At 70.6% G+C, this 57,671-nt stretch carries 41 protein-coding genes and 1 other RNA gene (1 of these 42 running past the window's edge); 22 read left to right on the top strand and 20 right to left on the bottom strand.

The window, feature by feature from the left end:
• A protein-coding gene (locus tag ACFYRY_RS41005; RefSeq protein WP_389158053.1) for a glycerophosphoryl diester phosphodiesterase membrane domain-containing protein crosses the window boundary here: on the bottom strand, positions 1-1,224 show its 5' portion. It extends 159 nt beyond the left edge of the window; only the first 1,224 of its 1,383 coding nucleotides appear in the window; its start codon is at positions 1,222-1,224; the stop codon falls past the left edge of the window.
• A 138-nt stretch (positions 1,225-1,362) separates the two neighbouring features.
• Here ACFYRY_RS41005 and mtnA point away from each other — a divergent pair, with 138 nt between their 5' ends.
• From mtnA to ACFYRY_RS40970, 7 genes are all read left to right on the top strand, one after another.
• On the top strand, positions 1,363-2,511 hold the full coding sequence (gene mtnA, locus ACFYRY_RS41000; RefSeq protein WP_389158050.1) for an S-methyl-5-thioribose-1-phosphate isomerase: 1,149 nt from the start codon (positions 1,363-1,365) through the stop codon (positions 2,509-2,511).
• Positions 2,512-2,526: 15 nt separating this feature from the next.
• Complete coding sequence (mtrA, locus tag ACFYRY_RS40995) at positions 2,527-3,204, top strand: two-component system response regulator MtrA (RefSeq protein WP_005486885.1); 678 nt, start codon at positions 2,527-2,529, stop codon at positions 3,202-3,204.
• 1 nt (position 3,205) lies between these two features.
• Complete coding sequence (mtrB, locus tag ACFYRY_RS40990) at positions 3,206-5,341, top strand: MtrAB system histidine kinase MtrB (RefSeq protein WP_389158045.1); 2,136 nt, start codon at positions 3,206-3,208, stop codon at positions 5,339-5,341.
• Positions 5,331-7,166, top strand: coding sequence for an LpqB family beta-propeller domain-containing protein (locus ACFYRY_RS40985; protein ID WP_389158042.1), 1,836 nt, complete (start codon positions 5,331-5,333; stop codon positions 7,164-7,166). The genes mtrB and ACFYRY_RS40985 overlap by 11 nt, the downstream gene beginning before the upstream one ends.
• A gap of 82 nt (positions 7,167-7,248) precedes the next feature.
• Positions 7,249-8,256, top strand: coding sequence for a ComF family protein (locus ACFYRY_RS40980; RefSeq protein ID WP_389158040.1), 1,008 nt, complete (start codon positions 7,249-7,251; stop codon positions 8,254-8,256).
• 313 nt (positions 8,257-8,569) lie between these two features.
• Positions 8,570-9,262 carry a ribosome hibernation-promoting factor, HPF/YfiA family gene (gene hpf, locus ACFYRY_RS40975; protein ID WP_389158037.1) on the top strand — a complete coding sequence of 231 codons (693 nt, stop codon included), beginning with the start codon at positions 8,570-8,572 and terminating at the stop codon, positions 9,260-9,262.
• 204 nt (positions 9,263-9,466) lie between these two features.
• Positions 9,467-10,213, top strand: a complete 747-nt coding sequence (locus ACFYRY_RS40970) for a response regulator (protein WP_389158034.1) — start codon at positions 9,467-9,469, stop codon at positions 10,211-10,213.
• A 55-nt stretch (positions 10,214-10,268) separates the two neighbouring features.
• Here ACFYRY_RS40970 and ACFYRY_RS40965 read toward each other — a convergent pair whose 3' ends face one another.
• Together ACFYRY_RS40965 and ACFYRY_RS40960 are read right to left on the bottom strand one after the other, a co-directional pair.
• Complete coding sequence (locus tag ACFYRY_RS40965; protein ID WP_389158031.1) at positions 10,269-11,441, bottom strand: winged helix-turn-helix domain-containing protein; 1,173 nt, start codon at positions 11,439-11,441, stop codon at positions 10,269-10,271.
• A gap of 86 nt (positions 11,442-11,527) precedes the next feature.
• Positions 11,528-12,115, bottom strand: coding sequence for a GNAT family N-acetyltransferase (locus tag ACFYRY_RS40960; RefSeq protein ID WP_389158028.1), 588 nt, complete (start codon positions 12,113-12,115; stop codon positions 11,528-11,530).
• A 281-nt stretch (positions 12,116-12,396) separates the two neighbouring features.
• On the opposite strand from ACFYRY_RS40960, the gene secA reads away from it, so the two are divergent.
• Positions 12,397-15,234, top strand: coding sequence for a preprotein translocase subunit SecA (gene secA, locus ACFYRY_RS40955; RefSeq protein WP_389158026.1), 2,838 nt, complete (start codon positions 12,397-12,399; stop codon positions 15,232-15,234).
• A gap of 155 nt (positions 15,235-15,389) precedes the next feature.
• Here secA and ACFYRY_RS40950 read toward each other — a convergent pair whose 3' ends face one another.
• Positions 15,390-16,046, bottom strand: a complete 657-nt coding sequence (locus ACFYRY_RS40950; protein ID WP_389158024.1) for an Rv3235 family protein — start codon at positions 16,044-16,046, stop codon at positions 15,390-15,392.
• A gap of 343 nt (positions 16,047-16,389) precedes the next feature.
• Here ACFYRY_RS40950 and ACFYRY_RS40945 point away from each other — a divergent pair, with 343 nt between their 5' ends.
• The 3 genes from ACFYRY_RS40945 (at position 16,390) to ACFYRY_RS40935 (ending at position 23,088) form a co-directional block, all read left to right on the top strand.
• A complete protein-coding gene (locus tag ACFYRY_RS40945; RefSeq protein ID WP_389158021.1) occupies positions 16,390-16,905 on the top strand; it encodes a DUF6912 family protein in 516 nt (171 codons plus the stop codon).
• A gap of 104 nt (positions 16,906-17,009) precedes the next feature.
• Positions 17,010-17,675 (top strand): HAD family hydrolase, encoded by a 666-nt coding sequence (locus tag ACFYRY_RS40940; RefSeq protein ID WP_389158018.1) that lies wholly within the window; start codon positions 17,010-17,012, stop codon positions 17,673-17,675.
• 481 nt (positions 17,676-18,156) lie between these two features.
• Complete coding sequence (locus ACFYRY_RS40935) at positions 18,157-23,088, top strand: NAD-glutamate dehydrogenase (RefSeq protein ID WP_389158016.1); 4,932 nt, start codon at positions 18,157-18,159, stop codon at positions 23,086-23,088.
• A 106-nt stretch (positions 23,089-23,194) separates the two neighbouring features.
• On the opposite strand, the gene ACFYRY_RS40930 is transcribed toward ACFYRY_RS40935, so the two are convergent.
• The gene (locus tag ACFYRY_RS40930) at positions 23,195-24,043 is read right to left on the bottom strand and encodes an ABC transporter ATP-binding protein (protein ID WP_389158013.1); all 849 of its coding nucleotides are present in this window, start codon (positions 24,041-24,043) and stop codon (positions 23,195-23,197) included.
• Positions 24,036-24,953 (bottom strand): ABC transporter permease, encoded by a 918-nt coding sequence (locus ACFYRY_RS40925; RefSeq protein WP_389158010.1) that lies wholly within the window; start codon positions 24,951-24,953, stop codon positions 24,036-24,038. Before ACFYRY_RS40925 ends, ACFYRY_RS40930 begins: the two co-directional genes overlap by 8 nt.
• A 201-nt stretch (positions 24,954-25,154) precedes the next feature.
• Here ACFYRY_RS40925 and ACFYRY_RS40920 point away from each other — a divergent pair, with 201 nt between their 5' ends.
• A complete protein-coding gene (locus ACFYRY_RS40920; RefSeq protein ID WP_389158007.1) occupies positions 25,155-25,781 on the top strand; it encodes a TetR/AcrR family transcriptional regulator in 627 nt (208 codons plus the stop codon).
• A gap of 72 nt (positions 25,782-25,853) precedes the next feature.
• Here the strand turns inward: ACFYRY_RS40920 and galE are convergent, their stop codons facing one another.
• Positions 25,854-26,846, bottom strand: coding sequence for a UDP-glucose 4-epimerase GalE (galE, locus tag ACFYRY_RS40915; RefSeq protein ID WP_389158004.1), 993 nt, complete (start codon positions 26,844-26,846; stop codon positions 25,854-25,856).
• A gap of 118 nt (positions 26,847-26,964) precedes the next feature.
• A complete protein-coding gene (locus ACFYRY_RS40910) occupies positions 26,965-27,477 on the bottom strand; it encodes a MarR family winged helix-turn-helix transcriptional regulator (protein ID WP_389158071.1) in 513 nt (170 codons plus the stop codon).
• A gap of 130 nt (positions 27,478-27,607) precedes the next feature.
• Here ACFYRY_RS40910 and ACFYRY_RS40905 point away from each other — a divergent pair, with 130 nt between their 5' ends.
• Complete coding sequence (locus ACFYRY_RS40905; protein ID WP_389158001.1) at positions 27,608-28,021, top strand: organic hydroperoxide resistance protein; 414 nt, start codon at positions 27,608-27,610, stop codon at positions 28,019-28,021.
• Between the two features lie 21 nt (positions 28,022-28,042).
• Here ACFYRY_RS40905 and ACFYRY_RS40900 read toward each other — a convergent pair whose 3' ends face one another.
• The 6 genes from ACFYRY_RS40900 to ACFYRY_RS40875 form a co-directional block, all read right to left on the bottom strand.
• A complete protein-coding gene (locus tag ACFYRY_RS40900; RefSeq protein WP_389157999.1) occupies positions 28,043-29,638 on the bottom strand; it encodes a hypothetical protein in 1,596 nt (531 codons plus the stop codon).
• 272 nt (positions 29,639-29,910) lie between these two features.
• Entirely contained in the window at positions 29,911-32,181 is a 2,271-nt protein-coding gene (locus tag ACFYRY_RS40895; RefSeq protein WP_389157997.1) for a CDP-glycerol glycerophosphotransferase family protein, read from the bottom strand.
• A 159-nt stretch (positions 32,182-32,340) separates the two neighbouring features.
• Positions 32,341-33,144: a carbohydrate ABC transporter permease gene (locus ACFYRY_RS40890; RefSeq protein ID WP_389158068.1), complete on the bottom strand. Its 804-nt coding sequence runs from the start codon at positions 33,142-33,144 to the stop codon at positions 32,341-32,343.
• A gap of 71 nt (positions 33,145-33,215) precedes the next feature.
• Positions 33,216-34,571 (bottom strand): carbohydrate ABC transporter permease, encoded by a 1,356-nt coding sequence (locus ACFYRY_RS40885; RefSeq protein WP_389157994.1) that lies wholly within the window; start codon positions 34,569-34,571, stop codon positions 33,216-33,218.
• A gap of 8 nt (positions 34,572-34,579) precedes the next feature.
• Positions 34,580-35,962, bottom strand: coding sequence for an ABC transporter substrate-binding protein (locus ACFYRY_RS40880; RefSeq protein ID WP_389157991.1), 1,383 nt, complete (start codon positions 35,960-35,962; stop codon positions 34,580-34,582).
• A gap of 579 nt (positions 35,963-36,541) precedes the next feature.
• A complete protein-coding gene (locus ACFYRY_RS40875) occupies positions 36,542-40,333 on the bottom strand; it encodes an FHA domain-containing protein (RefSeq protein WP_389157989.1) in 3,792 nt (1,263 codons plus the stop codon).
• Positions 40,334-40,746: 413 nt separating this feature from the next.
• On the opposite strand from ACFYRY_RS40875, the gene ACFYRY_RS40870 reads away from it, so the two are divergent.
• The 4 genes from ACFYRY_RS40870 (at position 40,747) to ACFYRY_RS40855 (ending at position 46,195) form a co-directional block, all read left to right on the top strand.
• Positions 40,747-42,450 (top strand): serine/threonine-protein kinase, encoded by a 1,704-nt coding sequence (locus ACFYRY_RS40870; RefSeq protein ID WP_389157986.1) that lies wholly within the window; start codon positions 40,747-40,749, stop codon positions 42,448-42,450.
• Positions 42,451-42,769: 319 nt separating this feature from the next.
• Positions 42,770-44,005, top strand: coding sequence for a serine/threonine-protein kinase (locus ACFYRY_RS40865; RefSeq protein ID WP_389157984.1), 1,236 nt, complete (start codon positions 42,770-42,772; stop codon positions 44,003-44,005).
• Positions 44,006-44,101: 96 nt separating this feature from the next.
• Complete coding sequence (gene prfB, locus ACFYRY_RS40860; protein WP_389157981.1) at positions 44,102-45,208, top strand: peptide chain release factor 2; 1,107 nt, start codon at positions 44,102-44,104, stop codon at positions 45,206-45,208.
• Between the two features lie 321 nt (positions 45,209-45,529).
• Positions 45,530-46,195 (top strand): hypothetical protein, encoded by a 666-nt coding sequence (locus ACFYRY_RS40855; RefSeq protein ID WP_389157978.1) that lies wholly within the window; start codon positions 45,530-45,532, stop codon positions 46,193-46,195.
• A gap of 157 nt (positions 46,196-46,352) precedes the next feature.
• Here ACFYRY_RS40855 and ACFYRY_RS40850 read toward each other — a convergent pair whose 3' ends face one another.
• Positions 46,353-46,544 carry a hypothetical protein gene (locus ACFYRY_RS40850; RefSeq protein WP_062050810.1) on the bottom strand — a complete coding sequence of 64 codons (192 nt, stop codon included), beginning with the start codon at positions 46,542-46,544 and terminating at the stop codon, positions 46,353-46,355.
• A 223-nt stretch (positions 46,545-46,767) separates the two neighbouring features.
• On the opposite strand from ACFYRY_RS40850, the gene ftsE reads away from it, so the two are divergent.
• The 5 genes from ftsE (at position 46,768) to ssrA (ending at position 50,812) form a co-directional block, all read left to right on the top strand.
• Positions 46,768-47,457, top strand: a complete 690-nt coding sequence (gene ftsE, locus ACFYRY_RS40845; RefSeq protein ID WP_389157974.1) for a cell division ATP-binding protein FtsE — start codon at positions 46,768-46,770, stop codon at positions 47,455-47,457.
• A gap of 45 nt (positions 47,458-47,502) precedes the next feature.
• Positions 47,503-48,420, top strand: coding sequence for a permease-like cell division protein FtsX (gene ftsX / locus ACFYRY_RS40840; protein WP_389157972.1), 918 nt, complete (start codon positions 47,503-47,505; stop codon positions 48,418-48,420).
• A 67-nt stretch (positions 48,421-48,487) separates the two neighbouring features.
• Positions 48,488-49,660 carry a S41 family peptidase gene (locus ACFYRY_RS40835; RefSeq protein WP_389157969.1) on the top strand — a complete coding sequence of 391 codons (1,173 nt, stop codon included), beginning with the start codon at positions 48,488-48,490 and terminating at the stop codon, positions 49,658-49,660.
• Positions 49,661-49,750: 90 nt separating this feature from the next.
• The gene (smpB, locus tag ACFYRY_RS40830) at positions 49,751-50,293 is read left to right on the top strand and encodes an SsrA-binding protein SmpB (protein WP_389158065.1); all 543 of its coding nucleotides are present in this window, start codon (positions 49,751-49,753) and stop codon (positions 50,291-50,293) included.
• 118 nt (positions 50,294-50,411) lie between these two features.
• Positions 50,412-50,812: a transfer-messenger RNA gene (gene ssrA / locus ACFYRY_RS40825) on the top strand.
• Positions 50,813-50,975: 163 nt separating this feature from the next.
• Here the strand turns inward: ssrA and ACFYRY_RS40820 are convergent.
• Genes ACFYRY_RS40820 through ACFYRY_RS40800 form a run of 5 tightly spaced genes read right to left on the bottom strand, consistent with a single transcriptional unit; the run spans position 50,976 to position 57,370 of the window.
• Entirely contained in the window at positions 50,976-51,989 is a 1,014-nt protein-coding gene (locus tag ACFYRY_RS40820; protein WP_389157967.1) for a LacI family DNA-binding transcriptional regulator, read from the bottom strand.
• Positions 51,989-54,271: an alpha-xylosidase gene (gene yicI, locus ACFYRY_RS40815; RefSeq protein ID WP_389157964.1), complete on the bottom strand. Its 2,283-nt coding sequence runs from the start codon at positions 54,269-54,271 to the stop codon at positions 51,989-51,991. Before yicI ends, ACFYRY_RS40820 begins: the two co-directional genes overlap by 1 nt.
• Before the next feature lie 11 nt (positions 54,272-54,282).
• On the bottom strand, positions 54,283-55,107 hold the full coding sequence (locus tag ACFYRY_RS40810; protein WP_389157961.1) for a carbohydrate ABC transporter permease: 825 nt from the start codon (positions 55,105-55,107) through the stop codon (positions 54,283-54,285).
• Positions 55,104-56,078: a carbohydrate ABC transporter permease gene (locus tag ACFYRY_RS40805; protein ID WP_389157958.1), complete on the bottom strand. Its 975-nt coding sequence runs from the start codon at positions 56,076-56,078 to the stop codon at positions 55,104-55,106. Before ACFYRY_RS40805 ends, ACFYRY_RS40810 begins: the two co-directional genes overlap by 4 nt.
• On the bottom strand, positions 56,075-57,370 hold the full coding sequence (locus tag ACFYRY_RS40800) for an ABC transporter substrate-binding protein (protein WP_389157955.1): 1,296 nt from the start codon (positions 57,368-57,370) through the stop codon (positions 56,075-56,077). Before ACFYRY_RS40800 ends, ACFYRY_RS40805 begins: the two co-directional genes overlap by 4 nt.
• Positions 57,371-57,671: the final 301 nt, after the last annotated feature.

The following is a 57,671-nucleotide window of genomic DNA, read 5'->3' as shown; positions in this document are numbered from 1 at the left end:
GCTGATGATGAGGAAGGTCCAGCCGAGGCCGCCGGAGCCGTTGAGGAGGCTGCCGATGCCGTCTCCGCTGAATGCGGCGGCGAGGAAGGTGAAGGGGAGTACCACGATCGCCGAGACGATACTCGCGATGACCGTCGCGAGCAGCTGGATGCCGAAGATCCGCCACCAGGAGCCGCGGACCAGCTTCGCCGACCGGCTCATCGACTTGGTGATGCTCTGCTTCTCCAGCATCAGCGCGGGGGAGGCCAGGGAGAAGCGGATCCCCAGCCAGAGGGCGACGACAGAGGTGCCCAGGGCGCCGAGGACGGCGAGTGCGACGCCGGCGGTGGTCTGGCCCGAGACGGCCAGGAGGATGCCGGGGACCGCGCCGGCGACGACGACACCGACGACGATGAGCAGCAGCAGGAAGATCAGGCCGAGAAGCTTCAGCACCTGCGGGCGGGCGTCACGCCAGGCCTCGCCGGTGGTGACCGACTTGCCGAGCACCGCACGGCTGGTGACGGTCGTGAGCAGGGCTGTCGCGGCGACCGTGCCGACCAGCGAGATCACGAAGACGACGGAGGAGCTGAGCATGGCGTCGCCCATGGCGCGGGTCAGTTCGTCGAGCGTGGCGCTCGGGTCGTTGAGGGCCTCGCTGCCGGCGGTGTCGTTCAGGACCAGGCCCTGAAGCAGGATGACGATGATCTCCGTGACCACGGCGACGGTCAGGGAGATGCCGAGGACGGTGCGCCAGTGGGCGCGCATCGTGGACACGGCGCCGTCGAGGATCTCGCCGACGCCGAGCGGGCGCAGGGGGATGACGCCGGGCTTGGCCGCGGGTGGGGGGCCGCCCCAGCCGCCGTACCCGGGATAACCGCCGGGAGGGCCGTAGCCGCCACCCCAGCCGCCGTGTCCGGGTGGGCCGTAGCCGCCGGGGCCGCCGTAACCTCCGGGGCCGGCCGGCGGCGGGGTGCCCCAGCCGCCCGGGCCGGGTGGTGGGGGTGGCGGGGCCTGGCCGGGGGCGGTGGGACCGGTGGGCGCGGACCACTGGCCGGCCGGCGGCTGCTCCTTGGACCACTGCGAGCCGGGGCCTTGCCGGTCCGGTCCCGGGTGCTCCGGTCCAGGTTCTTCTGCGGGGTTCGTGGTGCCGGGGCGGTCGGCGGGCTCGGCGGGACCGGACGCACCGGGCTGCTGCCCGTCGGACGGGGCGGATCCGGGCGAGGCCCAGCCCGGAGTGTCGTTCATCGTCGCTCCTTCACGGTGCCCGTCCGCGGGCGCGGCGGCAGTGCCAGCCATCGTGCCATGGGGTGGTCACCCAGTGACCAGCCGCGGTATGGGCTGCACACCTTCAATTCTCCGCCGGATAACGGGCAGACTGATCACATGGCTGATCAGTACGCGCAAACCAGCGAGGACAGCAGGCCGACCGACGTACCGGCGATCCGCTGGGAAGAGCCACCCGAAGGCCCCGTACTGGTGCTTCTGGACCAGACGAGGCTGCCGGCCGAGGAGGTCGAACTCGTTTGTACGGACGCGCCCGCGCTGGTGGAGGCGATCCGTTCGCTCGCCGTGCGGGGGGCACCGCTGCTCGGCATCGCGGGGGCGTACGGCGTCGCTCTCGCCGCCGTGCGTGGGTTCGACGTGGACGACGCCGCGCAGGCGCTGGCGGGTGCGCGTCCCACCGCGGTGAACCTGGCCCGCGGAGTGCGCAGGGCGCATTCCGCGTACCGGGCCGAGCTCGGCAAGGGGGGTGACGCCGGGCAGGCCGCGGGGGCCGCGCTGGCCGCCGCGCGCAGACTGCACCAGGAAGACGCCCAGGCCAGCGCCCGGATGGCCGAGCATGGTCTGGCGCTGCTGGATGAGCTGCTGCCTGGCGGAGGGCACCGGATCCTGACCCACTGCAACACCGGGGCACTGGTGTCGGGCGGTGAGGGGACGGCGTTCGCGGTGGCGCTGGCGGCCCATCGGGCTGGGAGCCTCAGGCGCCTGTGGGTGGACGAAACGCGTCCGTTGCTGCAAGGTGCTCGCCTGACGGCGTACGAGGCGGCTCGCAGCGGTATGGCGTACACACTGCTGACCGACAATGCGGCGGGCTCGCTTTTCGCGGCCGGAGAGGTGGACGCGGTGCTCATCGGAGCGGACCGCATCGCGGCCGACGGCTCGGTGGCGAACAAGGTGGGGAGCTATCCGCTCGCGGTGCTCGCGCGGTACCACCATGTGCCGTTCATCGTGGTGGCGCCGTTGACGACGGTGGATCCGGACACGCCGGACGGGGCGTCCATCGAGATCGAACAACGCCCCGGTCATGAGGTGACCGAGCTCACAGCACCCCAGGTGCCGGTGGCGGGAGCGGAAGCGGGAGGCGGGATTCCGGTGGCACCCCTGGGCACCCAGGCGTACAACCCGGCGTTCGATGTGACGCCGCCCGAACTGGTGACGGCGATCGTCACCGAAGAGGGCGCCGTTTCGCCCGTCACAGCTGAGGCACTTGCCCAGCTGTGTGCCAGGTCACGCCAGGTAACGATTAGCTAATGGGATGATGTCGTTATGAAGGGACGAGTCCTTGTCGTCGACGACGACACCGCACTGGCCGAGATGCTCGGCATTGTGCTGCGTGGTGAAGGTTTTGAGCCGTCTTTCGTAGCTGACGGCGACAAGGCGCTGGCCGCTTTCCGTGAGGCCAAACCCGACCTCGTGCTGCTCGATCTGATGCTGCCGGGCCGGGACGGTATCGAGGTGTGCCGCCTGATCAGGGCGGAGTCCGGGGTGCCGATCGTGATGCTCACGGCCAAGAGCGACACCGTCGACGTCGTCGTGGGCCTGGAGTCGGGGGCCGACGACTACATCGTGAAGCCCTTCAAGCCGAAGGAGCTGGTGGCCCGGATCAGGGCGCGGCTGCGGAGGTCCGAGGAGCCGGCTCCCGAGCAGCTCGCCATCGGCGATCTGGTCATCGATGTGGCAGGTCACTCCGTGAAGCGGGAGGGGCAGTCGATCGCGCTGACGCCGCTGGAGTTCGATCTGCTGGTCGCGCTGGCCCGCAAGCCCTGGCAGGTCTTCACGCGTGAGGTGCTGCTGGAGCAGGTCTGGGGCTACCGGCATGCTGCGGACACCAGGTTGGTGAACGTGCATGTGCAGCGGCTGCGCTCGAAGGTCGAGAAGGACCCGGAGCGGCCGGAGATCGTGGTGACCGTCCGGGGTGTGGGATACAAGGCAGGACCGAGCTGACATGTCCGGAGACAGTGCCGCGTCGTCGCCCGGACGGACCGGGGCTCGCGCGGGGCGGCCTGTCGGCCGGAGGACGGGGGGCTCCCGTTGGGGACGCCTTCTGGAGAGCGGGCTGCTGCAGGGCGGCGTCCAGGGCAGCCCGGTCCTGCGGCTGTTCATGCGCTGGATACGCCGGCCGTTGCTGCCCGTCTTGCGGCTGTGGCGGCGCAACATCCAGCTCAAGGTCGTGGCCACCACCCTGCTGATGTCGCTGGGTGTGGTGTTGCTGCTGGGCTTCGTCGTCATCGGACAGGTGCGCAACGGACTGCTCGACGCCAAGGTGAAGGCCTCGCAGAGCCAGGCCACCGGCGGGTTCGCGGTGGCCAAGCAGAAGGCCGACGAGGCGGCGGCCGGGACCGGCGGCGACGGCACCCCGGTGGACGACCGGGCCCAGCAGAACGTCAGCCCGTGGATGGGTGACCTGGTGGAATCGCTCTCCAGCGGTGGCCAGGGTGCCTTCGACGTGGTGACGCTCCCCGCGGGCGACGACAGCGGCGGCGGGCGCGGTCCGCGTGCCTCCGGTTACGTCGTTCCGTCCGCCAGTGTGCCCGAGGGCCTGCGTGAGCGGGTCGACGACAACACGGTGGCGGCCCAGAGCTACACACGCATCGTCTACAGCTCCACCAAGGACTCCCAGCCGGCCCTGGTGATCGGCAAACAGGTCAACGATCCGAACGGCGATCCGTACCAGCTGTACTACCTCTTCCCGCTCACCCAGGAGGAGAAGTCGCTGAGCCTGGTCAAGGGGACCCTCGCGACGGCCGGTCTCTTCGTCGTCGTCCTGCTGGGGGCCATCGCGTGGCTGGTGGTGCGGCAGGTCGTCACACCGGTGCGGATGGCGGCCGGGATCGCGGAGCGGTTGTCCGCCGGACGGCTGCAGGAGCGGATGAAGGTCACCGGCGAGGACGACATCGCGCGGCTCGGCGAGGCCTTCAACAAGATGGCGCAGAACCTTCAGCTGAAGATCCAGCAGCTGGAGGACCTGTCGCGGATGCAGCGGCGCTTCGTGTCGGACGTGTCGCACGAGCTGCGCACTCCGCTGACGACCGTCCGGATGGCGGCCGACGTCATCCATGAGGCGCGTGAGGACTTCGACCCCGTGACCGCGAGGTCGGCGGAACTGCTCGCCGACCAGCTGGACCGGTTCGAGTCGCTGCTCGCGGACCTGTTGGAGATCAGTCGCTTCGACGCGGGAGCGGCGGCGCTGGAGGCCGAGCCGATCGATCTGAGGGAGGTCGTGCGGCGGGTCGTCAGCGGGGCCGAGCCGCTCGCCGAGCGCAAGGAGACGACGATCAGGGTGGTCGGCGACCAGCAGCCCGTGGTCGCGGAGGTCGACACCCGGCGGGTCGAGCGAGTGCTGCGCAACCTCGTCGTCAACGCCGTGGAACACGGCGAGGGCAAGGACGTCGTGGTCAAGCTCGCCGCGGCGGGCGGAGCGGTCGCGGTCGCGGTGCGCGACTACGGCGTGGGACTCAAGCCCGGTGAGGCGACCCGTGTCTTCAGTCGCTTCTGGCGGGCCGACCCGGCACGCGCCCGTACCACGGGCGGTACCGGCCTGGGGCTGTCCATCGCCCTGGAGGACGCCCGGCTGCATGGCGGCTGGCTGCAGGCCTGGGGCGAGCCGGGCGGCGGCTCGCAGTTCCGGCTGACGCTGCCCCGCACCGCGGACGAGCCGCTGCGGGGCTCCCCGATACCGCTGGAGCCCAAGGACTCGCGCCGCAATCGTGGTCTCGACGACGCCGGGCTGCCGCGCGGGGGCGGCGAGAAGACGGCGACCGTGCCCGCCCAGCCGACGGACGGCCGGGGGCCGTCACGGAACCCGATCGCGCCGCGCCAGACGTCCCTGGCGCCCACGGCGGACCCGACGGCGTTGCCCGGCAACGGGGCGCGCGTGGTGCCCCGGCCGGCATCGAGCGGGCGACGGCAGGACGAGCCGTCCACCGGGAACGGGGACGGGCCGCAGGGCACTGCCGTGAACGGGCCGGAGGACGACTCGCCGGGTTCTGCCGGGGATGCGTCGGCGGGATCGGCAGCGGCTTCGTCGGGCAGGGCGTCCACGGATCCGTACGAGCAAGGGGAGGCGTTTCGTGGGCGTTGAGCGCGAGGGGGGCGCCCGGCGCCGAGGGGGGCGCGTGGTGGCGTACTCCGCCTGCGGTGTCGTTCTGTTGGCCGGGTGTGCCTCGATGCCCGACAGCGGGGATCTGCGGGGTGTCGAGTCGACGCCTCGCCAGGACACACAGGTGCGGGTGTTCGCCATGCCGCCCCAGGAGGATGCGAAGCCCCCGACGATCGTGCAGGGCTTCCTGGAGGCGCTGACCAGCGACGATCCGCACTATGAGACGGCTCGCAAGTATCTGACCGCCGAGGCCGCGAAGACCTGGCAGCCGGAGCGGGCCACCACGGTGCTCGCCGAAGGGCCGGGCCTCGTCGTCGAGCCCTCGGGCGGACGGCAGGAATCCGACGACCTCCTGTTCACACTGACCGGCAGCAAGGTCGCCGCGGTGGACTCCCAGGGGGCGTACGCGCCCGCCGGCGGGAGCTATCACCAGTCGGTGCACCTCGTCCGGGACAAGAAGACGGATCAGTGGCGCATCGACGGGCTTCCGCAGGGCGTCGTCATGGGCAAGTCGGACTTCCAGCGCAATTACATGTCGGTCGACAAGTACTACTTCGCCTCGAACACCACCTCCACGACGGGCGCGCAGACAGTGGCGGTCGCCGACCCGGTGTATGTGCGTGAGCGCGTGGATGCCATGACGCAGATGGTGCGGTCCCTGCTCAAGGGGCCCACGACCTGGCTGGGGCCGGTCGTCAGGTCCAGCTTCCCGACCGGGACGGAGCTGCGGAAGGGCGTCACCGCGCTGACCCCGGACGACCAGAACAAGCTGACCGTGCCGCTGAACGACAAGGCCGCCCGGGTCGGTTCGACCGTGTGCGACTCCATGGCGGCGCAGATCCTGTTCACCCTGCAGAAGCTCACGCCGGCGGTGGACGAGGTCGCCTTGGAGGCGCGCGGCAAGCAGCTCTGCTCACTCGGCGAGGACCAGGCCGACCGCGTCGCCGTGCGTGGTTCGGTGCAGGATCCCGCGTACCTGTACTTCGTCGACGGCAAGCACCGGCTGGTGCGGACCGCGGCCGACGGCAGCGGCGGGAAGCCCGATCCCGTCCCGGGGGCGCTGGGGGAGGGCGACAAGGAGGACCTCCAGTCGGTGGCGGTGTCGCGTGACGAACGCGAGGCGGCGGGTGTCGGCAACGGCGGCAGGTCGCTGTACGTCGAGTCGCTGGCGCCGGGCGGATCGCTCGGGAACCCCCTGCTGACCAGCGGCGGCGCGACTGCCCGCGACCGTCTGACCGCGCCCAGCTGGGACACGGAGGGCGACCTGTGGGTGGCCGACCGCAATCCCCGTGACTCCCGGCTGCTGTTGCTGGAGAAGGGCGCGGGCGAGCCGCTCACGGTGGAGACTCCGGGGCTGGACGGACGCATCAAGGACGTTCGCGTGGCCGCCGACGGGGTGCGGATCGCGCTCGTGGTGGAGAAGGACGGCCGTCAGTCCCTGCTCATCGGCCGGATCGAGCGCGGCGAGAAGTCCGGCGGGCGGTCGCCCGTCTCGGTCCAGGAACTGCGCTCCGCGGCCTCGGAGCTGGAGGAGGTCACGACCATCTCCTGGGCCGGTGACAGTCGGCTCGTGGTGGTCGGACGCGAGCAGGAGGGCGTGCAGCAGATGCGGTACGTCCAGGTCGACGGCTCCATCCCGGAGGGGCCGCCGCCTGCGGCGCTGACCGGCGTGAAGGAGATCGCCGCGTCCGAGGACGACCAGTTGCCGCTGGTGGCGTACTCGGAGGACGGGATCGTGCGGCTGCCGTCGGGCGCGCAGTGGCAGAAGGTGGACGCGGACGGGACGGCGCCGGTCTATCCGGGGTGAGCCGTGCAGCGGTGGTGAGTTATCCACAGGCGGTTGTCCACAGGGGTGGTCGGAGCGCGCCGGTGTTGGCACAGTGGTCGGCATGCGGGGGTGGTGGCAGGACCTCACCGACCTGGTGCTGCCGGCCGAGTGCGGGGGATGCGGAAGGCCTCGCACGGTGCTCTGTCAGCAGTGCCGTGCGGCCCTGAGCGGGGCCGTAACGCGCCGGGTGCGACCGGCGCCGGAACCGGCGGGCCTGCCGGTCGTGCACGCGGCGGCACGGTACGGGGACGAGGTGCGCGCGGTGCTGCTGGCCCACAAGGAGCGGGGCGCGCTGGCACTTGCCGCGCCGCTCGGGGTGGCGTTGGCGGGAGCGGTGCGGGCGGGAGCGGCGTGGGCGGACGAGCCGGTGGTGCTTGTCCCGGTGCCGTCCGCGCGGAGGGCGGTTCGGGCGCGAGGGCATGATCCGGCGCGGCGGATCGCACTCGCGGCGACCCGTGAGTTGCGGAGAGGCGGGGCATCCGCACGGGTGGCGGCCGTGCTGCGGCAACGCCGGGATGTGGCCGACCAGGCGGCACTCAACTCCCGGCAGCGGCTGGAGAACCTCGCGGGCGCGTTGACCGTGCTTCCGGGCGGTGGGCGGCTGCTGGCCGGTGGTTCGGTGGTGCTCGTCGACGACCTGATGACGACCGGGGCGTCCTTGGCGGAGGCGGCGCGCGCGGTGCGGGCGGAACTGGCGGAGAGGACGGCGGGGGCGGTGTCGGAGGCGATGTCGGAGGCGGAGGCGGGGATGACGGTGGGCGAGGCGCGGCCGCGGGGCCCGGGTCCCGGTGGGCAGGCGGGCCGGGGGATCGGTCACGCGGTGGATGTGGGGGATCCGGGCGCGTGCCGGGCGAATGATGGGGCGGGGGAGTACCAGGGGCCGATCGCGTCGGTGTACCGGGCGGGAACTCGGGAAAGCAGAGAGGAACGGATGCCCCGGGTGACGCGGGAGGAGGCGGAGCGGGTGCCTGGCCGACGGAGAACAGCGGGTGGCGGTGCTGCCCGTGACGTGCTCCGTGCGGCTGTGGTCGCGGCCGCGCCGGATGCCTTCGAAATCAACCGGAACTGACTGTGAACTTGCATCGTTGCAGGTAATGAGAGCGCCAATTCACCTGAACGGAGGTACGCCGCAGTAGAGGGTGACGCCATCCGTCCGGGCGAGATATGTTCGGTTGTGAGAGAGAAAGGCGCAGGCCACACCTCTCATCTCTGAATGCCGTGCTATGGGATTTTCACCATCACCCGCGCCGGTGGAATGGAGACCTTGCCCGCGGGGGAGGAGGTGGACGTCACCGAGTCCGAGGTTCCGGGACTCACCGGAGCCTGGTGCAAAAGGGAGACGCTCCGCAGTGAGGCGGGGCGTTCCGGGAACGGAGTTCTGCGTGGACATCGTCGTCAAGGGCCGCAAGACCGAGGTGCCCGAGCGGTTCCGCAAGCACGTGGCCGAGAAGCTGAAGCTGGAGAAGATCCAGAAGCTCGACGGCAAGGTGATCAGCCTCGACGTCGAGGTGTCCAAGGAGCCGAACCCCCGACAGGCCGACCGCTGTGACCGAGTGGAGATCACGCTCCGCTCCCGCGGACCGGTGATCAGGGCGGAAGCGGCAGCCAGCGACCCGTACGCGGCACTCGATCTGGCAGCGGAGAAGCTGGATGCGCGGCTGCGCAAGCAGCACGACAAGCGCCACACACGCCGAGGATCACGACGGCTCACGGCGGCCGAGGTCGCCGATCATGTTCCGGACGCGGCGACGCTCAACGGAAACGGCCACCTCGTCCAGGAGGAAGAGCCGGACGGAGTGCCCACGAAGAAGATCGGCTCTCTGGAGATCAAGGGTGACGGCCCCCTCGTCGTCCGCGAAAAGACGCACGTCGCTTCCCCGATGACCCTCGACCAGGCCCTTTACGAGATGGAGCTGGTCGGGCACGACTTCTATCTGTTCATCGACTCCGAGACCAAGGAACCGAGTGTCGTCTACCGGCGGCACGCCTATGACTATGGCGTCATCCACCTCAGCACGGACCCGATGGTCACGCAGGCGCAGCCGACCGCCGCGGGTGGCACGTTGGGTGGCTGATCATCCGGTCGACAGTTGAGCAGGTGCCCCTGGTGCGCGTGTGCGCCCCCAGGGGCACCGGCGTGCGACCACTACGCGCCCCGCTCTGTCACCGCAGTGTCGTCCGGGCATGGAATCATGGTCGCACCGGCCCAACCGGCGGGTCGTTGCCTTGCGTTGGCGATGGCACAGAACCACAGGCCACAGCCTTCAGGGGGAGGAACGATGGCGGACAGCTTCGGACCGATGCAGGACGCGAACGCCGGCCACGGCGCCGTCGGCATGAGCCCGGACCAGGGCTCGCCACGCAAGGAGCCGATCCGCGTCCTGGTCGTGGACGACCACGCCCTCTTCCGCCGTGGACTGGAGATCGTGCTCGCCGCCGAGGAGGACATCCAGGTCGTCGGCGAGGCCGGCGATGGCGCGGAAGCCGTCGACAAGGCCGCCGACCTGCTGCCGGACATCGTGCTGATGGACGTACGGATGCCCAAGCGGGGCGGTATCGAGGCGTGCACCTCCATCAAGGAGGTGGCTCCCAGCGCGAAGATCATCATGTTGACGATCAGCGACGAGGAGGCCGACCTCTACGAGGCGATCAAGGCGGGCGCGACCGGATATCTGCTCAAGGAGATCTCCACGGACGAGGTGTCCACCGCGATTCGCGCGGTGGCCGACGGGCAGTCGCAGATCAGCCCGTCCATGGCGTCGAAGCTGCTCACCGAGTTCAAGTCGATGATCCAGCGGACCGACGAGCGTCGGCTCGTACCGGCGCCCAGGCTCACCGACCGTGAACTGGAAGTGCTCAAGCTCGTCGCGACCGGGATGAACAACCGGGACATCGCCAAGCAGCTGTTCATCTCCGAGAACACCGTGAAGAACCACGTGCGCAACATCCTGGAGAAGCTGCAGTTGCACTCCAGGATGGAGGCCGTCGTCTACGCGATGCGGGAGAAGATCCTCGAGATCCAGTAGCCCCTGATCCAGTAGCTCCTGATCCAGTAGCTCCTGTGCCGGCGGGGCCGGATGATCAGGCGAGGGCGCGGGTGAGTTCTCTGGCGAGGGGCTCGCGGAGGTCCGGGGCGTCCACCCGTTCCACGCGTACGTCCGTGCAGTCCACCCAGCTCGCCGCCTCGACCAGGGCCTGTGCGACCGCCGGGACCGCCTTCGGGCCGTCCAGGGTGACCTGCCGGGCGACCAGGGTGCGGCCCTCGCGGGCGGGATCCACGCGGCCGACCAGGTGGCCGCCGGCAAGCACCGGCATCGCGAAGTAGCCGTACACCCGCTTCGGCTTGGGGACGTACGCCTCCAGGCGGTGGGTGAAGCCGAAGATGCGTTCGGTGCGGGCCCTCTCCCAGATGAGGGAGTCGAAGGGGGACAGCAGCGTGGTGCGGTGGCGGCCGCGCGGGGGTGTCTCCAGGGCCGCGGGGTCCGCCCAGGCCGGTTTGCCCCAGCCCTCGACCGTGACCGGGACCAGACCCGAGTCCCCGATCACCGCGTCGACCTGCTCGCCCTTGAGACGGTGGTAGTCGGCGATGTCGGCGCGGGTGCCCACGCCCAGGGACTGGCCGGCCAGACGGACCAGACGGCGCAGGCACTCCGTGTCGTCCAGGTCGTCGTGCAACAGGGTTTCCGGCACGGCGCGTTCGGCGAGGTCGTAGACGCGCTTCCAGCCGCGGCGTTCCACGCAGACCACCTCGCCGTACATGAGGGCGCGCTCGACGGCCACCTTCGCTCCGGACCAGTCCCACCACTCGCTGGTCCTCTTGGCGCCGCCCAACTCCGTGGCCGTGAGGGGGCCTTCGGCGCGGAGCTGCTTGATGACCTGCTCGTAGGTGCCGTCCGGGAGGTCGTGGTTCCAGTGCGGGCGGTTGCGGTAGGCGCGGCGTCGGAAGGCGAAGTGGGGCCACTCCTCGATGGGGAGGATGCAGGCGGCGTGGGACCAGTACTCGAAGGCGTGGGTGTCTTTCCAGTAGGCGTTCTCGATGGTCTTGCGGCCTGTGGTTCCCAGGCGGGCGTACGGGATGAGTTCGTGGGAGCGGGCCAGGACCGAGATGGTGTCGAGTTGGACCGCGCCGAGGTGCCGGAGCACACCTCGCACACCGGATTTGCGGTCCGGGGCGCCGAGGAAGCCTTGGGCTCTCAGGGCGAGGCGGCGGGCCTCGTCTGCGGAGAGGGGGGTGGAGGGGCGCGGGGTCGTCATGGGTTCGCACCCTAGGGGGTGGGACTGACAGTGGGGGCTGAGCTGGGGGTTTGTGAGGTTTGGGGCTCTGCGGACCGTTGACCCCGTCACTGGGGTCCGGCGGGGGCCGGCCTCGGGACGTAGGGAGTTGTGGAGGGCAGGGACAGGTCCGAGGGGAGCAGGGAGGCGAGCCAGCAGTCTCGGCGTACGCCCTTGTTGGTGATGGCGGAGCGGAGGGTGCCCTCGACGGTGAAGCCTGCTCGTTCCGCCACCGCGCGGGAGGGATGGTTGCCCACTTCGGCGCGCCACTCCACGCGGTCGACGTGGGCTCGGGTGAAGGCCCAGTGGCAGGCGCCGCGGGTGGCCTCCGTCAGGTATCCGTGGCCGCGGTGCTCCTTCGTGCCCCAGAAGCCGATCTCGGCCGTGCCGGGGGAGCGCATGGTGATGCTGAGCATGCCCACGAGGTCCTCCCCCGCGGGGAGGAAGACACCCCACGTGTACATCGTGTCGCAGGCCCAGCCCTCGGGGGCCACCTGCTGAGTGAAGCTCCGGGCGTGCTCGCGGAGGTAGGGCACCGGGATCGTGGTCCAGCGCTGGATGTCGGGGTCCTGGGCGGCCGCGTACACGGAGTCGGTGTGCCGCGCGGTGACCGTGCGCAGGACGAGGCGGTCCGTGGTGAGCGTGACGGGGTCCATCGGGCGATTCTGCTCAGGAGGCGGGCCGGGACGCCATCCTTCATCCCTACGTGAGCGGGTGATCACAATTCGTGCAATTCGTCGGAGGGAGGCGGCACCATCCGCGGGGCCCGGCCGTTGTCCCCTTTGAAGAAGATTTGAATCAGGTGCGCGAAGCAGCGGACGGTCGTCGTCGCGGCAGGCCTCCCGGCGCGGTGGTGTCCTCGCATACGATGGCCGTTGCTCAGTAGTCCAATAAAAACCGACCGTCCCAGGCCCGACCGGCAAGGAGACCAACCCCCGTGTCCGTCCTCTCAAAGATCATGCGTGCAGGCGAAGGAAAAATCCTGCGCAAGCTGCACCGCATCGCGGACCAGGTCAGCTCCATCGAAGAGGACTTCGTCGACCTCTCCGACGCCGAGCTGCGGGCCCTCACCGATGAGTACAAGCAGCGGTACGCCGACGGCGAGAGCTTGGACGATCTGCTTCCCGAGGCCTTCGCGACCGTGCGTGAGGCTGCCAAGCGGGTGCTCGGCCAGCGTCACTACGACGTCCAGATGATGGGTGGTGCGGCCCTCCACCTCGGCTATGTGGCCGAGATGAAGACCGGTGAGGGCAAGACCCTCGTCGGCACCCTGCCCGCGTATCTGAACGCCATCGCGGGCAAGGGCGTCCACCTGATCACGGTCAACGACTACCTGGCCGAGCGCGACTCCGAAATGATGGGCCGCGTCCACAAGTTCCTGGGCCTGTCCGTCGGCTGCATCCTGGCCAACATGACCCCGGCCCAGCGCCGTGAGCAGTACGCGTGCGACATCACCTACGGCACGAACAACGAGTTCGGCTTCGACTACCTCCGCGACAACATGGCGTGGTCCCAGGACGAACTCGTCCAGCGCGGCCACAACTTCGCCATCGTCGACGAGGTCGACTCGATCCTCGTCGACGAGGCCCGTACGCCGCTGATCATCTCCGGCCCGGCCGACCAGGCCACCAAGTGGTACGGCGACTTCGCCAAGCTGGTCACCCGCCTGAAGAAGGGCGAGGCCGGCAACCCCCTCAAGGGCATCGAGGAGACCGGCGACTACGAGGTCGACGAGAAGAAGCGCACGGTCGCCATCCACGAGCCCGGTGTCTCCAAGGTCGAGGACTGGCTGGGCATCGACAACCTCTACGAGTCGGTGAACACCCCTCTGGTGGGCTACCTGAACAACGCCATCAAGGCCAAGGAGCTCTTCAAGAAGGACAAGGACTACGTCGTCATCGACGGCGAAGTCATGATCGTCGACGAGCACACCGGCCGTATCCTCGCCGGCCGCCGCTACAACGAGGGCATGCACCAGGCGATCGAGGCGAAGGAAGGGGTGGACATCAAGGACGAGAACCAGACGCTCGCCACCATCACCCTGCAGAACTTCTTCCGCCTCTACAAGCGCCACGACCAGAACGGCAAGGAACTGCCCGGTCTCTCCGGCATGACCGGTACGGCGATGACCGAGGCCGCCGAGTTCCACCAGATCTACAAGCTCGGCGTCGTCCCGATCCCGACCAACCGCCCGATGGTCCGCAAGGACCAGTCCGACCTGATCTACCGCACCGAGGTCGCGAAGTTCGAGGCGGTCGTCGACGACATCGTCGAGAAGCACGAGAAGGGCCAGCCGATCCTCGTCGGTACGACGTCGGTCGAGAAGTCCGAGTACCTCTCGCAGCAGCTCTCCAAGCGCGGCATCCAGCACGAGGTGCTGAACGCGAAGCAGCACGACCGTGAGGCGCCGATCATCGCCCAGGCCGGCCGCAAGGGCGCCGTGACGGTCGCCACCAACATGGCCGGCCGTGGTACGGACATCAAGCTCGGTGGCAACCCCGACGACCTCGCCGAGGCGGAGCTGCGCCAGCGCGGCCTCGACCCCGAGCAGCACATCGAGGAGTGGGCCGCGGCCCTGCCCGCCGCCCTGGAGAAGGCCGAGCAGGCCGTCAAGGCGGAGTTCGAGGAGGTCAAGGACCTCGGCGGGCTCTACGTCCTCGGCACCGAACGGCACGAGTCACGGCGCATCGACAACCAGCTGCGCGGTCGTTCCGGCCGTCAGGGCGACCCCGGTGAGTCGCGCTTCTACCTGTCCCTCGGTGACGACCTGATGCGCCTGTTCAAGGCCCAGATGGTCGAGCGCGTGATGTCCATGGCGAACGTCCCGGACGACGTGCCGATCGAGAACAAGATGGTCACGCGCGCGATCGCGTCCGCCCAGTCGCAGGTCGAGCAGCAGAACTTCGAGACCCGTAAGAACGTCCTGAAGTACGACGAGGTCCTCAACCGGCAGCGCGAGGTCATCTACGGCGAGCGGCGCCGCGTCCTGGAGGGCGAGGACCTGCACGAGCAGGTGCAGCACTTCATGAACGACACCATCGACGCGTACGTCTCCGCGGAGACCGCCGAGGGCTTCCCCGAGGACTGGGACCTCGACCGGCTGTGGGGCGCGTTCAAGCAGCTCTACCCGGTGAAGGTCACCGTCGATGAGCTGGAGGAGGCAGCCGGCGACCGGGCCGGACTGACCGCCGAGTACATCTCCGAGTCCATCAAGGACGACATCCACGAGCAGTACGAGGGGCGCGAGAAGCAGCTCGGCTCCGAGATCATGCGTGAGCTGGAGCGCCGGGTCGTGCTGTCGGTCCTGGACCGCAAGTGGCGCGAGCACCTCTACGAGATGGACTACCTCCAGGAGGGCATCGGCCTGCGGGCGATGGCTCAGAAGGACCCGCTGGTCGAGTACCAGCGCGAGGGCTTCGACATGTTCACCGCCATGATGGAGGGCATCAAGGAGGAGTCCGTCGGCTACCTGTTCAACCTGGAGGTCCAGGTCGAGCAACAGGTCGAGGAGGTCCCCGTCGAGGACGAGAAGCCGTCGCTCGAGAAGGACGCGGTGCCGGCGCAGGCGGGCGCGCGCCCCGAGATCCGCGCCAAGGGACTCGACGTCCCGCAACGCCGGGAACTGCACTTCTCCGCGCCCACCGTGGACGGGGAGGGCGGCGTCGTCGAGGGCGACTTCAACGACGACGAGGAGCCGGTGCGTTCCGAGGCCGACGGTCTCACGCGCGCGGAGCGGCGCAAGCAGTCCCGTGGCGGGCGCCGCCGCAAGAAGTGACATCCGCGAGAGGCGACGCCGCGAGAGCGACGGCGCGGTCGAACTGACGGTGCCGTCGTCAGCGGCGCGGTAGCGATCGGCGAAGGGCCGGGTCACCTTTGGTGCCCGGCCCTTCGGCATGCGGTGAGCGGGGCGGGACGGCGGGGCGGTGAGCGTCAGTCGTCGTCCGTGGTCGGCCTGCGTGGGCCGCCCAGTTCCACCGCCGTGCAGCGCCAGCGCAGGTCCCGGCCCTGTTCCAGCCGGAAGGCCATGGCGCGCAGCTGGTCGCCGGCTCCGATGCGGGCGAACACCTCGATGGCGCCGGGGCGGGGGACGAAGTAGCCGATGTCCCGGACGACCGGCGCGGTGCCCCCGGTGGTGCGCAGGGGGCCGCGATCGGCGAGCCAGGCCAGTTCGTCGTAGGCGCGGCCCGCGGTGTGCCGGAGCATCCAGTGAACGGGCCGTCGGCCGCTCAGGACCGCGAGCAGACGGTCGGCGAACACGTCGGTGGGGCGGGGCTGCGGAAGCGGCCTGGGCGGGCTCTGTGCGGGGGCGTGAGGAGCGACGGACGTGGGTGCGGCCGCGGCCGCCGGCATGGGCGTGGGGGAGGCGAGGGCGGCGGAGGAGGTGGGTGGGCGGTTGTCGAGGGGCCTGGTACGCAGCGCCGGGCCCCGGCCGCCCGGGGAGCCCGGAGGTCGGCCGTCCGGGGTCGTGGTGCGGCTGGTGCCTCCGCCCGGTGCACGAGGCGGCGTGCCGCCGGAACGGCGCTGGTCGCGACGGCTCGGCGGGCGGGCGCCGGGGTGGTGGCTCGCCCTGGTCATGACCTTGTTCATGTACGTCCCCGTTCGCGATCGGCTCGGCTGTACCGGGCAGTAACTTCGTTGTTGGGGATCTTGTACGGGGCGGTGGGGCGCGGAAGCAAGGCGACGGGGGCTCGGATTGAGGCTCCGGGGAGGTTCACTTATCCGAGTGGTCGAGGGCGGAAAAGGCAGTGGTGGCGAGGGTGCGAGGGGTGATTTTCCAAGTCATGGGTTGACGCCTGCGGGAGGGTGGGCAGGGACTCGAAAGGGGACGCCCCGCACGTATCCTGAGGGCCGTCCGGGAGACGCGGATTCGCGCTTCCGGAACCTGTGCGGAAGCCTCCGACCACGGAACCGACCACGAAAGCGGCCAGCCATGCGCGTCTACGTCCCCCTGACCCTTCCCGGTCTCGCCGAGGCGTACAAGACGGGAGAGCTGGGGAGCGGGCCGTTCGTCGCGTACGCGGTGACGCCGGCGTTGCGCGAGTGGTACCTCTCCGACGACATCGAGGAGTTGGAGTACGCGGCGCTGAACCGTGCCGCGCAGGCCGCGCTGCGGCTGCTGGCGGCGGACCCGGACGCGGCGCGACGCCGGGTCGTGGTCGCCGTGGACGTACCCGACGGGACGGCGAGCGCCGATCCCGACCGGGCGCTGGATCCGGCGGTGCTGGGCGAGGTACGGGTCACCGGGACCGTACGGCTGGCCAAGGCGGCGGCCGTGCACGTCGACTCGGACGACGCGGAGGCCGATGTGGCCGCCGCGGCCGAGGCGATCACGGCGGCGGACGGCGGGGACGACGACGCGCAGTTCGTCGTGGACGGGGCCGAGGACCACGAGTTGCTCTGGTTCGCGACGCAGGAGATCCCGAACCTGGTGGGGTCGGTGGCCTGAGCGGGCGGCTCGACACGCCTCTCGGATGCCGCGCCTGACAGCACCTCGGCGGCGTTCTGGCCTGTGCTCACTTGATTGTCAGTGGCGGCGGGTACTTTTCTGACATGGGGAAGCAGACAGGCGCACACATTGTCTGGGACTGGAACGGCACGCTGTTCCACGACAACGAGGCGATCATCGGGGCGACGAACGCGGCGTTCGCCGAGCTGGGGCTGGCGCCGCTCACGCTGGAGCAGTACCGGGCCTCGTACTGCGTGCCGGTGCCGAAGTTCTACGAGCGGCTGATGGGACGGCTGCCCACCGACGCCGAGTGGGAGGTCATGGACGAGACCTTCCACCGGTACTACGCCGAGCACCGGGTGGGGTGCGGACTCACCCCCGGGGTGACGGAGCTGCTCTCGGGGTGGCGGTCGGCGGGGCGCAGCCAGTCGATCCTGAGCATGTACGTCCATGACGAACTCGTGCCGCTGGTGCGGGGGTTCGGGATCGAGGCGCACTTCGTGCGGGTGGACGGGCGGACCGGACCGTCGGGCGGGAGCAAGGCGGAGCACATGGTGCGGCATCTGGCGGCGCTCGCCGGGGTGGACCCGGCCCGGACCGTGGTGATCGGGGACGCGGCGGACGACGCGGTGGCGGCGCTGCATGTGGGGGCGCGAGCGGTGCTGTACACCGGGGGATCCCACGGGCGGGCCAGCCTGGAGGGGATAGGGGTGCCTGTGGTGGACACGCTGGCGGAGGCCGTCGTGGAGGCGGAGCGGCTCGCGGCATGAGGGGCGGGGCGGGTCCGCATCCTGCCCCAGCAGCCCCGCCCCCAGCAGTCACTCCTGTGCGAAACGTCAAACTTCCACCCCCAGTTTTGTACACATACGGCTCATGACGGGGGACCTGTGAGGAGCGATAGCCTTGGTGGCGTGATCAGCGCGATAGTTCGCGGGGGCGTACTCGCCTCTGCCCTGCGCCCGGGAAGCACGGCTTACCTCCGTGACCGGGCGGCGGTCGCTGGTCTTCAGGGGCGGGACGGGGGCGCAGGAGCCCCCAGGACTCCGTACACACCTCGGAAGCACATGCCACAGAGAGCAGTGTCACACCCCGATGGCGTGTCGAGAATGGCTGATATCCCCCCGCACATCTCACCTTGCGGCATAGCGTCGAAGCAGACCGGACACCCCGCGTCGCGGCGTCACGTCACCAGGGAAGAGACCGTACTTCCTTCTACGTCACGCAACGGCGCGCGACAGGAGCCAGAGGACAATGCAGACCAAGCTGGACGAAGCCAAGGCCGAGTTGCTCGAGAGGGCCGCCCGGGTTGCTGAGAACAGCCCGGTCGGGGGGCACCTACCGACCGGGACGACGGACGAGAGCACACCCGACCGGGACACCCTGCTCACGTTCCTCCAGCGCTACTACCTGCACACCGCACCGGAGGACCTCACCGACCGCGACCCGGTCGACATCTACGGTGCCGCGCTCTCGCACTACCGGTTGGCCGAGAACCGCCCACAGGGCACGGCCAACGTGCGGGTCCACACGCCCACCGTGGAGGAGAACGGGTGGACGTGCAGTCATTCGGTGGTCGAGGTGGTCACCGACGACATGCCCTTCCTCGTCGACTCCGTCACCAACGAACTGACCCGGCAGGGACGTGGGATCCACGTCGTCATCCATCCGCAGGTCACCGTGCGGCGCGATGTCGCCGGCAGGCTCAGTGAAGTGCTCACCCCGCCCCTGAGCGGCGAGCTTCCGCACGACGGGCACACCGAGTCCTGGATCCACGTGGAGATCGACCGCGAGACCGACCGCGGCGACCTCAAGCAGATCACCGCCGACCTGCTGCGTGTCCTGTCCGACGCCCGTGAGGCCGTCGAGGACTGGGAGAAGATGCGGGACGCGGCCCTGCGCATGGCCGACGAGTTGCCCAAGGAGCCGATCGCCTCCGACCTGCGGGAGCAGGACGTCGAGGAGGCCCGCGAGCTGCTGCGCTGGCTGGCCGACGACCACTTCACGTTCCTCGGGTTCCGGGAGTACCAGCTGCGGGAGGACGACTCGCTGGCGGCCGTGCCCGGGACCGGGCTCGGCATCCTGCGGTCCGACCCGCATCACACCGAAGGCGACAGCCACCCCGTCAGCCCCTCCTTCGAACGGCTGCCGGCCGACGCCCGGGTCAAGGCGCGTGAGCACAAGCTGCTGGTGCTGACCAAGGCGAACAGCCGGTCGACCGTGCACCGGCCGTCCTACCTCGACTACGTCGGCGTCAAGAAGTTCGACGCGGCCGGGAACGTGGTGGGTGAGCGGCGGTTCCTCGGACTGTTCTCGTCCGCCGCCTACACCGAGTCGGTGCGGCGGGTGCCCGTCATCCGGCGCAAGGTCGAAGAGGTGCTGGAGCGGGCCGGGTTCTCGCCCAACAGCCACGACGGGCGTGATCTGCTCCAGATCCTGGAGACGTACCCGCGCGACGAGCTCTTCCAGACCCCGCCCGACGAACTGCAGTCCATCGTCACGTCCGTCCTCTACCTTCAGGAGCGGCGGCGGCTGCGGCTCTACCTGCGGCAGGACGAGTACGGTCGCTACTACTCCGCCCTCGTCTACCTTCCGCGCGACCGGTACACCACGGGTGTCCGACTGCGGATCATCGACATCCTCAAGGAGGAACTCGGCGGCACCAGCGTCGACTTCACCGCCTGGAACACCGAGTCGATCCTCTCCCGGCTGCACTTCGTCGTCCGTGTCGCGCAGGGCACCGAGCTGCCGCAGCTCAGCGACAACGACAAGGACCGCATCGAGGCGCGCCTGGTGGCCGCCGCGAGGTCATGGGCCGACGGGTTCGCGGAGGCACTGAACGCCGAGTTCGGCGAGGAACGCGCCGCCGAGCTGCTGCGCCGCTACGCGGGCGCCATCCCCGAGGGCTACAAGGCCGACCACAGCCCCCGCTCCGCGGTCGCCGACCTCGCCCAGATCGAGAAGCTCACCGAGGAGACGGGCTTCGCGCTCAGCCTCTACGAGCCCGTCGGCGCCGCCCCCGAGGAGCGCCGGTTCAAGATCTACCGCAAGGGCGAGTCCATCACCCTGTCGGCCGTGCTGCCGGTCCTCAACCGGCTCGGTGTCGAGGTCATGGACGAGCGGCCGTACGAACTGCGCTGCGCGGACCGGAGCGTGGCGTGGATCTACGACTTCGGGCTGCGCATGCCCCGGCCGAAGAGCGGCAGCGGCGACTACCTCGGCGACGACGGCCGCGAGCGGTTCCAGGAGGCCTTCGCCGCCACCTGGACCGGCAGGGCGGAGAACGACGGCTTCAACTCCCTCGTGCTGAGCGCCGGGCTGAACTGGCGTCAGGCGATGGTGCTGCGGGCGTACGCGAAGTACCTGCGGCAGGCGGGCTCGACGTTCAGCCAGGACTACATGGAGGACACCCTCCGCAACAACGTCCACACCACCCGGCTGCTCGTCTCGCTGTTCGAGGCGCGCATGTCGCCCGAGCGGCAGCGGGCGGGGCTCGAGATCGTCGAGGCGCTCCTTGAGGAGGTCGACGCGGCCCTCGACCAGGTGGCGTCGCTCGACGAGGACCGGATCCTGCGGTCCTTCCTCACGGTCATCAAGGCGACCCTGCGCACGAACTTCTTCCAGGAGGCGGCGGGCGGTCAGCCGCACACGTACGTCTCCATGAAGTTCGACCCGCGGGCCATCCCCGATCTGCCGGCCCCGCGTCCGGCGTACGAGATCTGGGTGTACTCGCCGCGGGTGGAGGGCGTGCACCTCAGGTTCGGGAAGGTCGCGCGCGGCGGGCTGCGCTGGTCCGACCGGCGTGAGGACTTCCGGACCGAGATCCTCGGCCTGGTCAAGGCGCAGATGGTGAAGAACACCGTCATCGTGCCGGTCGGTGCCAAGGGCGGCTTCGTCGCCAAGCAGCTGCCGGACCCGAGCGTGGACCGGGACGCGTGGCTGGCGGAGGGCATCGCCAGCTACAAGACCTTCATCTCGGCGCTGCTCGACATCACCGACAACATGGTCGCCGGTGAAGTGGTCCCGCCCGCCGACGTGGTGCGGCACGACGAGGACGACACCTATCTCGTCGTCGCGGCCGACAAGGGCACCGCGACCTTCTCGGACATCGCCAACGGGGTCGCCGAGCAGTACAACTTCTGGCTCGGGGACGCCTTCGCCTCCGGCGGCTCGGCCGGTTACGACCACAAGGGCATGGGCATCACCGCCCGCGGCGCCTGGGAGTCCGTGAAGCGGCACTTCCGCGAGCTGGACGTGGACACGCAGGCCGAGGACTTCACGGTCGTCGGCATCGGTGACATGTCCGGTGACGTGTTCGGCAACGGCATGCTGCTGAGCGAGCACATCCAGCTGGTCGCCGCCTTCGACCACCGGCACATCTTCATCGACCCGAAGCCGGACGCGGCCACCTCCTACGCCGAGCGCCGCCGCGTCTTCGAACTGCCGCGCTCCAGCTGGGCCGACTACAACACCGAGCTCATCTCCGGCGGCGGCGGCGTGTTCCCCCGTACCGCCAAGGCGATCCCGGTCAACGCGCACATCCGGGAGGCCCTCGGCATCGAGGAGAAGGTCTCCAAGATGACGCCGGCCGACCTGATGAAGGCGATCCTCAAGGCGCCGGTGGACCTGCTGTGGAACGGCGGCATCGGGACGTACGTGAAGGCGAGCACCGAGACGCACGCGGACGTCGGCGACAAGGCCAACGACCCGATCCGCGTCGACGGCAGCGACCTGCGGGTCAAGGTGGTCGGCGAGGGCGGCAACCTGGGCCTGACCCAGCTCGGCAGGATCGAGTTCGCGCGGCTCGGCGGCAAGATCAACACGGATGCCATCGACAACAGCGCGGGCGTGGACACCTCCGACCATGAGGTGAACATCAAGATCCTGCTCAACGGCCTGGTCGCGGACGGCGACATGACCGTCAAGCAGCGCAACAAGCAGCTCGCCGAGATGACCGACGAGGTCGGCCGGCTCGTCCTGCGCAACAACTACGCGCAGAACACGGCCATCGCCAACGCGCTCGCCCAGTCCAAGGACATGCTCCACGCCCAGCAGCGGTACCTGCGCCACCTGGTGCGCGAAGGCCTGCTGGACCGGGCCCTGGAGTTCCTGCCCACCGACCGTCAGATTCGCGAGCGCCTCAGCACCGGGCAGGGCCTGACCAGCCCGGAGACGGCCGTGCTGCTGGCGTACACGAAGATCACCGTCGCCGAGGAGCTGCTGCACACCTCGCTGCCGGACGACCCGTACCTGCGCGCCCTGCTGCACGCGTACTTCCCGAGCGCACTGCGCGAGAAGTTCCCCGAGCGCATCGACAACCACCCGCTGCATCGCGAGATCACCACGACCGTGCTGGTCAACGACACGGTGAACACGGGCGGTACGACGTATCTGCACCGGCTGCGCGAGGAGACCGGTGCCTCGCTGGAGGAGATCGTCCGGGCCCAGACCGTGGCCCGCGCGATCTTCCGCTCCGGGGCCGTGTGGGACGCGGTGGAGGCCCTCGACAACAAGGTCGAGGCCGATGTGCAGACCCGCATCCGGCTGCACTCGCGCCGCCTCGTCGAGCGCGGCACACGCTGGCTGCTCAACAACCGGCCGCAGCCGCTCCAGCTCGCCGAGACCGTCGAGTTCTTCGCCGACCGTGTCGAACAGGTGTGGTCGCAGCTGCCGAAGCTGCTGCGGGGCGCGGACCTGGAGTGGTACCAGAAGATCTACGACGAGCTGACGGGCGTCGGCGTCCCGGGCGAGATCGCGACCCGGGTGGCCGGGTTCTCCTCGGCCTTCCCGACCCTCGACATCGTCTCGGTGGCCGACCGGATGGACCGGGACCCGATGGATGTCGCGGACGTCTTCTACGACCTCGCCGACCGTCTGCGGATCACCCAGCTGATGGACCGCATCATCGAGCTGCCGCGCGCCGACCGCTGGCAGTCCATGGCCCGCGCGTCCATCCGCGAGGACCTGTACGCGGCCCACGCGGCGCTGACCGCGGACGTCCTCGCGGTCGGCAACGGCACCTCCACCCCCGAGCAGCGCTTCAAGGCGTGGGAGGAGAAGAACTCGCCGATCCTGGGCCGGGCGCGGACGACTCTGGAGGAGATCCAGAGCTCGGACTCGTTCGATCTGGCGAACCTGTCGGTGGCGATGCGGACGATGCGGACGCTGCTGCGGGCGCATTCGTGATCGGTACGGGTTCGTAGTCGTACGGATCCGTAGCTGTGCGACCACCACCAGGGCGCCCCGGGCCATCGCGGCTCGGGGCGCCCTGTCAGTCTCCGGAAGCGCGGGTCTAGGGAAGCGGCACCTTGGCAGGCTTGGGCTGCGGCTGGGCCTTCGCCTTGTCCGGGCCGCCGGTGAACGCCTCGTACGCCTCCAGCACCTCTTCGGTCGGACCGTCCATGCGCAGTTCGCCGCGCTCCAGCCACAGCACCCGGTCGCAGGTGTCGCGGATCGACTTGTTGCTGTGGCTGACCAGGAACACCGTGCCCGCGTGCTTGCGCAGCTCGCGGATGCGGGCCTCGGAACGCTTCTGGAACGAACGGTCGCCCGTCGCCAGCGCCTCGTCGATGAGCAGGACGTCGTGGTCCTTGGCGGCGGCGATGGAGAAGCGCAGGCGGGCGGCCATGCCGGAGGAGTACGTCCGCATCGGGAGGGTGATGAAGTCGCCCTTCTCGTTGATGCCGGAGAAGTCGACGATCGACTCGTAGCGCTCCTTGACTTGCTCGCGGGACATCCCCATGGCGAGGCCGCCGAGGTAGACGTTGCGCTCGCCGGTCAGGTCGTTCATCAGGGCCGCGTTCACCCCCAGGAGGGAGGGCTGGCCGTCGGTGTAGATATGGCCGTTCTCCACCGGCAGCAGGCCCGCGACCGCTTTGAGCAGGGTCGACTTGCCGGAACCGTTGGTGCCGATCAGGCCGATCGCCTCGCCCCGGTAGGCGACGAAGGAGACGTTCTTGACGGCGTGCACCTTGCGCACCCCGGCCGCCTGCTCGGTCTGCCTGCGACGCAGCATGCGGTTGAGGGCGGCGGTCGCGGAACCCCGGCCCGCGCCGGTGCCGTTGACCCGGTAGACGATGTCCACGCCGTCGACGACGACGGTGGGGATCTGCTCCTGCGCGAGTTGCGTGTTGTCAGCCACGGCCGTACGTCTCCTCAGCCTTCCAGAAGTAGATGAAGCCGCCGACGCCGACGACGAGCGCCCAGGCGGTCGCGACCGGCCACACGTGGGGCGGCAGCTGGCTCGAGTGGAAGCTGTCGATCAGGGCGAAGCGCATCAGGTCGATGTAGACGGCCGCCGGGTTGGCCCGGAGCGCGGGCGCCACCCAGGACGGCAGGTCGCTGTGGTTGCTGAGCAGGCGGTCGAGGCTCCACATCACGCCGGAGACGTACATCCAGGTGCGCAGCACGAACGGCATCAGCTGCGCGATGTCCGGTGTCTTCGCCCCCAGCCGCGCCATGATCATCGCGATGCCCGCGTTGAAGGTGAACTGCAGCACCAGCGCCGGGATGGCCAGCAGCCAGGACGCGGACAACGGCACGCCGAAGCAGAGCAGGATCACGACCAGGGCGGCCATCGAGAACAGCAGCTGCTGGAGCTGTTGCAGCGCGAACGAGATCGGCAGCGCCGCCCGTGGGAAGTGCAGGGCGCGCACGAGGCCCAGGTTCCCGGAGATCGCGCGGGTGCCCGCCATGATCGAGCTCTGCGTGAACGTCCAGATGAACACGCCCGTCACCAGGAACGGGACGTAGTCCGGTACGCCCCTCTTGGTGCCCATCAGCACACCGAAGATGAAGTAGTAGACCGCCGCGTTCAGCAGCGGCGTCATCACCTGCCAGAGCTGGCCCAGCTTCGCCTGGCTGTACTGCGCGGTGAGCTTGGCGGTCGAGAAGGCGGAGATGAAGTGGCGCCGGGCCCACAGCTGGCTGATGTACTCGCGCAGGGTGGGGCGGGCGCCGCTGACCGTGAGGCCGTGGCGGGCGGCGAGGGCCGCGAGGTCGTCGGCCGGGGGTGCCGTCGTCGGGGGCGGTGTGTGGAGGACCTGGCTCACATCCGCTGCTTTCGTTCGGGGGGTGGGGTGGTGCGTGAGGCTGTCGTGCGGGTGCGGCGGCGGGTCCGTCGTCCGACGTTTCCTTACGGTTCTCTTCATGTTTTCTTACGTCGGGACGGGACCGTATCGTCGCAACGTGAGCGTAAGCCGATCTGACGTCGGAACGCAACCGTTTCGTCGTTACGCCCTATGCTGGTCCGTATGACGACCAACGCCGAGGAGCCGAAGACACGTCCGCGCCGCCGTGCCCCCGCCGGGGCCGCCGTGCTTCGCGAGGACGTGACGGAGGCCATCCGGGCGGCCGTCTTCGAGGAACTCGCGGCCGTCGGCTACGCGCGGATGTCCATCGAGGGGATCGCGCGCCGCGCGGGGGTCGGCAAGACTGCCGTGTACCGCCGCTGGCGCTCCAAGCTGCACCTCGTCCTCGACCTGGTCTCCGCGGTCGCCGTGCAGGGGCTGCCGGTGCCGGACACCGGGTCGCTGGAGGGTGACCTGCGGCTGCTGTACGAGGTGACCTCCCGGGCCCTGCGGCACCCCGTGGCCTCGCAGATCATCCCCGACCTCCAGGCCGAGGCGGCCCGCAACCCCGAGATCGCCGAGGCCCTGCAGAAGGCCCTGCGGGAGGGGCAGGAGGGTGTCGCCAGCAAGATCGTGGCGGCGGCGGAGCGGCGCGGCGAGATACGGCACGGCTTCGACGCGGACCTGGCGCTCGACCTGATCTCAGGGCCGCTGTACTGGCGCTCGGTGGTGATCCGCAGCCCCAAGCTCCCGAAGGGGTATCTGGGGTCCCTGGCGCGGGCCACCGCTCAGGGGCTCAAGGCGTTGTGAGCCGCTGTGACCCGCGTGATCGGCGTGAGCCGCACGGCGCGGGTGACGCGTGTGATGCTGGCCGCGAGAGGCCTAGGACGGCACTGAGGCGCGGGCCGCTTCCGGGTGGAGGCGCAGCCAGCCGCCCCAGGCGGACGTGATCATGTCCTGGATGTCGTGCTTGGCCGACCAGCCGAGTTCGGTGGCGGCCCGGTCGGCGGAGGCGACGACGCGGGCCGGGTCGCCCGGACGGCGCGGGGCGACGGTCGGGGGGCGGTCGTACCCGGTGAGCGTGTTGACCCGGTCGATCATCTCGCGGACCGAGACGCCCTCACCGCGGCCGATGTTGAGGGTGAGGTCGCGGCCGGGCGACGATCTCAGGGCGCGGGCGGCGGCGACATGGGCCTCGGCCAGGTCGACGACGTGGATGTAGTCGCGGACGCAGGTTCCGTCCGGGGTGTCGTAGTCGTCGCCGAAGATCCGCGGGGACGCGTTCTCGGTCAGCTTCTCGAAGACCATCGGGATGAGGTTGAAGACGCCCACGTCCGCGAGCTCGGGGCTCGCCGCCCCCGCCACGTTGAAGTAGCGCAGTGACGCCGTGGACAGTCCCGTGGCCCGTCCGGTCGCCCTGACCAGCCACTCGCCGGCCAGCTTCGTCTCACCGTAGGGAGACATCGGGACGCAGGGTGTCTCCTCCGTCACCAGGGCCGCGTCCGGCATGCCGTACACGGCCGCGGAGGACGAGAACACGAAGGACGGCACGTTCGCCGCGGTCACCGCTTCCAGCAGGACCCGCAGGCCCTCGACGTTCTCCCGGTAGTAGTGCAGCGGCCGGTCCACCGACTCGCCCACCTGCTTCTTCGCCGCCAGGTGGACGACGCCGGTGACCTCGTGGTCGGCGAGGGTGCGCGCCACGTGCTCGGCGTCCAGGGTCGATCCGGTCACCAGCGGTACGTCCTCGGGGACGCGGCCGGCGATGCCGGTGGACAGGTCGTCGTACACCACCGTCTGTTCGCCCGCGTCGGTCATCGCGCGTACGACATGCGCCCCGATGTAGCCGGCGCCGCCGGTGATCAGCCAGGTCATCTGCGGCCGTCCCTCGTCCGTTGGCTTCTGATGGAGCCGATGGGTTCCTGTTGCCGTTCCTCAGTGAAGCAGGCCGTGGCGCCTGCCGCGGCAGGCGCCACCGCTTTGCGGACACCCTCTAGGGAGTGTCGCCCGGCGTTTCCTCGAACGCCGCCGCGTCCAGCGTCGAGGTGAGCCGGTCGAGGCGTTCGCGCAGTTCGCGGATCTCGTCGAGGTCGAAGCCGGTCGCGGCGGCGATCCGGGGCGGAACGCGGACCGCCCGTTCGCGCAGCGCCAGGCCCTCCTCGGTCAGCCGTACCTCCACCGACCGTTCGTCGCGGGCGCTGCGCTCCCGCCGTACGAGTCCGGCCGTCTCCAGCCGCTTGAGCAGGGGGGACAGTGTGCCGGAGTCGAGGCGCAGGTGCTCGCCGAGCTTCTTGACCGGCAGCTCGCCCTGCTCCCACAGCACCAGCATCACCAGGTACTGCGGGTAGGTGAGCCCGAGGTCCTTGAGGATCACGCGGTAGACGCCGTTGAAGGCGCGCGAGGCGGCGTGCAGGGAGAAGCAGATCTGGGCGTCCAGGCGCAGCCAGTTCTCCGCGGCGGCGGCGTCGGACGCCGCGGCAGCGGGCGGGGTCGGGGTCGGGGTCATGCCTGTCATGTCTCCAGGATAGCTCTTGCGGGCCACTTAGTTGTGCACAACTTAATTGTGTGCTCTACTTTACGTCGTGAGGCGGCCTGAACGGGCCGCCCGCGACATGACTTGAGAGGGATGGTTATCCATGGACGCGCTCTACACCGCGGTCGCCACCGCCACGCACGGCCGTGAGGGCCGCGCCGTCTCCTCCGACGGCAAGATCGACCTCGCGCTGGGGATACCGGTGGAGATGGGCGGCAACGGGCAGGGCACCAACCCGGAGCAGCTGTTCGCCGCCGGGTACGCCGCCTGCTTCGGCAGCGCGCTCGGTCTGATCGGCCGACAGGCCAAGGTCGATGTGAGCGACGCCGCCGTGACCGCCGAGGTGGGCATCGGCAAGCAGGGCGAGGGCTTCGGCCTCAAGGTCACCCTCCGCGTCGAGCTGCCCGACACCGTGGACGAGGAGACCGGCCGCAAGCTGGTCGAGCAGGCCCACCAGGTCTGCCCCTACTCCAACGCCACCCGGGGCAACATCGACGTCGACCTCGTCGTCGAGTAACTCGGCAACCCCGTACGACCCTCACCCGACCCGCGCCAGCACCTCCCCCGTCCGTCCGCTCCACGCCACCACCACCGCCTCCTCCGGTACCCGGTGCCAGCGCGTCAGCAGCAGCCAGCGCACGTGATAGCGGTGGACGACGGCGGAGCGTTCGGCGCGGGTCGAGGCCGTGGCGAGGTAGGCGCGGACGTCGGCGAGGCGCCGCAGCCGCTCCCGTTCGTCCAGCGCCGCGTCCGGCCGGACGGGCGCGGCGAGGTTCGGGCCGTAGCCCGCGATCGTGTGGACGGCGTGGTAGCCGTCGGTGATCACCACCTCGCCGCGCCCGATGTGCCGCGCCGCCCACTCGTACGTCGGCCAGCGCGGCGGCTGCGCGAAACCGACCGGATCCAGCGCCCGCGGCACCACCGCCCCCGCCTGTACGGCGAGGAAACCCACGCACGCCCCCGCCGCCGCGGCGCCGCCCAGCACCCGCCGCCACCCTTCCCACGGCCGGGGCGCCGCCAGCTCCACCGCGAGCGCGAACTGCGGCGGCACCAGCGTCAGTCCCAGGATCTGGCCGTAGGTGTAGTGCCCGCTGACCCAGCCGTACGCGACGACCAGACAGTCCAGCGCGAACAGCAGCACCAGCGGATCCCGCCCGGAACTCCGCCGCGCCCGCAGCCACAGCGCCGGCACACCCAGCAGCGCCAGCCAGAAGTGCCCGCCGAGGCCCAGGTACAGCGTCCGGTGCGTGGCGTCGGCACTGCCGTCCGCGGCCGGCGCGAACACGTCGAAGTACGGCCAGCAGGCCGCGACCAGCACGGCCGTAGTGACCGCCAGCGCCCAGCGCCCGACGACGGCCGCGGACCACCCCCGCTGCCACCCCGCCACGAACGCGACCGCCCCCAGCACCGCCGCGAGCGCCATGATCGGGTGGGTCAGCAGGATCAGCCCGTACAGCGCGCCGAGCACCGCGTACCCGCCCGCCCACGGCAGCCCGCTCGGCCCGACGTACCGCACCGCCCGCCCCGCGCCCTGCGGCCGGCCGTCCTCCGGCGACGGTGTCCCGCCCCGTGCCCGCCGGCCCGTCAGCCCCCACGCCCAGAACGTCAGCCCGATCGCGAACGTCGACGGATACCCCAGGTTCCCCGTCATCGACATCAGCCCGAGATACCCGCTCCACCAGGCCCGTTCGGTCCCCCACAGCAGCGTCATCGCGGCCAGCGCCAGCACCGGCGCCCACTGGCGGGGCGTCAGCACGCGCACGAAGCGGCCGATGCCGGTCAGCAGCACCAGCAGGTTCAGCGGCCCGGCGAGCCGCACCACCTCCCAGCCGCCCAGCCCCGTCAGCCGCGCGAACGCGCCCTGCGCCACCGCGTACGGCGAGTAGGAGGGGCTGCCCGCGCCCGGCAGGTCCGCCAGGGGGTGGCGTGGCTGGAGCAGATGGCTCTTGAGGCGTTCGACGACCGCCGCGTGCTGGCCGGCGTCACAGCACAGCGGCACGCGCCAGTACGCCAGCGACATCACCAGCCAGAACAGGAAGCCAAAGACCTGATAGGGCGTCGGACGCCGGATCCGGCCGCCGCGCAGCGCGCTCGCGCCGCGCACGGACCGCCGGACCGGAGAGCCGGCACTCATCGGACGGAGGGCACGCGGCGGCTGAGGCACTGCCCGTATGTTCCCGCTCGCGTCAATGGCTTAGCCGGGCATCACCGCATCGAGTGAGCCCGTTCGCTGCGCGCTCGAAGTCGCCGAAGGGCTGGGCAGGACCCGGATCGGTCCCGGGCCACCTGCCAACAGGTCCCGTTCGCGCGGCCCGGCCGCCCCGTCGGACGCCAGGTGGGCGGCCGCGTCGGGGTGGGCCGTGAGGGGCTGGAGGGCATCGGAACTCCCCGGTGTGCGGACGACGTTCAGACAAGGGAGGAGACGGGACCGGCGTGCTGGGGCACGGTGGTGAGCGCCGACCGCGCGAACGCCGCGGCGGCCGACGGCACGGGGCGGCGCTCGGCGAGCGGCACGACCGGCGGCAGCGCGGCCTCGCTCTCGCCGAGCACCAGCCGCCGTACGACCCGTTCGGCGGCGTATCCGTCGTCCCACGGGCAGAAGCGTTCGCGGAACGCCGCACGCAACTGGGCGGAGTGGGAGCCGCGCCAGTGGCCGGTGGCGAAGATGTCGACCAGCTCCTCCTCACTGTGCGCGATCGCGCCCGGCGGGAAGGACCGCAGGTCGACATAGGTGCCGCGCGCCGCCTCGTACGCCTCCTGGTCCGGGGCGTGGATCACGATCGGGCGGTCCAGGTTGGCGTAGTCGAACATGAGCGACGAGTAGTCGGTGACCAGGACGTCCGAGGCGAGACAGAGCTGCTCGACGCTGGGATGGCCGGTGACGTCGAAGATCCCGGTCGACGCCCCGGCGCCCTCGAACGGCAGGCACCCGTAGGTGGGGTGGGCGCGGACCAGGACGGTGAAGCGGGGGCCGAGGCGGCGCAGCACGCGGTCCAGGTCCAGCGGCAGGCGCTGGGTGCGCCGGTAGTCGCGATGGGTGGGCGCGTACAGGATCGCGACTGTGCCCTTCGGGATGCCGAGGCACTCGCGCAGCCGGGCCACGTCCGCCGAGGTGGCCCGCAGCAGGACGTCGTTGCGGGGGCGACCGTGGGTGAGAGTGGTGTAGCGGCCGGGGAGGACGCGCTCCCACGTCAGCGTGGAGTGGCGGTTGCCGGACAGGACGTAGTCCCACTGGTCGACGCCTCGCAGCAGCTCGGCGAAGTCCATGTCACGGGCCGCCGCCGGGCGTTCCTGGAGGTCGAGGCCCAGATGCTTGAACGGGGTCCCCTGCTGGGTCTGGACGACGACCTGACCGGGGCGTTTGACCAGACGCCGGTCGAAGTCGGCGTCGTTCACCAGGTACTTGGAGCGGGCGAGGGCCGTCCAGTAGGCGGCGGTGTCCGGGGTGACCCGACGGGTCGCGGTCGGGATGGTGTGGTGGTGCTCGGGCCGGGCGATCCACGCGGTGGCGATGTGCGGGACGTAGGTGCGGAAGGCGGTCTCCAGGGCTCCCGGGTCCCAGCCGTGGCCGCGGTCCCCCTGGACGGAGAACACCGCGCGGTCGGCGCGCACGGGCAGGCGCAGCTGGACGCGGTAGTGCAGCTGGAGGACGACCCGCCGCAGGCCCCTCAGTAGGCGGGCGGCCGCCTTCACGCTCCGGCGGCGCACCACCGACGCCAGCCGCAGCGCCTGGAACGCGCGGAGCAGACCCAGGCGGACGAGGGCGTGCCGCAGGCGGGATCCCGCGGGCGCCGGGTGGCCGGGGGCGCGGTGACGGCGGCAGTGGGCGCGCGCGGAGCGCCGGAACTCGGCGCGGTACGCGCGCGGCAGCCGGTCGCGAAGGGCGGACACCGTCGCCAGGTGATCGATCATGCGGCGGAACAACACCGGCCGCCAGGACGCCAGTTCGGGGTGGACCGCGACATACGCGAAGACCCGGTCGTACTGCTCGAAGATGTCGAAGTGCCGGCGGCCGGTGGTGCCGGGGCCGCTGCCCTGGCGGCGCTGCCGGTGGTGCACGCACACCCGGTCCAGGGTCGCGATCGTCCCGGCCGTCATCAGGACCGGGTACGTCCACGGGGTGTCCTCGTAGGAGCCGGGCGGGAAGGCGAAGCCCGCCCGCTCGACGAACTCCCGGCGGTACGACTTGTTCCAGGCCACCGTCCGCAGGTGCAGCAGCCCCGGTCGGTCCCCCAGGCGGAACGGGGCCGTGCCCCGTTCGGTGAGCTGGGCGGCGGCCGGGTCGCGGACGGTGCGGCCGTCCCAGTGGGTGCGCGCGTGGTCGTACACCAGGACGTCCGGCTCGCCCGTCTCTTTCAGCCGGTCGGCGATCGCCCGCAGGGTGTCCGGGGTCAGGGTGTCGTCGCCGTCCAGGAAGAGCAGGTAGTCGCCGCTCGCCGCGCGCATCCCCGCGTTGCGGGCACCGCCCAGGCCCTGGTTCTCCGGCAGGTGCACCGGCCGCACGCGCGGATCGCGGGCCGCGAACTCGTCGATGATCGCGCCGCCCTCGTCCGGTGAACGGTCGTCGACCGCGATCAGCTCCAGATCCGGATACGACTGGGTCAGCACCGATTCCAGACAGTCGTGCAGGTACGCCTGAACCTTGTAGGCGGGGACGATGACACTGAACCTGGGCACGGCACATCCATGGGTCGACACGGGCGCGGGCGTTTTGCCCGGGAACGGCCAATGGAGTGAATTGGTTACGGCATGTGTGGCATACGGGGGATTGTCGGCGAATGTGACAGGGCGGGCCGGTGACGGCCCGCCCTTGGCTCAATTCACCCCTCGTACGGGCTACTTGACCGCGCCCGCCATCACACCGGACACGAACTGCCGCTGGAACGCGAAGAAAACGGCCAGCGGGATCACCATGGAGATGAACGCACCGGGCGCCAGGACATCGATGTTGCTGCCGAACTGCCGTACCTGCTGCTGCAGCGCGACCGTCAGCGGCTGCGACTCCGAGTTGGAGAACACCAGCGCCACCAGCATGTCGTTCCACACCCACAGGAACTGGAAGATCCCCAGGGACGCCAGCGCGGGAGCCGCCAGCGGCAGCACCACCGTGGCGAACAGCCGGACCTCGCCCGCCCCGTCCAGCCGCGCCGCCTCCAGGAGTTCCCGGGGGATCTCCGCGAAGAAGTTGCGCAACAGGAAGATCGCGAACGGCAGTCCGAAGCCGACGTGGAAGAGCACCACACCGATGATGTCGCCGAAGATCCCGATCTTGCCGAACAGGTCCGACAGCGGGATCAGCGCCACCTGCACGGGCACCACGAGCAGCGCCACGACCACCAGGAACCACCAGTCGCGGCCCTTGAAGTCCATCCACGCGAAGGCGTATCCGCCCATCGCGCCGATCAGCACCACCAGCAGCGTCGCCGGCACCGTGATCCAGATGGTGTTCAGCAGCGAACTGGTGATCGCGTCGTTCTCCAGGAGCGTCTGATAGCTCTTGGCGGTCAACTGCCCCGGAGCGGTGAATACCTTCCACCAGCCCGAGGAGGCGATGTCGGTCGGCTCCCGGAACGACGACACCAGCAGGCCGAACGTCGGCACCAGCCAGAACACGGCGACGAGCACCAGGACGACCCGCATCACCCCGCCCGCCGCACCGCCCGCCGCCCGGGCGGCGAGGGAACGCTTCGCGCGTACGGTCGTGTCAACAGTCACCGCTGATGCTCCTTCCGCAGCCGGCGGATGTTCACGTACATCATCGGAAGGACGAGCAGCAGCAGGATCACACCGATCGCACTGCCCACGCCGTAGTTGCCGCCCCCGCCGAACGACGACAGGAACAGCTGCAACGCCAGCACGTTGGCGTCGTCCTGACTCGGCTGCGGCGCGATGATGTAGACCAGGTCGAAGACCTTCATCACGTTGATCATCAGTGTGACCAGGACGACGACCAGGACCGGCGCGAGCATCGGCACGGTGATCCTCCTGAACACCTGCCACTCGTTGGCCCCGTCCACCCGGGCCGCTTCCAGCAGGTTCCGGTCCACCCCGGCGAGACCGGCGGCGATCAGCACCATCGCGAAGCCCGCCCACATCCACACATAGCTGCCGATGATGGCCGGGGTGACCAGCGTCGGGCCCAGCCAGTCGATGCCGTTGTACGGCGCCGCGAAGTTGGAGCCCGGCAGCCGCAGCCGGGCCCCGTCGGCGTCCTGCGGGAGGCTGAAGGTGCCGTCGGCGCCGCTCTTCGCGGAGGCGACCACCTTGCCGTCCTTCACGGCCTCCACCTTGACGCCCTTCAGCGCCTTCTCACCCGCGTCGACCTGCCCCTTCGTCCCGCCGCCGCCCAGCTTGAAGTCCAGCCAGACGGTGCCGGTGACCCCGGAGCCGCTCGCCGCCTTCGCGTTCTCGGGGCTGCCGGGCAGCTTGTTCGGCGCGATGCCCACCAGGGGCAGCAGCGCGGGCGTGCCCGCCTTCACGGTTCCGGTCGTGGTGAACGAACCGCCACCGGACGGCTTGAGATCACCGGCGGCGGCGTTCGGCCGGGCCTTCGGATACACCGACGACGAGACGAACGTGTCGTGGATCGACTTGGCGACCGCGTTCGCCGCGCCCTGGCTCGGGTCCTGCTCGTACACCAGCCGGAAGATGATGCCCGCGGCCAGCATGGAGATCGCCATCGGCATGAAGACGACCAGCTTGAACGCCGTTCCCCAGCGCACCCGTTCGGTCAGCACCGCGAAGATCAGGCCCAGCGCGGTGGCCACGGCCGGGGCGACCGCGACCCAGATCGCGGTGTTGCGGACCGCGGTGAGCGTCGAGTCGTCGGTGAAGATGTCGACGTAGTTGTCCAGGCCGACGAACCCGGAACCGTCGGCGTCGTAGAGGCTGCGCCAGATCGAGTACCCGATCGGGTAGACCACGAGCGCGCCGAGGAGGACCAGCGCGGGCAGCAGGAACAGCACCGCCATCCGCCACCGGGTCCCCGTCACGCTCTTGCGCGGTGTGCCGGAGGGCGTCGGCAGTGCGCCGGCGCCCTCGGACGACTTCGCCACGGCGGACGACATGGGATCCGTCAGCCGTTCTGGTAGGCCTTGGCCGCGTCGGCCTCCAGCTTCCGTTGGGCACCGGCCACGTCGCTCGGGTTCCGCAGGAAGTCCTGCAGGTCCTTCCACTCGCCGATGCCCTGGGTGCCGCCGAACGCCGCCGGGGCCTGGTCGGACATGTCGAACCGGAAGTTGTCACCCGCGTCGATCAGCGCCTTGGCGATGCTCCGGGTCACGTCGTCCTTGTACGTGCTCGGGTCCATCTCCTTGTTCGGGGAGAGGATGCCGCCCTGCGCCGCCCAGATCTCGGCCGCGTCCGTCGAGCCCAGGAACGTCAGCAGCGCCTGGGCGCCCTTGCCGTCCTTCAGGGCCACGGCCACGTCGCCGCCGCTGACCACCGGGGATTCGGCGCCGACCGCCGGGAACGGGAAGACCTTGGCGTCCGTGCCGATCTTCGCCTTGGTGTCGGCGTTGATGTTCGCGGCGACGAAGTCGCCCTCGAAGACCATCGCGGCCGGAGTGTCACCGGAGAAGGTCTGGACGACCGACTTCGGGAACTCCGTCCCGAGCGCGCCCTTGCGGCCGCGCGCGATCAGCTCGTCCTTGCCCCACAGCTCGGCGAGCGTGGTGAGCGCCTGCTTGACGGACGGATCCGTCCACTTGATCTCGTGCTTGGCCAGCTGGTCGTACTTCTCGGGGCCGGCCTGCGAGAGGTAGACGTTCTCGAACCAGTCCGTCAGCGTCCAGCCGTCCGCGCCGCCGATCGAGACGGCCGGGGAGCCGGCGTCGGACAGCGTCTGCGCGGTGGACACGAAGTCCTTCCACGTCTTCGGCGGATCCGTGATCCCCGCGGCCTCGAAGGACGCCGTGTTGTACCAGATCAGAGACTTGTTGGCGGCCTTGGCGTAGATGCCGTACTGCTTGCCCTGGTAGGCCCCGAGGTCCCGCCAGCCCTTGGACAAGTTCTTGTTGGACTGGGCCTGTGCCTCGGCGCCGAGCGGTTTGAGCCAGCCCTTCTGCGCGAACTGGTGCAGCACGCCGACCTGCGGCAGGAACGCCACGTCCGGCGGCTGACCGCCCTGGATCTTGGTGCCGAGGAAGGTGGAGGTGTTGTTGCCGGTCGGGACGAAGTCGACCTTGGCGCCGGTGCGTTTCTTGAACTCGTCCAGGACTTTCATGAAGTTTTCCTGCTCGGCCCCGGTCCACACGGCGGCGACCTCCAGGGTCTGGCCGTCGAGCTTGGGGAGCTGGAGGGAGCTGCCGCCCCCGGTGGCGCCGCCGCTCGGTCCTCCGTCGTCCTTCTCGTCGTCGCCGCCGCAGCCGGTGAGCGCCAGGGCGAGGGCTCCCGCGAGGAGCGCGGCGGCGGTCTTGGCGGCCCTGGGTGTCCGGTGCTTGCTGCTCGTGCAGTGCATCAATGCCCCGTTCTTCGTGCCTCGTTGAACGTGCGAGCGCTGTCCCGTGCGATCTGGTCTACGCCCGTGCAGTGGGGTCGGCAAGAGCGCGTCCGCTGTCAAGCGGGGGATCGTGATGCCGTCGTGACCAGGGGTGGGTGCGGCGGGCCGGCCCTAGGGGGCGTCCGCAAAGTCCCGCCTGCCCTGCGACGCCCGGCACGCACTCTCGCCGCACCGGGCGAACACCCGAGTACGACCAGTACGCGGGCGTCCGCCCGGCACGCCGAGAGCACGCACCGGACGCCGCAGGGCCCGCCCTTCGGGCGGACGACGCGACTTTGCGGACACCCCCTAGCCGGACTCCCCGCTTCCAGATCCCCAAGTCGGCCTGAACGACCTCGCCTTCGGGCGGCGGACGCGCTGAAGGTGAACGCGGCACGTCGGTACCACGGCGCCTCGATACGTCCGATACCACGGGAGTGACGGGGCTTCAGCCGACGGCAGGGTGACGGCACTTCGGCCGCTCCAGGAGTGACGTCAGGTCAGCCCGCACCGGAGCGACGGCACTTAGGCGGCCGCGGGCGGGGCGGCGCTTCGGCTCTACAGCAGCGACGGCACCGCGGTCGCCGACACCTCGCGTGCCGCTCGCTCCAGTGCGCTGGCCAGCAGCGCGAGGTCCGTCGGGCCGTTGCCCAGTTCGCGTACGGGGCGGCGGGCCGGGGGGTCTCCCATGCGGGCCCACTCCAGGGGGACGACCGTGGGGCGCAGGGTCGCCGTGCGGGGGATGCGGCCGGTGACACGGCCGGCCTGGAAGGGGGTCACCCGCCCGTCCGGCAGGGCCAGGCGGCCACGCCCGGGTGCCGGTTCGTCCGGGCCGGGGGCCGGGGCGTCGAGAGTGATCCGCAGGGTGGCCCTGGAGGCAGACTCCGACTGGGCCGTACGGCCGCCGACTCCGGCCGCGGCCACCAGGTGCACGCCGAGCCTCTCGCCCTCCCGGGCCACGGCCTCCAGCGCGCGCATCACCGACCCGGCCGCGGGCCGGCCCGGGGAGCCCAGGGCGGGGGAGACCAGCAGGTCCAGGTCGTCGACGACGACCACGAGCCGGGGCAACGGCGGGGCCGGCTCCGGCCGGTTACGGGCCGCGGCCGGGCGCAGCCGAAGGGTCGAACTGGGCGGACCGTCCAGGTCGCCGTCGAGATCGCCGGAGGAGGTCTCGAAGCCCGCCCCGGATCCCGCCCTGGCGGCCGTCCCGGTGCCGGCCCTGGTGCTCGTCCCGGCGCCGGACGCGCCGCGTGCCGTCGGGGTGCGCTGGCTGACCAGACGGCCCGACACCTCACGGCCGGTGTGCCACTCCGCGAACTCGGACCGCCCGAGCAGCTCCGCGCGCCGCTTCAGCTCGGCGCTCAGGGACTGGGCGAACTCCCGCATGCGCACGGGGTCGTTGGCGGTGAGATGGGTGGTGACATGCGGTACGTCCGTACAGACCCGCAGGCCCTCGCCGTGACCGCCGCCGTCCGTGCCCACACTGTCCCGGCCGTCCAGCAGGACCACGCTCAGCCGGTCGGGACGCTCGGCGGCGGCAAGGGAGGCGACCACCGCCCGCAGCAGCTCCGTACGTCCGCTGCCCGGCGGTCCCTCGATCAGCAGGTGCGGCCCCTCGGCCGCGAGGTCCGCGCAGACCGGGCCGCGTGGTCCGGCACCGAGCACCGCCCAGGCCCGTCCGCCGAGCGACTCCTTGTCGTCGGCGGCGTCCGCCCACCGCGCCATCAGGGACGCCGGGGTGGCCCGGGCCAGCCCCAACTCGTCCAGCAGCCGGGCCGACTGGGGCAGCGGGGCCGACACCCGGGGGTGCCGGTCACCGGCGGCGCCCTCGGCCCGCAGCGGCGCCAGGGCCCGCGCGAACCGCTCGGCCCACGCGGGGGAGACGGCGTCCACGGCGGCGACGGTGCCGTGGCCCACGGGGCCGTGACTCGTCGAGCCGGGGCCTGCCGAGCCCGGCCCGGTGTGGCCGTGGTCCATGCGATCGACGGGAGTGTCCGACGGGGCCACCGCCCGGGAGGTGTCCCTGCCCGCGGCGGACTCCGTCGAGGTGCGGGCCACGCGCATCAGCCGCAGGGCCGTCGCCACGTCCCCGCTGAGCAGGGCTACGGCACCGCAGTCCCGGAAAGCGGGGGCCGCCGCGCAGGCCGACTCGTACGTCTCCGTCACCGGGGACGCGGGCGACGCGGGAGCCGTCTCGGCGAGGCACACCACGTGGATACCGGCCCGGGGCCCCTCCAGCGCCAGCCGCGCCACCGCCTCCCGCACGGTCGCGCCACCGGTGTCGCCGTCCACGACGACCACGGTGTACGGGCCCGGGAAGCCGGTCGCATCCCGGTCCGTCTCGTCGTCCCTGGCCCAGGACGGACGCCTGCCCGCCGCGGCGCCGCCCGCCGGGCCGGAACCGGCCGCGCTGTCCGGGTGTGCCGCACGGATGCCCGGTTCGGCCTCCGCGAGGTGGTCCTCCAGTCGGCGCAGGAGCTCGTCGGTGCGGGCCGCGGCCTGTTCGCGGTCGTAGGCGAGAAGGAGGCGGCAGTCCTGGCCGTGCCCCGGGCGCACATGCGGGAGCCAGCCCAACCAGGACCACTCGGCGGACCGCTCCTCGACGGGGCGGGAGCGGTCCGTGCTGATCAGGACGATCTCCAGGGTGTCGGGCGAGTGCAGCGCGGCGAGCTGGGCGATGACCGCGCGGGCCAGCCCGGCGAGCCGCGTGCGCGGGCCCGCCAGCCCCAGCGCGCCGACCTCGCGCAGATCGGCGGTCACCGGCACCGCGGGCAGCAGCCCGGAGCCGTCGGGCGCCGCTCGGTCGGCGGTGCCCAGCCGGACCGTGAGCGACTCCGGGTGGCCCGGCCCCCGCTCCCACAGACGCGGTCCCGGGCCCAGCGCGGTCAGCAGCAGGGACGCCGGGTCCGGCCAGGTCTCGGGGGCCTGGGAGAGCGGGGCCGGGAACGTCCTGGCCGCGGCGGGGACGGTGGCCTCGGCGGGTTCGGCGGGTTCGGCGTCTTCGTAGGGGTCGTGTACGGCAGGGTCTGGTTCGCCGCGTCCGCCGGTCAGCCGGCGCGCCCACGCCGAGAGGCCGCCGCGTTTGCGCAGGCCCTGCGGTACGTCGGTGCCCCGGAGCGGCGTTCCCTTGCGGCGGCCGCTGCCCGTGCCGTCGGCTCCGGCGAGGGGTTCGGCGGCGGAGCCGCGGTCACCTGCCGCAGCCGTGCTCGTACCCGCGTCGTCGTCGAGGGCGCCATCCCGCCCGAGCGCCCCGAACCGGCCGCCGTGCGTTGCTCCGGCGCCTTGGTGGGTCTCCGCGGAGGGCGAGGCGGGGACGGCGCCGGACGAGTCGCCGCGGGTGCCCGCCCCGGTCCCGCTCCCGTGCGCCTCCTGGCCACCACGAGTTCCCGTCCCGAAACCGCCGGCCTCGGGGCCCGCGACGGGCCCCTGGCGAGGGACGGTCCTCGGCCGGTCGTAGCGCTGGGCGCCCTGCGACTCGATCAGCGGGGCTGTTCCCTGGCCGGGCACCACGGGAGGTTCGCCCGACCGGTGCCCCTGCCCGCCCGGGACGCCGGCCGGGGCGCCCCAGCCCGCCGAGCCGTAGGCGTGATGGGCACTGCCCGCGGGACCGGCGGTACCGGTGGGGCTGCCGTCGGTCGCGGGGGGCCGGTCCTCCGGAGCGCCGCCGACCGGCACGCGCACATGGCCCTCGCCGTCCGGAGCCGTCCGCACCCGGGCCCCCGGCCCGCCGGCCGGAGTCAGCCGCAGCGCCGACTCGCCGAGCCGCAGCAGCGCGCCCGGGGCGAACCGGACCGGGCGGGTGCTCACGCGCGTGCCGTCCAGCGTGGTGCCGTTGGTGGAGGTGAGGTCGGCGACCGAGACGCGGCCGTCGGTGGCGACCGTCACCGCGCAGTGCAGCCGGGAGACGTCCGGGTCGTCGAGCGGGACGTCGGCGTCGGCGGAGCGGCCGATGCGGATCTGGCCGCCGTGCAGCAGGTGGACCCCGCCCGCGTCGGGGCCGGCGATCACATGGAGCTGGGTCGGGGCGTCGTCCAGCTCGGGATGGGCCTCCGGTTCGCCGGGGGTGCCGAGGAACAGCACGGCGCCGTCGATCAGCGGGGGCTCGCCCAGGGTGCAGCGCTGGGCGTCGAGCCGCTCCGCGCCCGCGTACAGCACGGTCGGGCCCGAGCCCCGCTCGTCGCCCGCGCGCGGGACGGCCCCGTCCGCGCAGACCGCCGAGGCGAGCGCCGAGGCCACCGCGGCGAGGGCGGTGCCGGCGGGAGCCGTGACCAGCACGTCGCAGCTCGTGGCGCGGCCCCGCGCCTGGTCGGGCGGGCCCAGCGGGTCTATGACGGTCAGCCGGATCTGCATCGCCGTCAGCGGTCCCTTCCGCACAGGCGCCCGCGGACAACGGGGACGAAGCCGCTCACGGTCCCCCACCGCGGACTTCTCCCACCACCACGAGCACGTCGGCCAGTACTGAAGGCATCCTCGCACCTGCCACTGACAACGCGCCCGCCTCCCAGCAGCAAATGATCTTGATTGGTCGGCTCTGCCCGTAAAAGTGCCTGACCGTTGTCCCGGACCTGACCGCTTGAGATCGGTCACGTCCGGGTTCGGCAACCAGCCGACCGAGCCGAGCGTCTTTCCTTCGAACACGCAAGGCGAGCGGTACGTAAGACGGACAGAAAGACGGCAACCTGCCGTCGAGCGCGGCGGCACTACAGTAGGTCGGACACAGGCAAGCAGCTCGGGACACAGGCAAGCAGCAGGGAGCACATGACGTGCGGCCGGTAGGCAGCAAGTACTTCCTCGAGGAGCCGCTGGGACGCGGTGCCACGGGGACCGTCTGGCGGGCCCGCCAGCGCGAGACGGCGGGCAATGAGGCTGCCGTGCAGGGCCGGCCGGGGGAGACCGTCGCGATCAAGGTCCTCAAGGAGGAGCTCGCGAGCGACCCCGACATCGTGATGCGGTTCCTACGGGAGCGCTCCGTCCTGTTGCGCCTGACCCACCCGAACATCGTGCGGGTGCGCGACCTGGTCGTCGAGGGCGATCTGCTCGCCCTGGTCATGGACCTCGTCGACGGCCCCGACCTGCACCGCTATCTGCGCGAGAACGGCCCCTTCAGCCCCGTCGGCGCCTCGCTGCTGACGGCCCAGATCGCCGACGCGCTCGCCGCCAGCCACGCCGACGGCGTCGTCCACCGGGACCTGAAACCGGCCAACGTCCTGCTCCAGCAGTTCGGCGACCAGATGCACCCGATGCTGACCGACTTCGGCATCGCGCGCCTCGCCGACTCGCCCGGCCTGACCCGCACCCACGAGTTCGTCGGCACGCCCGCGTACGTCGCGCCGGAGTCCGCCGAGGGCCGCCCGCAGACCTCCGCCGTCGACATCTACGGCGCCGGCATCCTCCTGTACGAGCTGGTCACCGGCCGCCCGCCGTTCTCCGGGGGCTCGGCCCTGGAGGTCCTGCACCAGCACCTGAGCGCCGAACCGCGCCGCCCCTCCACGGTCCCCGACCCGTTGTGGACGGTCATCGAGCGCTGTCTGCGCAAGAACCCGGAGGAACGGCCCAGCGCCGAGAACCTCGCCCGTGGTCTGCGCGCCGTCGCCGAGGGCATCGGCGTGCACGCGAACTCGGCGCAGATCGCCGCGGCGGAGGGGGTCGGCGCGCTGCTGGCACCCGACCCCGCGCCGGCGGCCGTCCCGGACGTGCCCGGCGCCGCCGACCCGACGCAGGCGCTGCCGCACGGCGCGGCCGGGTACGACCCGAACGGCGCGACCAGCGTGCTGCCGCACACCTCCGGCCAGGGCAACCCGGTGGGCGCCGCCGACCCCACCGCCGTCCTCCCGAACCGGGGCGCGGCCGACCCGACCGCCGTGATGCCGCCGGTGCCGCCTGGACAGCCGGGGCAGCAGCCCGGTGGCCCCGAGGACCCGCACCCCTGGCAGAACCAGCTGCGCGCCGCCCGCGACCGCAACGAACAGACGCAGGTCCAGTACCTCGACCCGAACGAGGACCCGCTGCGCCGCCGCCCCCAGCGGCAGGTCGCCCGCCCGCAGCAGCGGCCCCAGCAGCAACAACCCCAGCAGCGGCCCCCGCAGGCCGGCTACGGGCAGCCGCAGCAGGCCGGTTACGGCCATCCGCAGCAGCACCAGCCCCAGCAGTACGCTCCGCCGCAGCAGCCCCGGCAGCAGCCGCAGCCCCAGCGGTACGCGGCGCCGCCGGAGCGGCAGGAGCCGCGGCGGGCCCCGCGCGAGCCCCGGCAGCGCGGCGCCAACCCCATGAAGATCCCCGGCCTGGGCTGCCTGAAGGGCTGCCTGTTCACGATCCTCATCCTGTTCGTCGCCAGCTGGCTGGTCTGGGAGTTCAGCCCGCTCCAGGACTGGCTCGGGACCGGCAAGGGCTACTGGGACCAGCTCAGCGACTGGTTCAACAAGGTGACCGGATTCATCGGGGACCTGGGCGGGGGCTCCTCCAACTAGGGGGTGTCCGCAAAGTCGCGTCGTCCGCCCGAAGGGCGGGCCCTGCGGCGTCCGGTGCGTGCTCTCGGCGTGCCGGGTGGACGCCCGCGTACTGGTCGTACTCGGGTGTTCGCCCGGTGCGGCGAGAGTGCGTGCCGGGCGTCGCGGGGCAGGCGGGACTTTGCGGACACCCCCTAGGCCCTCCGTGGCCGCTCCCTGGGCCAGGGAGCGGCGAACTTGGGGATTTGTCGACACCTGGCGGGTGATTTCCGTCTCCGCGGTGAAGGTTGGCTCTTCCGGCGCGTAGTTTTATCGGCAACACGCGTCTGTAGGAGCAGCCTTGGCACGGAAGATCGGCAGCCGGTACTCCGCCCACCAGATCCTGGGGCGGGGCAGCGCCGGCACGGTGTGGCTGGGCGAGGGACCCGACGGGCCCGTCGCCATCAAGCTGCTGCGCGAGGACCTCGCGTCCGACCAGGAACTCGTCGGACGGTTCGTCCAGGAGCGCACGGCGCTGCTCGGCCTGGAGCACCCGAACGTGGTCTCGGTACGGGACCTGGTGGTCGACGGCAACGACCTCGCGCTGGTCATGGACCTGGTCCGGGGCACGGACCTGCGCACCCGGCTCGACCGGGAGAAGCGGCTGGCGCCCGAGGCGGCGGTCGCCATCGTGGCGGACGTCGCCGACGGACTGGCGGCGGCCCACGCGGCCGGGGTCGTGCACCGCGACGTCAAGCCGGAGAACGTCCTGCTGGACATGCGGGGCCCGCTCGGCCCCGGCGGCTCCCATCCGGCGCTGCTGACCGACTTCGGCGTGGCCAAACTGATCGACTCACCGCGCCGGACCCGCGCCACGAAGATCATCGGCACGCCGGACTATCTGGCACCGGAGATCGTCGAGGGCCTGCCGCCGCGGGCCTCGGTCGACATCTACGCCCTCGCGACCGTCCTGTACGAGCTGCTGGCGGGCTTCACACCGTTCGGCGGGGGACACCCGGGCGCGGTGCTGCGCCGGCACGTCACGGAGACGGTCGTCCCGCTCCCCGGCATCCCGGACGAGCTCTGGCAGCTGGTCGTGCAGTGCCTGGCGAAGGCGCCGGCCTCCCGGCTGCGGGCCTCGGAGCTCGGGGCGCGGCTGCGGGAGCTGCTGCCGATGCTGGTGGGGATGCCGCCGCTGGACGTGGACGAGCCCGACACCGAGGCGGAGGAGGACGAGCGGGAGGATCCGCCACGGGAGCCCGAGTCCTCCGCGCGGGTACGGCGCGGGGCGGTGCCCCTGGTGCCGGGCGCGCGGCCGGCCGACTCCAACCGGGACACCCATACGTCGATGAGAGTGCCGGCGCCCGACGAGCTGGCCGGAGGCGCGCGCGGGACCGCCCGGGCACCACGGGCCGCGGGTGCGCCGCGACCGGGTTCCGCACGGCACCGGGCGGCCACCCGGCGCCGGCGTGTGGTGCTGGGTCTCGCCGCGCTGGTCCTGGTCGCGGCCGGTGTCGGCACGTGGGCGGCGACCTCGGGTGATGACGCGGGGGCGAGCCCCCAGGACACGAAGAACTCGGCCCCGGCGTCCCCGTGACCACCGGGGTCTAGCCGGGGGCGCGGCCCTAGGGAGGTCCGGGTCCGGGGAAGGACACCTGCCTTCCCCGCTTGGCGGAGCCGTTACGCTGGTGGCGTGGCAGTCGTCGATGTATCCGAAGAGCTCAAGTCCCTCTCCTCGACCATGGAGTCGATCGAGGCCGTTCTGGACCTCGAGAAGCTGAGGGCAGACATCGCCGTGCTCGAGGAGCAGGCGGCCGCGCCGTCCCTGTGGGACAACCCGGACGAGGCGCAGAAGATCACCAGCAAGCTCTCCCACCTCCAGGCCGAGGTCAGGAAGGCGGAGGCGCTGCGCGGGCGGATCGACGATCTCGCCGTGCTGTTCGAGATGGCGGAGGAGGAGGACGACCCGGACACCCGCGCCGAGGCCGAGTCCGAGCTCACCGCCGTCAAGAAGGCGCTGGACGAGATGGAAGTGCGGACGCTGCTGTCCGGCGAGTACGACTCCCGCGAGGCGCTGGTCAACATCCGCGCCGAGGCGGGCGGTGTCGACGCCGCCGACTTCGCCGAGAAGCTCCAGCGGATGTACCTGCGCTGGGCGGAACAGCACGGCTACAAGACCGAGATCTACGAGACCTCGTACGCGGAAGAGGCCGGCATCAAGTCGACCACCTTCGCCGTGCAGATCCCCTACGCGTACGGGACGCTCTCCGTCGAGCAGGGCACGCACCGGCTGGTGCGCATCTCGCCGTTCGACAACCAGGGTCGGCGCCAGACCTCCTTCGCCGGCGTGGAGATCCTCCCGGTGGTCGAGCAGACCGACCACATCGAGATCGACGAGTCCGAGTTGCGGGTGGACGTCTACCGCTCCTCCGGACCCGGCGGCCAGGGCGTCAACACCACCGACTCCGCGGTGCGCCTGACCCACCTCCCCACCGGCATCGTCGTCTCCTGCCAGAACGAGCGGTCGCAGATCCAGAACAAGGCGACCGCGATGAACGTCCTCCAGGCCAAGCTCCTCGAGCGCCGCCGCCAGGAGGAGCAGGAGAAGATGAACGCCCTCAAGGGTGACGGCGGCAACTCCTGGGGCAACCAGATGCGTTCGTACGTCCTGCACCCGTACCAGATGGTCAAGGACCTGCGCACCGAGTTCGAAGTCGGAAACCCGGAGTCCGTGTTCAACGGCGAGATCGACGGGTTCCTGGAGGCCGGGATTCGCTGGCGCAAGCAGCAGGAGAAGTAACTCCCACCGCGCACAGCGCTTTGTCGACAAGGCAACTGCCGCCCAACCGGCGGCAGTTGCCTTTTCTCTGCCCCATTGAATGGCTGATGTCTGGGTTTTACATCACACTCACAGGCTTCAATCTCCGGCAAAAATCCTTTAGTTGGACATTGCGCACGCAACGGCCTTGACGTTGCTTTGAAAAATGGAAAAGGTGAGGCTCGGCATGCGTATCTCTGGGGCGCATGTGAACCGGGGGATCTGAGTTGCAGCTACCGCCCCCGTCGATCACGGCCCTGAGCGCCGCCTCACTGACGAAGAGCTACTGGGGGTAGCAACCATATGACGAAGAAGACGCGGATCCGGATCGCGCGCATAGCCGCCGGTGCCGTGATCGCGGCCGGTGCCTCGCTGACCGCCGCCGGTGCGGCGTCCGCGCTGGAGATCGGCGTGAACGTGGACTCGAGCGGTGTCGGCGTGAACGTCGACACGGGCCTCGGCGACGATCCCACGCCGCCCGTTCCGACGGACATCCCTACGGACATTCCGACGGACATCCCGACGGACGTGCCCACGGACGTCCCCACGGACGTGCCTCCGACGCTCGACCCCACCGACCCGACCGAGCCCACGGGTGAGCCCACCGAGCCCACCGAGGACCCGACCGACCCGGGCACCGGGAACGGCACCGGGAACGGTGGCAACGGCAACGGGAATGGCCACGGCAACGGCAACGGTGCCGGCGGTGGCAATCAGACCGACCCCGACGGCGGTTCCGGTGCCTCCGCGCAGGAGGAGGGCTCCTCGGCCCTCACCGACACCGGCTCGGACACCACCACCCCGGCGGGCACCTCGGCGCAGGCCCAGGGCGGCGGCGCGGAGCTCGCCGAGACCGGTGCCGCGCAGACCGGCTTCCTGGTGATCGGTGCCGCCACCATGATCGCCGGTGGCATCGGCTTCCGCATCCTGCCGCGCCTCATGGACGGCCGGGGCGGCGCGGCCGCCTGACACCAGGTAGCCGACTGATCGCGGACCGTACGCAAGCCGTACGGTGAAGGGCTCGGAGCGGGGGACGCTCCGGGCCCTTCGTGCGTCGTCCGTCGCTTTCCGGGCGCCTTCGACAGGCGCGTTCTCGCCGAGTGTGTTACGTCTCGCGCCGGATGCGCTACGCGGTCTGGTGCGCCAGCAGTGCGACCGCTGCGATCAGGACCGCGAGCAGCGCGATCAGTGCCATGGGGTTCAGGCCCGCGAAAAGGTTGTCCTGCTGCAGCCGCTCGCGGTTCGCGCGGCACACGGGGCACCGGCCCTCGCTCACAGGCGCCGCGCAGTTAGCGCACACCAGCCGGTCGTACGTCATGCGCTCGCCCTCCTTGCACCGGTTCCATGTACACAACGCATACAGGAACGCGAACGTTCCCCCTCCACTGTGCCAGGTTCCCTGGAATTCAGCGCGGGGTCTCAAGGAGTCGGGGCGTGCACAAAACGCACATCTCTCACGTAACCCTGACCGGTGACTGCGGTTCCCTACCCGATTCGCGTAGGGTCACGCTCATCTACCCCCGGCGACCCGTGGTGCATCCGTGATCCGATTCGACAACGTATCCAAGGTCTACCCCAAGCAGACCCGCCCCGCACTCAGGGATGTCTCCCTGGAAGTGGAGAAGGGCGAGTTCGTGTTCCTCGTGGGGTCCTCCGGCTCCGGAAAGTCCACCTTCCTGCGGCTGGTGCTCCGCGAGGAGCGCTCCAGCCACGGTCAGGTGCACGTCCTGGGCAAGGACCTCGCGCGCCTGTCCAACTGGAAGGTGCCGCAGATGCGTCGCCAGCTGGGGACGGTGTTCCAGGACTTCCGCCTCCTGCCCAACAAGACGGTGGCCGAGAACGTGGCCTTCGCGCAGGAGGTCATCGGCAAGTCGAAGGGCGAGATCCGCAAGTCCGTGCCGCAGGTGCTCGACCTCGTCGGGCTCGGCGGCAAGGAGGACCGGATGCCCGGTGAGCTGTCCGGTGGTGAGCAGCAGCGTGTCGCCATCGCGCGTGCGTTCGTCAACCGGCCCAAGCTGCTGATCGCGGACGAGCCCACCGGCAACCTCGACCCGCAGACCTCCGTCGGCATCATGAAGCTGCTCGACCGGATCAACCGGACGGGCACGACCGTGCTGATGGCCACGCACGACCAGAACATCGTGGACCAGATGCGCAAGCGCGTCATCGAGCTGGAGAAGGGCCGTCTCGTCCGCGACCAGGCACGCGGCGTCTACGGCTACCAGCACTGACCGCCCGCCCCGCAGACGTTCACGGAAAGGCCTGAAGAAGCCGCCATGCGCGCCCAGTTCGTTCTGTCGGAGATCGGTGTCGGTCTCCGCCGCAACCTGACGATGACCTTCGCGGTCATCGTCTCCGTCGCCTTGTCACTCGCCCTGTTCGGCGGGTCGCTCCTGATGAGCGACCAGGTCAGCACGATGAAGGGCTACTGGTACGACAAGGTCAACGTCTCGATCTTCCTCTGCAACAAGAGCGACGCCGAGTCGGACCCCAACTGCGCCAAGGGCGCGGTCACCGACGAGCAGAAGACAGAGATCAAGTCCGACCTCGGCAAGATGTCGGTCGTCCAGAAGGTGACGTACGAGTCGCAGGACGCGGCCTACAAGCACTACAAGGAGCAGTTCGGCGACTCCCCCCTGGCCAGCTCCCTCACGCCGGACCAGATGCAGGAGTCGTACCGCATCAAGCTCAAGGACCCGGAGAAGTACCAGGTCATCGCGACCGCCTTCGACGGGCGGGACGGGGTGCAGTCGGTGCAGGACCAGAAGGGGATCCTCGACAACCTCTTCGGGTTGCTCAACGGCATGAACTGGGCGGCGCGGGCGGTGATGGCGCTGATGCTGGTGGTCGCGCTGATGCTGATCGTCAACACGGTGCGTGTCTCGGCGTTCAGTCGGCGGCGCGAGACCGGGATCATGCGCCTGGTCGGTGCCTCGGGCTTCTACATCCAGGCGCCGTTCATCATGGAGGCCGCCGTCGCCGGGCTCATCGGCGGCACGGTCGCGTGCGGGTTCCTGGTGATCGCCAGATACTTCCTCATCGACCACGGTCTGGCCCTGTCCGAGAAGTTGAACCTGATCAACTTCATCGGCTGGGACGCCGTCCTGACGAAGTTGCCGCTCATCCTGGCGACGAGTCTGCTGATGCCCGCGCTGGCCGCGTTCTTCGCGTTGCGCAAGTACCTGAAGGTGTGACGCACGCCAAGAGGGCCGTACGGTCAACGGACCGTACGGCCCTTCGCGTTGTCCTAGACTCACCGGCATGTCAGGCCGACACCTGTTCTGTCAGCCCCGCCGCATCGGCCGCGGGGCCGCCCTGACATTGGTCTTCGCGAGCGTTCTCGTCGCCGGAGCCGCGACCGGCTCCTTCCCGAACCCCGCGCCCGGCGAGCGGAAAACCGCCGCCACCCCGACCCTCTCGGCCGCCTCCGCGAGCCGCCACGAGCAGGTGGCGAAGGCAGCCGAGGAAGCCATGGCCGACGGCAAGTCCCCCATGGAGGCCGCCGAACGCGCGGTCAGCCGCAGCGGGGACCGCTGGGGTGCCGTGTACTCCCCCGGCGAGTACGAGGAGTTCGAGGAGGCCCTCGACGGCCAGTACACCGGCGTCGGCCTGTGGACGCGGCGCGAGCGGGACGGCCGTATCGAGGTGACCAAGGTGCTGTCCGACTCGCCCGCGGCAGCCGCCGGAATCCGCCGCGGCGACCGGTTGCGCAGCGTCGACGGGAGGAAGGTCGACGGGCGCCCCGTCACCGACGTCGTCTCGTTGCTGCGCGGCGACGACACGGCCGCGGCCGCCGGTACCACCGTCCGCCTCGGCCTGGAGCGCGGCAGGGAGGCGTGGAGCGAGACCCTGCGCCGGGCCCGCCTGTCCACGGACGACGTGACCGTACTCACGCCCGCCGCCGGCATCACCGTGATCAGGATCTCCGCGTTCACCAAGGGCTCGGGCGACCGGGTCCGGGAGGCCGTACGGCAGGCTCCGGCCGGCGCCGGGATCATCCTCGACCTGCGGGGCAACTCCGGCGGCCTGGTCACCGAGGCGGTCACCACCGCCTCCGCCTTCCTCGACGGCGGCCTGGTGGCCACGTACGACGTCGAGGGCGAGCAGCGCGCCCTGCACGCCGAGGCCGGTGGCGACACCACCAGGCCCCTGGTCGCGCTCGTCGACGGCGGCACGATGAGCGCGGCCGAGCTGCTCACCGGCGCCCTGCAGGACCGCGGTCGGGCGGTCGTGGTGGGCTCCCGCACCTTCGGCAAGGGCTCGGTCCAGATGCCGACCCGGCTGCCCGACGGCTCCGTCGCGGAGCTGACCGTCGGGCACTACCGCACCCCGGCCGGTCGCGGGGTCGACGGCCGCGGCATCACGCCCGACCTGGACGTCGAGCGCGACGTCCTGGAGCGGGCCGGGACGGTACTGAGCGGACTGGGGCGGTAGCGGGCCCGCTCGCCCCGGCCACCCCTGTGAAATGCGCTTCGCGTACACCCCCTTCGTAGTGCGAAAATGGGCGGCACTATGAGCAAGGGAATGTACGTACCGAAGGAGTCCCAGCCCAAGCAGGGCGGGACGGCCGCGAAGGCCAGGGACGGCGAGAAGGGCGGCCAACGCAAGATCGTCGCCCAGAACAAGAAGGCCCGGCACGACTACGCGATCATCGACACCTACGAGGCCGGCATCGTCCTCACGGGCACCGAGGTCAAGTCGCTGCGCGAGGGGCGGACGTCGCTGACCGACGGCTTCGTGCAGATCGACCGCGGCGAGGCGTGGCTGCACAACGCCCACATCCCCGAGTACCACCAGGGCAGCTGGACCAACCACTCCGCGCGCCGCAAGCGCAAGCTGCTGCTGCACCGCGAGGAGATCGACAAGCTGGAGGCCAAGACCCAGGAGACGGGTCACACGATCGTGCCCCTCGCCGTGTACTTCAGGGACGGTCGGGCGAAGGCCGAGATCGCCCTCGCGCGAGGCAAGAAGGAGTACGACAAGCGTCAGACCCTGCGGGAGAAGCAGGACCGGCGGGAGTCGGACCGGGCCATCGCGGCGGCGAAGCGGAAGCAGCGGGGCGGGTAGGCAGCCGGCGCCTGGCCGGGGGAATGCGCTGGCACCGACCTGCGTTGGTCACGTACGATGGCATCTGCACCTCACCGTGGGTGCGCGTCCCTCTCGAGGGGCATTGAAAAATCAACATGGGGATGATCGGTTTCGACAGCGGCTGTCGAAGCAGGGGAAGCGTGCCGAGGAAGCGGCAATGATCTCGTAAACCATATGTCGCAAAAAATAATCGCCACTCTCAAGAGCGATTCTCCCAAGCAGCACTTCGCCCTCGCCGCCTGATCAGGTAGCGACGCGAGTGCTCCTTACTTAAGGGAGTGTCAGCCCGGGCTCGTTCCCGACCCGGATCCTGGCATCAGCTAGGGGACTAAACCTTGATCCCGGTCACGGGGTGAAGAGGGAAATCAAACAGTGACTGAGCCCGTCGGCGACTTGTTCGCGTGATCGCCGGGGCTGAGAAAATCACAGCGAACTGCGCACGGAGAAGCCCTGATTCCGCACCGTTGGACGCGGGTTCGATTCCCGCCATCTCCACTCGCCCACCGTGTGGGCACCCCATGTGGGCCAAGGCCCCGCCGCTTCAAGCGGCGGGGCCTTTGTCTTGCCCTGGTCCGTGCCGGTAAGCCGTGGACGAGGGGCGAGCCGGACGCCCACAGTCACCTGTCCCACGCTCAACTCCCGCCCGACGGAAGCCGGTTCGTCAAGGCACCGCCCTGCGCCCCGTGCTCGCCCGTTCCGTCAGCCGGGGCGGCAGCAGCGTCGCCTCGGGCACCGGCCCGCCGTCTCCCAGCTTCCGCATCAGCAGCTCCACCGCGCGGGCGCCGAGCTCGACGGACGGCAGCGCGACCGAGGTGACCGGGACGCGGACGGACTCGGCGAGTTCGTCGGGGCAGATCGCGGTGACGGACAGGTCGCCGGGAACGCGCAGGCCGAGTTGCTCGAAGGCGTCGATCAGCGGCTCCAACAACGGTTCGTTGTGGACGACCACGCCCGTCAACGCGGGCTGCTCGCGCAACAGCCGCTCGGCGACCGCGCGGGCACCACCGGGACCCGCCTCGCACGGGTGGACCGAGGAGGCGAGCTGGTGCCGGTCGGCGGCGGCGGTGAAACCCTGGACCACGTGCTGGGCGAACGCGGTCTGCCGGACGTACACCTCCGGCGGCGACCCGACCAGCGAGACCACCCGGTGCCCGAGGCCCGCCAGATGCTCCACACACGCCTCGCCGGCCGCCTTGAAGTCGAGGTCGACGCAGGTCAGGCCAGCGGGCGAGGCGGGGAACCCGATCACCACCGACGGCTGCTCCAAGGCCCGCAGCAGTGGCAGCCGCGGATCGTGCAGCTGTACGTCCATCAGGATCAGCGCGTCCACGAGTGCCGTGTCGGCGACCCGGCGCAGGCCCTCCTCACCCTCCTCCTGGGTGACGAGGAGCACGTCATGGTCATGGCGCCGGGCCGTGGTGACGACCGACACCGCGAACTCCATCATCACCGGCACATGCAGCCCGGCCCTGAGTGGCACCACCAGTGCCAGCACGTTCGACCTGCTGCTCGCCAGCGCCCGGGCGCCCGCGTGCGGCCGGTAACCCAGCTCGCGGATGGCGGCCTCCACTCGCTGCCGGGTCTCCTCGGAGATGGGGCGCTTGCCGCTGAGCGCGTAGGACACGGTGCTCGGGGACACCCCGGCCCGCCGCGCCACGTCCGTGATCTTCACCATCAGGCGCACTCCACCGTGAGGAACCCCGTCCCGGCCTTCGCCCGGACCTCGCGCTCACCGACGGCCAGCCCCCAGGGCGCCGCCGGGTCACCGCACGACGCCCGCAGCAGATCCCCCTCGCGCACCACGGTGAAGGTCACCTCCCCGACCCGTACGGTCACCTGGTCGCCCCGCTCCAGGCCGTACGCCCGCAGCGTGACCCCGTCGGCGTGGTCGTAGTCGGGCCGGTCGGCCACCGCGCCCACCGGGATCACCGCCCCGGGCCGCACCAGCAGCGGCACGCTGGTGAAGTCGTGCCGCTCACGCACCCAGCGCGGTCCGGTCACCGTCTCACCGGTCACGAAGTGGGTCCAGGTGCCGTCCGGGACGTAGTAGGAGACCTCGCCCTCGTCGCTGAACACGGGCGCGACCAGCAGGTCCGGGCCGAGCATGTACTGCCGTTCCAGGTGCGCGCACCCGGGGTCGTCCGGGAACTCCAGCACCATCGCCCGCATCAGCGGCACGCCCTCGGTGTGGGCGGTGCGCGCGGCCTCGTACAGATAGGGCATGAGCCGCAGCTTCAGCCGGGTGAAGTGCCGCAGCACGTCGACCGACTCCTCGTCGAACAGCCACGGCACGCGGTAGGAGGAACTGCCGTGCAGCCGGCTGTGGGAGGACAGCAGGCCGAAGGCCAGCCAGCGCTTGAAGAGCGCCGGCGTCGGGGTGCCCTCGAAGCCGCCGATGTCGTGGCTCCAGAAACCGAAGCCGGACAGCCCGAGGGACAGTCCGCCCCGCAGCGACTCGGCCATCGACTCGTACGTCGCCTCGCAGTCGCCGCCCCAGTGGACGGGGAACTTCTGGCTGCCCGCCGTCGCCGAGCGGGCGAAGACCACCGCCTCCTGCTCACCCCGGTGCTTGCGCAGCACCTCGAAGACCGTGCGGTTGTAGAGGTACGTGTAGTAGTTGTGCATCCGCTCCGGGTCGGAGCCGTCGGACCAGACCACGTCGAGCGGAACCCGCTCGCCGAAATCCGTCTTGAAGCAGTCGACACCCTGGGCGAGCAGGCCCTCCAGCTTGGACGCGTACCACTCGCGGGCCGCCGCACTGGTGAAGTCCACGAACGCCATGCCCGGCTGCCAGAGGTCCCACTGCCACACGCTCCCGTCCGGCCGCTTCAGGAGATGCCCGAGCTCCTTGCCCTCCGCGAAGAGAGGGGAGCGCTGGGCGATGTACGGGTTGATCCACACGGAGACCCTGAGTCCGCGTTCCTTGAGCCGCGCCAGCATGCCTTCCGGGTCCGGGAACACCCGCGGGTCCCACCGGAAGTCGCACCAGTTGTGCTCGCGCATCCAGAAGCAGTCGAAGTGGAAGACGGAGAGCGGCAGTTCGCGCTCCCGCATGCCCTCGATGAAGCCGGTCACCGTCTCCTCGTCGTACGACGTGGTGAAGGACGTCGACAGCCACAGGCCGAACGACCAGGCGGGCGGCAGGGCCGGACGGCCGGTCAGGGCCGTGTACTTGCGCAGGATCTCCTTCGGGGTCGGGCCGTGGATGACGTAGTACGTCAGCTCCTGGGTCTCCGCGCTGAACTGCACCCGGGACACCGCCTCCGAGCCGACCTCGAAGGAGACCTTGCCCGGGTGGTCGACGAAGACGCCGTAACCGGCGTCGGTCAGATACAGCGGCACGTTCTTGTAGGCCTGCTCGGTGGTGGTGCCGCCGTCGGCGTTCCACACGTCGACGACCTGGCCGTTCTTCACCAGCGGGCCGAAGCGCTCGCCGAGGCCGTAGACGGAGGTGCCGACGCCCAGGTTGAGCTGCTCCCGCAGGTAGTGGGCACCGGTGGCGTCCCGCATGATGCCCATGCTCCTGGTGCCGCTGCTGGTCAGGACCCGGCCGTGGGCGAGGAAGTCGACGTGCCAGGGGCCGGAGCGGGCGAACCGGACGGACAGGGTGCCGGAGGTCAGGGTCGCGTGATCGTCGTCGTGCTCGGTGTGCGGGGCGCCGTGCTTTTCTGGCGGACATCCCCCAGACCCCCGGACGTGTCTGGCCAGCTCGAATGCGGGGGTGGCCGGTCGCTCGCCCCGGAAGTGGGTGAACGTGACGCCGATGACGTCGGGCATGGGGGAGTGCGCGCTGATCGTCATGACCGGTCCCGTCATCAGGTCGCCGCGGCTGCGGATGGGACGGGAGGGCGCGTGGATCTCCAGCGTGCCGTCCGCCGCGGTGACGTCGAGGACCTCGGCGGGGTGGTCCGCGACGACGCCCTCGCGCAGCAGCCAGTAGCCGTCGGTGAACTTCATGTGGGGGGTCCTTACCTCACGGCACCCACGGCGATCCCGCGGGTGAGAGTTCGCTGGAAGACGAGGAAGAAGACGAGGGCGGGCAGGACGCCGAGCAGGGCGGCGGCGTTGGTCATCGTGGCGTCCATCAGACGCTGGCCCTGAAGGACGCCGAGGGCCACCGACACGGTCTGGTTGTCGTTGGAGATCAGCATCACCAGGGGGAGCAGGAACTCGTTCCAGGTCCAGATGAAGAAGAAGACCAGCAGCACGCCGAGCGTGGGGCGGCTGACGGGGACCACGATCCGCCACAGCACCTGCCACTTGTTGGCCCCGTCGATCCGGGCGGCCTCGATGATCTCGCGGGGGAACTGGCCGAGGACGGAGGAGAGTAGATACGTGCCGAAGGCCGCCTGGATCACCGTGAAGACGATGATCACGCTGAGTCGGGTGTCGTACAGGCCGGCCTGCTTGCTCAGGTAGTACACCGGGTAGACCAGCGCCTCCTGCGGCAGCATGTTCGCCAGGACGAAGAAGGCCAGGATCCAGGTGCGGCCCCTGATCCGGCCGATGCCGATCGCGTACGCGTTGAGCACCGACAGGACGACGGCCAGCACCGCCACCGCGCCGCTGATCAGCGACGAGTTGACCAGCTTCGTTCCGAAGTCGACGCGTTTCCAGAAGTCCTCGATGCCGTCCAGGTAGAGGCCCTCGGGCAGGCTGAGCGGGCCGTTGTGGGCGTACTCCGCGGGGGACTTGACCGCGTTGACGGCGACAATGGCGAACGGGACGATCATGAAGAGTGCCGCGATACAGAGGGCCACCAGGACCGGGTAGCGGCGGAGCGCTCTCGTCATGCGGGGGTCCCTTCCTCGGCGTCCTCGGCGCGGGTCTGGAGCTTCAGGCCGATCAGGGAGAGCAGCAAAATGATCACGGTGAGCACGGTGGAGATCGCGGCGCCGTAGCCGACCTGCGTCTTCTCGAAGAACGTGGTGAACGAGAAGTAGGACGGGACGTTCGTCGCCCCGCCCGGGCCGCCCTTCGTGAGGACGTACACCGCGCCGAACACCTTGAGCGCGGCGATCGTGCACCAGGTCAGCACGACGTAGATCTCCGGGCGGATCTGCGGCACCGTGATGTGCCGGAAGCGGCGCCACCAGCCGGCGCCGTCCAGCTCGGCGGCCTCGTACAACTGCGGGTCGACACGTTGCAGGCCCGCCATGAAGACGACCAGGGGGAAGCCGAGCTGGACCCAGACCATCACGCCCATGACGCTGTAGAGCGCGAGGTCCGGGTCGCCGAGCCAGTCCTGCTGCCAGGAGCCCAGGCCCACCGCCTTGAGCAGCTCGTTGAGCGAGCCGTTGTCGGGGGCCAGGATCCAGCTCCAGACGATGCCGGCCACCGCGATCGGCAGCACCTGGGGGAGGTAGAAGCAGGCCCGCAGGACGGTGGTGATCCTGTCGCCGAAGTGCTTGCCGACGTGGTCGAACAGGGCGGCGGCCAGGATCAGCCCGATCGCCGTGGGCAGAGCCGCCATCGCGACGACCATGAAGAGGCTGTGCCGGAAGGACGCCCAGAACTCGGAGTCGTCCAGCAGTTCCCGGTAGTTGGCGAGGCCGGACCAGCCGGGGGAGCCCACGCCCTGCCAGTCGGTGAAACTCACGCCCGTGTTCATCAGGAACGGGACGACGATCACGACCAGGAAGGCGAGGGTGCCGGGGAGCAGGAACAGGGCGTATGAGTCGCGGGGGCCGCGGCGGTGGCGACGGCGGGTGGGGCGGTCGGGGCGGTGGTGCTTGGCGGTGATCCGTTGGAGGGTGACGGTCATCGCTTCGGGGCGTCCTTGTCGTACGCCTCCTGCAATGCGTCCAGGTAGTCGTTTGGGGTCTCGCTGCCGGTCAGCAGTTTCTGGGTCTCGGAGACGAGGACGTCGTAGAAGCCGGGGATCGGCCAGTCCGGGTAGAAGGCCAGGCCGTCGCGGCGGGAGAGGGTGTTGAAGTCGTCGATGAGACCCTTGGACTTGGGGTCGGTGACGGCGGCCGGGTCCGCCGCGACCGGGACGCCGCCCTTGTTGCCGAGCAGGTTCTGGATCTTCTTCGACAGGGTGATGTCGATGAAGTCGTAGGCGAGATCCTTGTTCTTGGCGCCCTTGGGGACGACCCAGAGGTTGCCGCCGGAGCCGAGGGTGAGGTTCGAGTCGGGCCACAGGAAGGTGCCCCAGTCGAACTTCGCCTCATCCTGGAAGCGGCCGTACCACCAGCTGCCGGAGAACAGGATCGGCGACTTTCCCTGGAGGAAGGAGACTCCGGCGTCCTCCGCCTTCGCGCTGGTGGAGGTCTCGCTCAGGTAGCCCTTCTTCACCCAGTCGGCGAAGGTGTTCGCGGCGTAGGTCCACGCCGGGTCGTGGAAGTCGGGTTTGCCCTTGTACAGCTCGTAGGCGTCGACCCAGGCGCGGTCGGCCTTCGACAGGGCGAGCTGGTACAGGTACTGGTGGGCGGGGTATTCGGCGCCGGCGTTGGCGAGCGGGGTGATGTCCTCGGCCACGAACCTGTCCATCGCGGCGGTCAGGTCGTCGAACGTCTTCGGCTCGGGGATCTTGTACTTGGCGAAGAGGTCCTTGTTGTAGAAGACCATCGTGTACTCGGCGTAGTTGGGCACGCCGTACCACTTGCCGGTGCCCATGACGCCGTCGGTGTCGTAGACGCTGGTGGTGCGGACGCCCTTGCCGATCTTCTTGTCCCAGCCGCGGGTTGTCGCCTCGGGGGTGAGGTCGGTGAGTAAGCCCTGTTTGGAGAGCAGGCCTGCGGTGGCGTTGCCCTTGTTGTACTCCATGAGGTCGGGGGCGTCGGAGGAGTTGAGGACCATCTGTGCGGTCTTCTGGATCTGCTCGAAGCCCTTCGCCTCGAACGTCACCTTCACGCCGGGGTGCGTGGCCTCGAACTCCTTGACGGCCTCGTTCCAGGCCTGGCCCATCGCGCTGTTCGGGGCCTCGTAGTGCCAGAGTCTGAGCGTTTTGCCGTCGGCGGAGCCGGTGTCGGAGCCGCCGCAGGCTGTCAGGACGAGTGCTCCGCCGAGCATCGCGGCGATGGTCGTTGTCGTACGCCTTCGTGCCGTGCGCATCCTTGCCTCCAGGGGAGCCGGATGGGTGTCGGGGCGTCACGCGGGGGCGGTCGAATGGGTTCGATGCGTGACGTCGAAGCGCTTCGACGGGCGAAGGTATGTGGTGGGGGTGGGGGCGTCAATGGGGTGCGTTGGAATTGGGGGGAGGGTGGGGGAAGCGGTTCGACGGGCCTGTGCGGGTGTCGCCTGCGGTTGGGGGGTGGGTCGGGGGGGGGGGGGGGGGGGGGGGGGGGGGGGGGGGGGGGGGGGGGGGGGGGGGGGGGGGGGGGGGGGGGGGGGGGGGGGGGGGGGGGGGGGGGGG

It is taken from the genome of Streptomyces sp. NPDC005263, from assembly GCF_042872365.1.
Taxonomy (GTDB): domain Bacteria; phylum Actinomycetota; class Actinomycetes; order Streptomycetales; family Streptomycetaceae; genus Streptomyces.
The sequence above is the reverse complement of the archived record's forward strand: the minus strand, read 5'-3'. Positions and strand labels throughout refer to the sequence as shown.

Bases quoted from the DNA above. Each gene is read 5' to 3' on its own strand.
- ACFYRY_RS40885 (WP_389157994.1), bottom strand. From the start codon at position 34,571: ATGTCGTCCGCCGTGGCGAAGTCGTCCGAGGGCGCCGGCGCACTGCCG.
- ACFYRY_RS40880 (WP_389157991.1), bottom strand. From the start codon at position 35,962: ATGCACTGCACGAGCAGCAAGCACCGGACACCCAGGGCCGCCAAGACC.
- ACFYRY_RS40970 (WP_389158034.1), top strand. From the start codon at position 9,467: ATGGCGGACAGCTTCGGACCGATGCAGGACGCGAACGCCGGCCACGGC.
- ACFYRY_RS40810 (WP_389157961.1), bottom strand. From the start codon at position 55,107: ATGACGAGAGCGCTCCGCCGCTACCCGGTCCTGGTGGCCCTCTGTATC.
- ACFYRY_RS40835 (WP_389157969.1), top strand. From the start codon at position 48,488: ATGTCAGGCCGACACCTGTTCTGTCAGCCCCGCCGCATCGGCCGCGGG.
- ACFYRY_RS40890 (WP_389158068.1), bottom strand. From the start codon at position 33,144: ATGCGGGTCGTCCTGGTGCTCGTCGCCGTGTTCTGGCTGGTGCCGACG.
- ACFYRY_RS40905 (WP_389158001.1), top strand. From the start codon at position 27,608: ATGGACGCGCTCTACACCGCGGTCGCCACCGCCACGCACGGCCGTGAG.
- ACFYRY_RS40945 (WP_389158021.1), top strand. From the start codon at position 16,390: ATGCGCGTCTACGTCCCCCTGACCCTTCCCGGTCTCGCCGAGGCGTAC.
- ACFYRY_RS40875 (WP_389157989.1), bottom strand. From the start codon at position 40,333: ATGCAGATCCGGCTGACCGTCATAGACCCGCTGGGCCCGCCCGACCAG.
- ftsX (WP_389157972.1), top strand. From the start codon at position 47,503: ATGCGCGCCCAGTTCGTTCTGTCGGAGATCGGTGTCGGTCTCCGCCGC.
- ACFYRY_RS40805 (WP_389157958.1), bottom strand. From the start codon at position 56,078: ATGACCGTCACCCTCCAACGGATCACCGCCAAGCACCACCGCCCCGAC.
- ACFYRY_RS40850 (WP_062050810.1), bottom strand. From the start codon at position 46,544: ATGACGTACGACCGGCTGGTGTGCGCTAACTGCGCGGCGCCTGTGAGC.
- ACFYRY_RS40965 (WP_389158031.1), bottom strand. From the start codon at position 11,441: ATGACGACCCCGCGCCCCTCCACCCCCCTCTCCGCAGACGAGGCCCGC.
- ACFYRY_RS40960 (WP_389158028.1), bottom strand. From the start codon at position 12,115: ATGGACCCCGTCACGCTCACCACGGACCGCCTCGTCCTGCGCACGGTC.
- ACFYRY_RS40800 (WP_389157955.1), bottom strand. From the start codon at position 57,370: ATGCGCACGGCACGAAGGCGTACGACAACGACCATCGCCGCGATGCTC.
- ACFYRY_RS40935 (WP_389158016.1), top strand. From the start codon at position 18,157: ATGCAGACCAAGCTGGACGAAGCCAAGGCCGAGTTGCTCGAGAGGGCC.
- galE (WP_389158004.1), bottom strand. From the start codon at position 26,846: ATGACCTGGCTGATCACCGGCGGCGCCGGCTACATCGGGGCGCATGTC.
- ACFYRY_RS40940 (WP_389158018.1), top strand. From the start codon at position 17,010: ATGGGGAAGCAGACAGGCGCACACATTGTCTGGGACTGGAACGGCACG.
- ACFYRY_RS40950 (WP_389158024.1), bottom strand. From the start codon at position 16,046: ATGAACAAGGTCATGACCAGGGCGAGCCACCACCCCGGCGCCCGCCCG.
- mtrA (WP_005486885.1), top strand. From the start codon at position 2,527: ATGAAGGGACGAGTCCTTGTCGTCGACGACGACACCGCACTGGCCGAG.
- mtrB (WP_389158045.1), top strand. From the start codon at position 3,206: ATGTCCGGAGACAGTGCCGCGTCGTCGCCCGGACGGACCGGGGCTCGC.
- mtnA (WP_389158050.1), top strand. From the start codon at position 1,363: ATGGCTGATCAGTACGCGCAAACCAGCGAGGACAGCAGGCCGACCGAC.
- ACFYRY_RS40900 (WP_389157999.1), bottom strand. From the start codon at position 29,638: ATGAGTGCCGGCTCTCCGGTCCGGCGGTCCGTGCGCGGCGCGAGCGCG.
- yicI (WP_389157964.1), bottom strand. From the start codon at position 54,271: ATGAAGTTCACCGACGGCTACTGGCTGCTGCGCGAGGGCGTCGTCGCG.
- smpB (WP_389158065.1), top strand. From the start codon at position 49,751: ATGTACGTACCGAAGGAGTCCCAGCCCAAGCAGGGCGGGACGGCCGCG.
- ACFYRY_RS40855 (WP_389157978.1), top strand. From the start codon at position 45,530: ATGACGAAGAAGACGCGGATCCGGATCGCGCGCATAGCCGCCGGTGCC.
- ACFYRY_RS40920 (WP_389158007.1), top strand. From the start codon at position 25,155: ATGACGACCAACGCCGAGGAGCCGAAGACACGTCCGCGCCGCCGTGCC.
- ACFYRY_RS40820 (WP_389157967.1), bottom strand. From the start codon at position 51,989: ATGGTGAAGATCACGGACGTGGCGCGGCGGGCCGGGGTGTCCCCGAGC.
- ACFYRY_RS40980 (WP_389158040.1), top strand. From the start codon at position 7,249: ATGCGGGGGTGGTGGCAGGACCTCACCGACCTGGTGCTGCCGGCCGAG.
- ACFYRY_RS40910 (WP_389158071.1), bottom strand. From the start codon at position 27,477: ATGACCCCGACCCCGACCCCGCCCGCTGCCGCGGCGTCCGACGCCGCC.